The organism is Bacillus sp. LL01 (assembly GCF_001037965.1).
Genome location: NZ_LFEL01000001.1, coordinates 805,274 through 862,542 on the forward strand (window position 1 = coordinate 805,274; position 57,269 = coordinate 862,542).

Sequence of the window (57,269 nt, forward strand, 5' to 3'; positions counted from 1 at the left end):
TTGAGTTAAATTTACATCCTGGGTACTCATAATTTTCAAAGAATGTTGATACCAAGCTTTCCCGCCTTCCACTGTTACAAAAAGAACAAAGATACTAATCAAGCTCATAAATGTATACTTCACAGCTTTTTTAGAAAACTGTCCCCACATCCCTAGGTTTGCAAAGATGAGTAATGTGAGCACTAATGCTGCTGACACAAGAGCATATAAATCCTTACCAGTGGCAATGGTTAAAACGATTGTTCCATAAAATCCAACATATAAAATTGCAATTGATATGACTATTGAACCAATAACTCTCATGGTTTCCCCTTTATTGTAAGTAATTTTTATCTATTTCATAGGCTCTTTTCTCAAAGATTTTTGCTATCACTGAGTAAAAAGTCCGCAATTGGACTTTTTACGAAGAAAAATCGGCCTTTGGATTTTTCACAGCTTAGAGACTATAGAATGGCATGCAAGCTACCTTGTATAGCCAGGAAAAGAGCATGACAACAAGGAATATAACTATAACGGTTAGTTTATAAATGTGAAAAAGCAACAAAGTATGCGAAAACAGCCATTTCATAAGAAACTCCCCTACTCCACCCTCACGAGTACGAAAATCAATACCAGGTTATAAGTTGTTTAGGTAAATTGTTCTGGTGTTACATTAATGGGTATAAATTTTGAAGGAGGACTCGAACCTCTTGGGGTCACCCCGAAACCCGTACCATTAATGGCAACTTTGACCTGTTGCAAGGTTTGGTATTCGCCTTTTCATTTTCGCTACCAGCTTCTCTTATGAAGACAGTATATCTGTTTTCCAGTTAAGTTCTTGGATTTTCACATCATATAAACGATATTTCTGTGACAGCTGATCCACATGCTTTTGCATTTCTTTCACGCTGATGGTTGTTATGTATTTGATTTCTGCACGTGAATAACGTTCGAGTTTCATGGTTGCTTGTTCAAGAAGATCGCTATGAATCTTACGTTCCTGACCAATCAAATCACGTGATGCCAATGCATCCGCAAGTGACTCAGCTTTATCAAATTCCGTATTTAAATTGGTCTTGTTTATTTGCTGGATTAGGAGTCTTAACTTCTCTAATAGTTCCGTTAATTCCTTTAATAACAACTTCGGATCTTCGTTTGGCTCGTCCCCTTCCTGTACCCTCACATTTTGCAGCAGCCTATTTTTCAACTGCTCCACCCGTTTTTGATAATCCGCCCGTAAAATTAATGCCTCTGCTAATTTCATTAAGATTTCCTCCTAGACTTTAAAATTCAAGGGATAAATTATAATTCTATATATGAATAGATTTCGAAAAGTAACTTGTGTTCACCAACGTTATTAAGAGTAATTTTACACTAAAGAAGTAAAATTATCCATTATTATTTTTAATTGTTAGAATATTTGTTTTTAATACTTTAAGTGCCATTACGCCCTTCATGAAATTAGGTTTGTAATATCATAATCATTAATCCACATGGTTACCCTTTCCGATTCTCTTAAATCCATCCTTCCTAATTTTTAATTGTCTCATCCTATCAAAATGAATATTGGGAAAATTGCAAATCTCCTCTCTACATCTTAATCAAGATCTTCCCTTCATAGTTGCGACTCTCAATTAGTTTATGTGCTTGTGCTGCATCCTCTAAATCAAACACCTGGGCAATGGGGAGTGTGATTTTTTCTGAAGAAAAAAGTTCTAAGACTTTCTCTGCAACATCGGCTAATCTTACTGGATCATGTTTTCTCGTTGTACCTAAGCTAAACCCTTTAATATTTCTACAACTGCTATGAACATCACTTGTTTTAAAGGTCCCTGGTTTGCCGCTACTATTCCCAAATTGTACAAGAGTGCCGTATAAGGCTAAACACTCTAAGCTTTTACTTGTAACCTCACCAGCAACTGAATCAAAGATGACAGTAGCTCCTAGATTATTGGTTAACTTTAGAACTTCCTCAACAAATGAATCATAGGTGCACACAACATCTGCTCCTAAATTCTTCACATAACCTTCTTTATTAAGATTTCCAACTGTTCCGATTATTTTCTTTACACCAGTAAGCTTGGCTAATTGTACCAGCATGGAACCTACCCCACCTGCTGCACTATGTACCACAATGGTATCGGTTTTTCTCACTTGGCCAATTTCACAGATTAGTATATAAGCCAAGATGGATACGGTGGGTGCTGTTGCCGCTTGTTTGAAAGAAAGACTATCTGGAATTTTAAAAACTAATTGTTCTTTTGCTACAACATACTCTGCATATGAACCATCTTTCGGAAAAGCTATTACCCGATCACCCTTTGAGAATGGTGAATCACCGGAAACTTCTTCAATTGTCCCAGTAACATCCAATCCAAGTGTTAAAGGAAAATCACCTTTCCCTTTATTCCCCATGCGCTTTTTTATATCTGCATAATTTACACTTGTATATTCTGCTTTAATTAAAACTTCATTATCGTGAATCTCTGGTAATTCTACCTCTTTATATAAGAGTACATTGGAATCACCGAATTCATTTTGAATGACCGCTTTCATTTCTATATCTCCTTTCGAAATTTAGAGTGTTTAACAAATGAACTATCCAACCTCACAAATAATTAATTATTTAATTGCCTTGAAAACTCATAAAATGCATTTAGTACGTCATCTCCTAAAGGATGAGCAAATTCTTGGGTTTTTAAGGGTAATATACCTTCACTTTCTAGTTCATATAAATACCTCTTAAATCCTATATCAATCGCTTCTAAATACTTTTCTGAATCGAATTGATATTTATAAATTTCTTCTTTTGGATAATCCGTTGTATATTCAATAAAAAGGTTTACACCATCACTTAAAAACCTATAATAATCCGAATTCCCAATACAATTTAATTGAGCTTCGTTGAATTCTCCTTTATAAAGTTGTGCAAGCGTAACTAAGAAATGTGGTATAGCTATAAAACCTACACCCGATTTAAAACTAATCAACTGTGTTCAATCTGAATATCGCCGCCTTCGAAATGGATATCAATAAAACATTTATAGTTAGATTTCACAAATTTCAACCCCATTAATAACCCCATTAATATTTCATACTTCAACTAAAATGTCGTTTGTTCTGGAAGTGCTCCTAGTTAGCCCATCTAACTTGGATACTCTTCTACCCCACCCTCACATAGCCTCTTCAAAAAAGCGTGGTCTCTGGTTTAAGAGTCCGACTCAAAAAATAAACGCTGAATTGTTCATGGCAACCAGCCGTTAGTTATTAGACATTCCAATTTTTCTATTAACAAATTGAATGATGTAAAAGTTAATTAAGATTATGATCGGAATGAAAAAAGCAAATATTAGAATACCTAAGCTTAAAAAGAATCCTTCTACTTCTTTCACATTTAATAGTCTATAAAAAACTATTGTAGCTACTGATAACAGAAGTGCATTGATACAAAAGCCTGTTAGTACTCCCGACTGTTTACTTGCTGTTTTTTTAAATACCCTAATAGAAATTGAAGTAGATACAATTAAAGCAAGTATTAAAGTAAGATATTTAGCAATATCCATATGCCCCTCCATTTAGGAATACAAATACACCGACCACTTGTCATTGTAGGTATATCACTTCATATAATTCATAACTAACTCATGGCATCTTTCTTCTGTAAGATTTGCCAGCACAGCCACGTATTCCAGGTGTTCCTGGGTGCCCCCTTTAAATTTCAGCGATGCTTCCAATGCACTATCATCTCGATACTTTATCCAGTTACGTTGTTCTTCTCTTAATTGATCCATCTCTTCTGACGGTAGTTGCTCCTCTAATACACCATAAATTTCATTTAAAAATTCATCCCAAAGTTCCCATCTATCACTTTCAACTTTTTTCAAAGCGTATGTAGATGAATCTGTTGATTCCAATTCTTCCGTCTCTTTTTTAGTATCATCTAATTGTTGGAGATACTTTTCCTTATTAGTGGTAGATTCTTTTTCATTTGCAGGTACATTGAGTGAGGTATCCACTTCTTCGTTTGTTTCATTCTTGTCTTCAATGTCTGTTTCAGTGCTGGCATTATTTAAAGCCTTTTCTGTTGAGACTTCATTTGAAAAATCGTCATTTGTGTTTTGAATAGCACCTGACTGATCAGTTGAATTTCCACAAGCAGCCAATATAAACAATCCTACCGTCAACATTACCATCAATATTTTTCTATTGTTTTGCATTTTTAAAGCCTCCTTTTAAGCCTATTATTTTATGCTATGAAAAATAAAAGACTTGGTTTCTACAGTGGCTCGCTCAAACTCCCAATCCCCATAAATTTCTATCTCTGAAAATCCTGCTTGTTGTAATGATCCATGAATTTCTTCTTGTGTTCGGAATCGTAATTGCATTTTTTCTTGAATCATTACTTCATCTGTACGTGCATTTTTGACAGTTTCATAAAAGGTATATACATCTTCCACAACCCCCTCATATTCTGTCCAAATTTCAAGCGGCTCACCATTTTCCTGGTTCGTTGCAAAATCAGGTGTCAGATCTTTTTCCCACTGTTCCCACTCTCTTGCTAATGGGTTACGTGAATCAAAGATAAAATGTCCTCCTGGTTTTAATGCTCGATATACATCTTCCATGACGCGTTGCCAACTTTTATCAGTAAGAAATACTTGCGCAACATTTGCTGTCATTATAACGGCATCAAACGCATTTGATTGTAAAGACGAACTATCTCCAACTATCCAAGTCACATCGCCTGGACACTCTTTATTTATCGCATATTCAATAGCTTCTTCATTCGGATCAACAGCTAAAATTTGATAGTTTGCTTTCGCAAAATGAGATGTCAATCTTCCTGTTCCACAGCCCAAATCAGCAATTATTTTAACATTTGCCTTTTTTAATAGTGCTAAAAAGAATTCATCATCCTTACCCCAACGATTAATTTGGTCATAAACTAACGGAATCATATATATACCTACTTTCTGAATTACAAAACCCTTAAATCTCTCATACTATCTCCAAGTATATAGCGTGAAAACCACATTAGATTCTGTTCCATAATAGCCATATTCATTCCTGGCTGGTCAGAACTATATGCCATTCCTTTAATAATAATTAATTCTGTATCAACTTCCATATCCTTTAATCCTCGATATAACTCATATGCATTTGGAATTGGAACTCTTGCATCCTTTTCACCATGCTGGATTAAGGTGGGAGTACAGGCTGATTTTATATATGTCATTGGTGATGTTTTAGAATATATCTCTGGATCATTCCATGGATTATTTCCTAAATGCACCCTGATGAAGTAAGGGATATCAGTATTTACATAATGGGAACTCCAATTAGTAATTCCACCGCCAACTGAAATAGCTTTAAATCTACTACTCAATGTAGAACAGAAAGCGGATACATATCCCCCATAGCTCCATCCCATAACCCCTACTCTATCTTTATCGACAATCCCTAGGTCAACTAGTTTATCCACACCTGATATAATATCACCGTAGTTAGCAATTCCCAGTTTTCTATAGTTCGCTTTTAAGAATTCATTACCATAACCAGAACTTCCCCTGTAGTTTGGTTCTAAAACCACAAAGCCTTTTTCGATAAACTGTTCAATAGGATATTTCTCGTTAAAACAGTCTGAAAATATCGGAAAGGATGCCCAAGCCGGACCACCATGGATCACCACCAATAAAGGATATCTTTTATTTGCGTCAAACTCTACTGGAGTTGATAAAACTCCCTCTATTTCATAACCATCACTACTATGCCATGAAATTATTTTCCTGTTACTTTTATGCTTTCCTTTGTTAAAGCTATTTTCATTCGTTATTTTTTTGTCGTCTAAATAGATTTCAAAGGTTTCATTTGTTAACGCCTTATTATAGGATATATGATTTCCATCCATTGTTATAGAAGCATCCATTATAAAGCTATCTACTTTTTCACTTAACATTTCTACAGTGCCATCCTCAGTTAGCAAGCCAATAAGATAATTAGTTTTATTCTGCCATCTAATTAAAATTCCTTTAGTTGTCCACCGTAGCGGAATAACTGTACTATCATAATCTATTAAAGGTTGAATTCTCTCTCCATTATTACTATCATAGATCTCTAATGTACTTTCTTGTATATGGGTCTTATAATAACCCTTCTCCTTTATGCTTGCTGAGTAACATATTTTGCTGCCATCAGGAGAAAAGCAAACGCTCCCTCCCAACAACTTATCTATATTCATCTTTTGTAGCTCTTCTGCTTTCAAATCTAGTATGTATAGATCTCCATTAATATAATCTTCCATATTGGGGCTTGGTGTAGCCATAAATACAGCCTTTTTCCCATCATTTGAAATATCAAACTCATGGATATGAAAATCCCCATTAGTTAGTTGAAGAACAGCACTATTTTCTTGTTCATTCATTTCATTTTCTATCACTTTTTCTATGTCAATGTAATGTAAACAATCATTCTGGTATTCCATACCTATATGGTGAAAATCCCCATATTGTTCCTTACGTTTCCTTATCACATCAGATTCGTTAGAAGGTGCCACATAATAAAAGCCCTTACCCATAGAATCCCATTTAAATTTACTGACCCCTTTTTTCTCATCAGTAATTTGAACCCTACTATTACTATCTATTGACTTAACAAAAATCTGATTTTTCTTATTTTCCCCTTCGCCAACTAGGCTAAGGTATGCAATATCCCTAGGATCTGAAGACCATAATGGGTATGTACTTTCTATATCTCCAGTTGTTAATGGGTAACTCTTCCCCTTATCTTTTTCATATATCCATACATGATTCCTATATTTGTTTTCTTTCCAGTTAGCCTTCCTCTTAACAAAAGCTACATTTTTACCATCATCACTTATGTTTGTACCTGATAAGGTTGATAATGAAATAATCTCTTCTATGCTTAGATAGGTTTTTTCATTCATTTTCATTAAATGTCTAGTCATCTCTACTTTTCTAACTATTTTTTATTTCATATTCTTCAATAAATCCTTTATCATTATCATTTAATTTACTCGGCAAATTACCTGCTGTGAAAAACTTCATTTCTATTGACTCGTTATAATCTATTTTCATATCCCCAGTGACATCTTTGGTATAATAAACGGCTGTTGCAGAATATAGTTCGTCCCCATTTGGAACTTTCAAGTAATATTTCACACCAGAATACACATTAAGCAATTTCAGATTTTCAACCACTAATCCTGTCTCTTCATAAACTTCTCTTTTCGCCACTTCTTCAAAGCTTTCTCCCAAATCCATTTAACCACCAGGCAATCCCCATTTACCATTTAGTCTTTTTTGGAGTAGTATTTCATTTTGATCATTTACAATGATAACAACAGATCCAGGCAAAATAACTGGTCTATGACCCACATACTGCCTTAAATATTTATAATATTCCATACGTACTTCCCCCTTTTGTACCGTCAAATCCTGTTAGAAACGCCAGATTGCTTTAAGGTTACTTATCTAATTGTCCTGTCCCAATCTTAAGTAAAGAGCAATTAACATGCTACAATTGCGCTAATTTTTGTTCTAGGATTGGGTTGGTAATTGAAGAACATCAATTGCTTAATACCAATTATTTCAAATATCGACCATTTACTCAATATATAATTTCACATAAAAAAGAAGCTTACCTTATTTCAGATAAGCACCCGTTGAGTAACTGACTATATTTGCTCTTCCTTATTTTTGCTTAGAATGGATTTTCCCTGGATATACGCGCCCTTATTCGGAATAAGCACCTTTGGAGGATTCCTTTACCATAACTTTGATAGTCTCTAAAGGATCATTCCATAATATTTAACTAATTCAATCAAATACTTCCCGATAATATTCCCTTAACTCAGCTGAATTATCTTTCCATTCAACTGGATGTCCGTTGACTATCTGGTGAAGTACATCCAGACACCTATGCCATCCTGCCGCTGTATTAACTGCCCATGAACCATCGTTAAAAGTATGGGTAAAGATCATTCGACAACCCTTATCCTCTTCCTGCAATGAAATGTTTATCAGATCATCAACTTCACGGAAACCAAATAAATATGGCTTTTCTAACTCTGTAATGGTGGCCTCATATGTCGTTCCTTCACCGTCATCGAAGGCAATCTTGCCACCAAGTCTGAGATCCATCACCCCTGTTGCAAAAGGGTACCATTGGGAGAAGTAACTAGGATTTGTAATGACACGGAAAACCTCTTCTGGTTTATGAGGAAAGAATCGTTCGAATTTTAAAGCATAACGACCGTTTGACTCATGTAGTGTACCATATTCATTCATCATTTCAACCTCCTTCTTTATATTCTTAAAGTCTTGCTATTCACGATAGGCTCAGAAAAAACATCAATAATACTTTTATAGTACCAAACATTTATATAACTAAAAAACAATAATAAAATCATTTTCGTGTTCTTCAACTAAATGACCCTATAATACAAAATGAGCACCGATTCTTCTTCAAGAATCCGCCCGGCTAATTGAATAACCAGAAAAAATGATTATAATAATTCTTTAAGTTCTCTACAAACCTCGTTAATTCCAATATGTGTTGTATCTATAATAATATCAGACCTTATTTCTAATAACGGTAATACTTTTTCAAAACTATCTAGAACCTCTTCTTTTTCTTTAGGGGTCTTACCATAATGATTAGATGTTCTTTTATTGATTCTTTCAAGCATTATGTTCAGGTCAGCCTTTAGAAGAACAACATAATCAAAGTATTTATAAAATTTCCCTTGATTAGAGTAACATCCTGAAATGAAAAGATGAGACTCTTTGTACTGCGCCAACAATTGAGTTATTTTATTCTCATCCCAGACTCTTTCTTCAATTCCCTCATTTATTACTAACTTTACGTAGTCATAATCCGTATCGACTACATTGTATCCCTCTTGCTCTAATTGTCCTAATGCACTTGAAGCCCCTACTCCAGATAACCCTGTAACAAAAATTATTGCCATAATGAGCCTCCAGTTAAATATCATATTTTTAAAACAATTAGAATTTTCAATATCAAGTGAAAAAAGAACTTCGAATAAGAAAAACATAGGGAGATTTCGTCTTCCTATGTTTTCATTCATATTATTTATCTGTTTGTTTTTGCTTTTTTTTCAAATACTCCGCACGTATTTTTTCAATTTGCTGCTTTTTATCAAATTTAGCAGGTGTCTGTTTTTCATGAAACTTTGTCACAGCTACCTTACCTTTTGTATCCAATTGATATTTCCCCACTTTGTTCACCTACTTTTCTTGTTTTTAAAGAGAATCTATTCAACAAATATAATATACCTTATTTTACTGAAGTAAACCTCATTACTTTATCAGCGTGTATTATCAATTCGTTCATTAATTATTCCTCGTAATTCATTTACCCTATCCATCATCGTTTGAGTGGCTTGCATTAAAAAGGAATCAAAAGCAATAAACCCATCCTGTGCATTAGTAGCTCGTTCATCTTTAATTTAATTTCAAATGCTTGTTGGGTAAAATTTTGCACATAATCATTTAAAACATCATCTGTCATATAAATCACATTTTCTTGCATTAGGTCATCTATATACCCAGCTTCATCAAACTCTAGAAACTGAATGACTTCTGGATCTATCTCATATTCGCAAATTAACTCCTGAAGATTCGCAGTCTTATTCAATTAAATGGCTCGATTGCTGAATAAGGAATAAACAGTATTCCCCCCTAATTATCTGCTGTACCTGTATCCCATAATAGTCCTATTCTATTCTAAACCACTGCTCTTAAAGTAAATAATCCCTTAATTTTTTTCATTCTATAACTCTAGCGAAATAGAGCCAGATTTTTAACTTCATTTAATTAAGAAAAGCGCTAACTCACAAAGTGAATTAACGCTTCCTATTTATTTGCATTTATTTTATAAACCGAATAAATCTCTTTTTACCAATTTGCAGGACTTCATCGTTCATTAGTACGCGGTCTAGTTCATCGATACTTAATTTTTCTTTGTTGATTTGGACTCCGTTTTGTTTAATTAAGCGCATGAATTCGCTTTTGCTTTTAACAAGTTCTTTTTCAACTAATTGTGGAATGATGGCTAGGACTGTTTCGGCTCCAATTTCGATTGATAATTCTGGGATGTCATCTGGTATTTCTTTTTTGCTAAAGGCGGTTTCATAGAATGTGATGGCTCTTTTCGTTTCAATTTCTCCGCAGTATAGGTTTGTAATGATTTCAGCCAATTTAAGTTTAATATCTCTAGGGTTTGCTCCTAGTTCTAATTGTTTGATCCACTTCTGAATCTCTTTCGGATGTTCATCCGTTGCTAGTTCAAAGTATTTTATAATGAGTTCGTCTGGAACCTCCATCACTTTTTTAAACATTACTTCGGCTGGTTCATTGACTCCGATGTAATTACCAAGACTTTTACTCATTTTCTCTACACCATCCAAACCTTCAAGCAATGGCATGAAGATGGCAACTTGTTTTTCTAATCCCCACTGTTTTTGTAAGGTGCGTCCCATAAGTATATTAAATGTTTGGTCTGTACCACCTAGTTCAATGTCTGCTTGAATTTCGACAGAATCGTATGCTTGCATTAAAGGGTAGAAAAATTCGTGAATGCCGATCGGCACTTGGTTGTTGTATCTTTTTTGGAAATCATCACGCTCTAATATTCTAGCCACTGATGTGGTGGCTGCTAGTTTTATTACTTCCTCAAAGGTAAGTTTAAATAGCCACTCACTATTGAATCGGACCGTCGTTTTTTCTGCATCTAACACTTTAAAGATTTGCTCACAGTATGTTTCTGCATTCAGTTTTACCTGCTCATCACTTAAGGCTTTGCGACCTTTTGCTTTTCCAGTGGGATCCCCAATACGCCCAGTGAAGTCACCAATAATGATGACAATTTCATGGCCAAGATCTTGCATTTGTTTCATTTTTCTTAGTACCACTGCATGACCCAAATGAATATCAGGGGCTGAAGGATCAAGTCCCAATTTAATAGTCAGGGGCTTCTTAGATTCATAGGACTTCTCTAATTTTCTCAATAGCTCTTCTTTGTTTACTATTTCTTGAGCACCCTTCATGATGATGGTCAATTGTTCTTCTGGTTTTACCAACATACTAACATCTCCTTGGAATATTATTTCTAATATTGCAAGCTCTATAAGAACCAAAGGAATAAAAAAAACGCCCTTTTGGATTAACCAAAAGGACGATTCATCTCGTGTTACCACCTTTAATTTATAAGCAATTCACATTGCCTACCTTTGAAAGTACAGTCATATGACGATACTTTAGCACATGATTACGGGTGCTTCACCGGTGTAGCCTACTCAAGTCTTCACTTTTCGGTACACAGCTCCAAGACGTATTCACAATCGTTCAACATGCACCTCTCATCAGCCGGTAACTTTCTGTCTGTTTACATGATTGCTACTCTTTCTTATCATAGCCTTTGTTCTTATACTCCGAAATGTTTAAAACAAATCTTCGTTATGCAGATATTAGTAGTTATTTTATCTGTTTATTTTCAAATGTCAATAGTTTTTATTTTTGCTTATAATACGTAATCCCCAACGCAAAGGCAAGCACAAGACCTTTCACTATATCCATCGCATAATAAGGTACGGACATCATGACGAGACCGTTTTGCAAGATTCCGATTAATACCGCACCGATAAATGTGCCGAACGCATTTGGCTTGCCTGCTCCTAGGACGGCAAAACCTATAAATGCGGCCGCAACGGAATCCATTAAGTATGGTGTGCCGGCATTGATTTCTGCTGTCATGATCCTCGAAGCAAGAACCATTCCGCCGATTGCTGCTAATAAGGCGGAAAATAAATAGGCCGCAACTTTGTATTTGTTTACTGCTATTCCCGAAAGCTTTGCTGCTTCTGGATTTCCACCGATGATGTACATGAACCTTCCGTGCTTGGTGTAGGTGAGGAAAATATGGACAACGACCACAATCGTTAGCATGATGACGATAATCCATGGGACCTGTCCAAATTTCTGAAATAGTGGGCTGATTGTTCCCGTTGCAAAGGATCCGTCAGCCATGACCATGTTTTGCGAAATCGTGGAGCCTTTTGTATAGGTCAATGCGATTCCTTGGATGATAAACATGGTGGCAAGCGTCATCAACATATCTGGAATCTTTAGCTTCACGATCATAAAAGAATTGAAAGCCCCTACTAACAGCGCTGCTGCTATTGCTGAAAAGATTGCCACTGCCGTATTTTGCGAAAACCAGACAAACATGGAAATAACGATGGCATTGGAAAGAGACGCAACCGACCCTACTGATAGGTCAAAGCCGTTAACTGTTAGGGAGATGGTGATCCCAATCGCAATAATGGTAACGATTGAAATGGACCTTAAAATATTGATAATATTATTGGATTGGATAAATGCTGGGTTCGCACTAGCAAACACGGCAATTAACACAAAAATGGTAATGATGGTTCCATATTTGTATAAGAAATCGAACAACTCAAAGCGGAAAGCCGGTTTGGCGTTCTCCTGCACTGGTATGTCAGTTTTCATTTCTTTGTCCCCCTGTTGAGAAATATAGAAGCTCTTGTTCGTCTGTTTCTGCGGTGGAAAGCTCTTTTGTAACCTCGCCGTCGTAAAGCACATACACCCTATTGGTCAGGCAGACAATCTCTGAAAGCTCGGATGATGCGTAAAGGATGGCTTTACCACGTTTTGCAAGTGCTGCAATCAGTTCAAAAATGTCCCGTTTGGCGCCTACATCGACCCCTTTTGTCGGCTCATCAAACATATAGATATCAGCATCGGAAACAAGCCACTTTCCGATGGCAATTTTTTGCTGATTTCCTCCTGAAAGGGTGTGAACACTTGTTTCGGATGATGGTGTTTTAATGCCTAATGCTTGGATGATCTCTTGTGATTTGCTTTTCTGTGCTTTTTTATCAAGGAAATGAAAGGCGTTGGTGAATGCATGGAGGTTTGCCGAAATTAAATTAGTTTGCACGGATTCGTAAAGGATGAGACCTTCCTTTCTCCGCTCCTCTGGAACAAATGCCATCCCATTCCGCACTGCTACATGGGGGCTTTTCACCTTGACCGTTTTCCCTTTAATTCGAATGATTCCAGTGGTTTTAGACGAGTCTCCGAACAATGCCTTGCACAGCTCCGTTTTACCCGCTCCAACAAGTCCAGCTATTCCCACCACTTCCCCTCCTTTTACGTGGAGGCTTACATCTTTCACTATTGTATGGTCGCTGAGTCCTTCTACTTCTAGTAGGGGCTCACCTAGAATTGGATTGTGTTCAGGAAATTTTTGCTCCAGTTTCTGACCCAACATCCACTCGACAATCTTTTCTGGGCTAAGATTTGCTATTAGATCCCGTTTTACTACATGTCCATTCCTCATAATCGTTATTTCATCACAGATTTCCACAATTTCAGGAATACGGTGAGAGATGAAGATAATCCCTACCCCTTCCTCTTTCAGCCGTTTGATAACGGAAAAGAGTTTTTTTGTCTCCCTATTGCCAAGAGGCGCGGTTGGCTCATCCAAAATCAGAAACTTGCAATCTGTTGAAATGGCCCTCGCCAGCAGGACCATCTGCTTTTCCGCCAATGACAGTGAGTTTACTAGACGCTTGGTTGAGATATTACTATTCAACTTCGCTAATTGTTTAGCTGCCTTCTTATGTATTTCGCTCCAATGAATCCATTGCTTGTTTCCAGCGTGCTGGACCGTCTCTTGCAGCATGATATTCTCCGCAACCGTTAGTGTCGGGATTAACGCCGCATCCACTTCCTGATAGACGATTTGTACCCCTGCCTTTTGGGAGTCAGTTGGTTTAGAAATAGAAAGTTGTTTACCTCCAAGTTTAATTTCCCCGGTAAAATGATCGTAAGCACCCGCCAGCACTTTCATCAAAGTTGATTTCCCCGCACCATTAGCCCCGATTAATGCATGCACACTACCTGGTTTCGCGGTAAAAGTCACATGGTCCAGAGCTTTCACTCCAGGAAACTCAATTGATATATCTTTCATTTCAAGTGTTGTGTTTGTCATTCTGCTCCCCCTTTCTTAAAACATACAAACACTCTCTCCTGATGAAGAGAGTGCCGTTTATTATTTTTTGTAATGCTCCTTCAACGTGTTCATCCACTCTTCTAAAAAGGCGTCCGACTCTCCCCAGCCTTCTACGACTGATGAAAGGTTGCCCATGTTTACCACTTCACTTGATTGTTGCAATTCTTCTTGAGAGATTAAGGAAGCTTCCAAGTCATATGTTTGCGGCGTTTCTTCCCCTGCAAGCTTTTTCGCAAGTAAGCGAAGGTTTACAGCACCAATCAATTTCGGATCCACAGCAGCTGTGTATTTCCAAGGGCTTCCTTCTGTACTGATTTCCTGAAGGTCCGCATTGGAAACATCTATTCCGTAAATCTTGATTTCTTCCCTGCCTGCCTCTTTCAACGCTCGAGCCGCTCCGACTGCGAAAGCATCCCATGTGGCAAAAATAGCATCAATACTTCCTTTAGGGTGCTTGTTCAACATTGCCGCAACCGCGTTCTGTGTTTGAACGGAAGTATCTGCCGCTGCTACCCCAAAGCGTTCCACTTCATTCAGACCAGGATTGTTTTCTAATGTATCCTTATACACATTGTTGCGACGAACCATCGGGGGGAAACCGTCTACCCACAGATACACCACATTCGCTTCCCCGTTAAAATCGTTGACCAATTGATCAAGTGCTAACGTTGCCAGCTCCTCATCATCTTGAGAAGTTAACGTAACTCCTTCAATGTTTGCCAGATCTCCATTGGAATCAAAGGTCACCACTTCCTTGCCACTGTCGACAAGTTGCTGAACACCTTCCACAGTTGCGGCGTCATCACCATGAGAAATGATAACCCCGTCATAATCTTGGTTAACTGTCTGATTAATTGCATCATGGAATTTCGCACTGTCCCCATTTGCAGTAAATACATCCACTGTAAATCCAAGTGACTCTCCTTCCTCTTTCGCTCCAGCTAAAAATTGCGCAGTATGATCATCTCCGCCAATCTTTCGGATAACCTTAATTTTCGCACCATCTCCATCTGCAAATTTCTCTGGTACATTCTCAATCGGCCCCGTAGGCTTACTGCTCGCGGCAGAATCGCCTCCTGCATTGCACCCTGTCAATAATAATGTTGCTGTAGTTAGTGCAACAATTCCCTTTTTAAAAAAGTTTCTGTTCATTCTTTTTACTCCCCTTTTGAAATTCTCTTTTTACTTTAATAAAATAAAAAAACCTCTCCAAGAATAGAGAGGTTTGAGCGCTAATTGAAAACAAAAAGACTTGTCCCTCTCTTATCTTTCAAAACATCACTGTTTTGCAGGATTTAGCACCAATTCCAAAACGGAACGGTTGCTGGGCGTCATAGGGCCAGTCCCTCTGCCACTCTTGATAAGAGATCGAAATATTTAGTTTATTAAAAGAATTAAGTATTACTTTACCGCCTTAAAGGAGAAGTGTCAATCCATTTTTCAAAAAAAATTTTATAATAGAAAAGCCCCACCCAAAAGGTAAGACTTTCCCATCATATATTATTTCGCAACTATATAAACACGAGTTTCATAAGGCTTCAATGTCAATTCAGACATACCCTTATGCGCAGTAACCTCATAGTTTTGAAGACGAAGGTCTGCAGAAGCTACTACAAGTTCTTCAAGATCTACCGTTACTTCTTCTTCACTCAAGTTACATAATACAACCGCTACCTTATTATCAAGCGTTCTTGTATAACCGTAAACTTGCGTATCATCTTCTAGGATAAGATTGTATTCGCCATAAACAAATACTTCTTCTTCTTTACGGATATTGATCATGTCGCGATAGAAGCTTAATACAGAATTCGGGTCGTTCCATTGTTTCTCCACATTGATGGTTTGGTAGTTTTCATTCACGCCCATCCATGGAGTCCCCGTTGTGAATCCACCGTTTGGCTCGTCGTTCCATTGCATTGGAGTACGGGAGTTGTCACGGCCTTTAGCCCAGATGATTTCCATCACTTTTTGAGCATGCTCTTCGCCTTTGGCACTCTCAATATCGTATAGGTTTTTCATGCCGACATCATCGTAGTCATTGATGCTGTCAAATTTCACGTTGGTCATACCAAGTTCTTGCCCTTGGTAGATGAAAGGAGTTCCTTGCATTAAGAAATACAACGCGCCAAGCGATTTCGCGCTTTCTACTAGGTACTCTTTATCATTACCCCATGTAGAAACAGAACGAGCCTGGTCATGGTTTTCAAGGAATAATGCATTCCAGCCATTCCCTTCCAACCCTTTTTGCCATTTCGTTAATGTTTTCTTCAGTTGAAGAAGGTCTACGCCGCCTTCTGTTCCTTTTTCCCAGAGACCTAGGTGTTCAAATTGGAAGATCATGTTGAACTTACCATTCTCTTCGCCAACCCACTCATCAGCTTGGTTCAGTTTCACACCGTTTGCTTCTCCGACAGTCATAATATCGTAGCGCGCAAACGTTTGCTCTTTCAATTCCTCTAGATGCTTTTGAATTCCTTCTACATTCATCATGTAGTCAAAAGATGGAACATAGTCTAAACCTTTTGGATTTGGCAAGTCCGGGAATCCAGGTTCTTTTCTGATATGCGAAATTGCATCTACACGGAAACCGTCAATCCCTTTATCCAACCACCAGTTGATCATATCGTACAATGCAAATCGAACATCTTTATTTTCCCAGTTCAAATCAGGCTGTTCCGTTGCAAAGATGTGCATGTAGTACTGCCCAGTTTTCTCGTCCAACTTCCAAGCGGGACCATTAAAAATACTTTCCCAGTTGTTCGGCTCTTTGCCATTTTTTCCATCTTCCCAAATGTACCAATCGCGTTTTGGATTGTCCTTAGATGATGCTGATTCAATGAACCACTTATGCTGATCAGAAGTATGATTGATTACCAAATCAATGATAAGCTTCATATCGCGGTTATGCACTTCTTCAAGCAACTCATCGAAATCCGCCATGTTCCCGAAGTCTTCCATGATATCTTGATAATCACTGATGTCATAGCCATTATCTACGTTTGGAGACTTATACATCGGACAGATCCAAATAACATCTATACCCATATCTTTTAAATAATCTAGTTTAGAAATAACTCCACGTAAATCACCAATACCGTCCCCATTGGAATCCATGAAACTTCTAGGATATACCTGATAGGCAACAGCTTCTTTCCACCAAATCTTTTTCAATCTTGATACACTCCCTTATTAACTACACTGAACTATGATAACGGTTGCATGTTTGCGTAACCGTTTGCACAAATCTATAAAAAAAATATCACTTGGATTAATTCCACTACTTTACTATACCATCTTTTTCACTAATTTCAACTTAATTTCTGATTTAGTTTATTCATGAAATGCTAGTAGATGGTAACACTAACTGGTAGGAATATATTAGGAGGAAACCAATGATGAAGTATATATGGATTTGCCTATTGGCCGTATCCCTTATATTGGCCCCGCTTCCCACTTACGCAGCACCGGACGAACTAACTAAAGCCGCTTTCACCAGGTACAATTCCTTATGGCTTTTTGACGGCATTAAAGAGGCTCCGATTCATGAGAACATTACTGTTGGTAAGTTTAGCTGGTCTTTTGATGGAAAATGGCTTGTGTATGAGGCAAAACAGCTAGATTCCGAATCCCCCGAATCAGAAATCTGGCTGTATAACGCCGAAACTAAGTCTTCTTCCAAGTTGAAAATCGTTGGTCATGATCCAATATGGAATCCTGTTGACCATACGCTTGCTTTCTTGACGGGCTCCATTCTTTGTGTAGTGGAGCTATCTTCCGGTACACCAGTGATTCATCAGCTAACTGGTGGCGTATCTAATTTTACCTGGGATGGTAAAGGTGTCAATCTAATAGCTTCAGCCAGCGCCGCCTTGTTTCCGGATGGATGGAGCCATCCAAGGCTTTACGAAGTCCATTGGGGAATCGAAAAGGAAGCGCATGAGATGGATATAAAAGTAACCCCTCTTCACACCGTTGGATCTCCACTGAAGTATGAAGACATTTCTATACTTGCGGTGGATGTGGAGAACTTCTCCTGGTCACATGACGGGAAAAGCTTAGCAATGGTGGTGGCGCCGACTGCTTCCTGGTCTGCAGACAGCAATATGCTCAGTGTGTATGTGAAAGAAAACAAGCTTTTCATTCCACTTGGGGAAATCTTGCTTGATTCCAATTGGATAAAGTGGGCTCCGACTAAGCCTCTTCTTGCCTCCATTCAGGGTGGTGGCCGCATGACTAGTGGCGGCGTTAAAAACAAAGTGCTGACGACAAGCACCATAATCCCAAATTATAAAAAGACACATACACCAAAAGGGTTTGCAGATGTGGATTTTGACTGGGTGGATGATGAAAAGATTGTGGTGGCACGTGGCAATGAAACAAGTGACAGTCCGAAAGAATTTAAGTCCTCTTTATATTTGATAGGTTTGAAGGAAAAAGAATCTGTAAAGATCTCTGAACCCCCAGAGGGCTCTTCTGACGGTGAGCCTGTGGTATTGAAGAAGGGTTCTTCGATGGCTTGGGTTCGGGAAGATGCAGATGGAAGAAGGCACATTTGGATGAGTAAGGCAGATGGGTCTGAGGGTCGGATGCTTGTGGAGAATGTGTTTGATGTGGTTTGGTTTGGGAAGTAGAGTGGTTGGTACATCGGACAAGTTCTGCAAATCTTCGGACATTTCCTTAATATCAACCTGATCTTAACTACCGAAACTGCTAAATCAATCCCGTCACACCAAAACATAACCAAGGAAAAATCCCGCCACCAAAGCGGGATTTTCACATTCTCTAAAATTACGCTCTTGAAACGTAAGAAGAATCAGTTGTATTGATGATCAATACGTCTCCTTCATTCACAAAGAACGGTACGTTAACTGTAACACCAGTCTCCATAATAGCAGGCTTGGAACCGCCGGAAGCTGTGTCGCCTTTGATACCTGGTTCTGTTTCAGCCACTTTCAGTTCTACTGTATTGGGAAGCTCCACACCAAGAGTCTCGCTGTGGTACATCATAATTGCAACTTCCATGTTTTCTTTCAAGAACTTCAATTCGTACTCGATTTGAGCTGCTGGAAGTTCCAACTGGTCGTAGGATTCATTATCCATGAATACGTGCATATCGCCATTTGCATAAAGGTATTGCATTTTACGGTTGTCTATTTGTGCTTTTGCCACTTTTTCACCAGCACGGAAAGTTTTTTCCTGGATGGCACCGTTACGTAGGTTACGTAATTTGGAACGTACGAATGCTGCTCCTTTTCCTGGCTTTACATGTTGGAAATCCATAACACGCCAAATGCCGTTATCCACTTCAATTGTTAAACCTGTACGAAAATCGTTTACTGAAATCATTTTTATAGTTCCTCCTAAAGCTTATGTAAAATAATGCACTAATCGTATTGTATCCTTGAGTGCCTCACTCTAGTCTACACCACGCTAGATACATTTTTACAAAATAATAAGTTCTTTTGTAGAGAAGGAAAGTGTTTCGTTACCTGTTTCTGTAACAATCGTATCGTCCTCGATACGCACTCCGCCCAATCCAGCAACATAAATACCCGGTTCTACTGTTACAACCATTCCAGGCTCTAAGACAGTATCCGATTTCATGGATAAAGAAGGTCCTTCATGTACTTCCATTCCAAGTCCGTGACCTGTAGAATGTCCGAAATACTCTCCGTAGCCTTTTTCCGTAATATAATCACGCGTAAGTGCATCCGCTTCACGGCCGGTGATCCCCGCCTTGATGCCTCTCATGCCTCTTAATTGTGCTTCCAATACGATATCATAGATGGTTCTCAGCTCATCGCTCGGCTCACCCACAGCAAGTGTTCTTGTAATATCAGAGTTGAAGCCTTTATAGTAGGCACCAAAATCAAGAGTTACAAACTCACCCTTTTCAATCACTTTATCTGAAGCGACACCATGTGGCAGGGCAGAACGGTAGCCGGAAGCCACGATAATATCAAAGGATGAAGAAACAGCGCCTTGCTTTCTCATGAAAAATTCTAACTCGTTGGAAACATCCAATTCCGTCAGACCAGGCTTGATGTATGTAAGTATGTGCTCAAAAGCTGCGTCAGCAATTTGTGTAGCTTCCTTTAATATCTTAATCTCTTGTTCACTCTTAATCAAGCGTAACTTTTCAATCCCACCTGAAACAGGGACAAGATCCGCTTTAATGGTTGTTTTATAGTTAAGATATGTGGAAAAAGTGACATGGTCCTGCTCGAAGCCAAGCTTGGCAACACCAAGATCTTTTACTACAGTTGCGATTTCGTCTACAAGTCCGCCTTTATGTTGGACTATTTCAAAGCCTTCGCATTGTTTGGCAGCCTGCTCTGTATATCTGAAATCTGTAATGAATACGGCTTTATCTTCTGTTACGATAGCCACACCTGCTGAACCTGTGAAACCTGTGATGTATTGACGGTTTTTCCCGCTGGTTACAAGTAATGCATCAATTCCGGAACCTTGAAAGCTCTCTCTAAGTTTTGTTAATTTTGTCATCTTGCTTTTCCCCCTTATTCTGATTCAATAATGCCATTAAAGCCAGTTCGTAACCGTAAAAGCCAAGGCCAATGATTTGGCCAGTGGTTACAGGTGCGGTGACGGATGTATGTCTGAATTCTTCCCGCTTATGTATGTTGGAGATATGTACTTCCATTACCGGTATGGTGATGCTAGCAATGGCATCGCGGATGGCATAGCTGTAATGGGTAAAGGCGCCAGGGTTCATCACAATCCCATCATAGCGACCTTCCGCATCATGGAGCTTATCTATAAGCTCTCCTTCGTGATTACTTTGAAAAGAATCCAGTTCACACGAATGATTTTTTGCGAATGTCTGAAGTTGCGCTTCCAGATCCTGCAATGTCTGACTACCGTAAACTGCGGGTTCCCTTAGTCCTAATCGGTTTAGGTTAGGCCCGTTAAGAACAAGTAAGCGCATTCTTGAGTCTCCTTTTCCTATGAAATTAACTAAAAACGACACCCGAATCCAAAAAGAAAAGAATGTCCAATTACTGAACATTCTATCACATTACGCTATTCCCTACTACTCATTCGACGAGGATTGTGCCTGTTGTTTCGAGCGCTGATCTTGGTTCTGCATTTCATTGTACTCAAAAGAGATGGAGTATCCAACAAAAACCCCGAACAGAATGTATAAGCATACATTTGTGACGTTCGTATCAAGTGTAAGTTCCATTACCGTCTTAATAGATGGAAACATGGGATTAAGGAGAAAGAAAACAAGTCCCCATAGTGCAATCCCATATACGATACCGATCCAGAACTGCTGGAATTTTTTTAGTATGGCTGCATAAATGAGGGCTGCCCCGATGCCAAATAACCCCAGGAGGATTACGCTGATAATATGGCCGAGCCAACCTTTTTTCCAATCCCCCAACGCCCAAGGCTGAAGTACGACATTCGGACTGATTTCGGTGAAGCTGAACATATAGGCAAAATAACCGATCATACTCCATAACACGCCACCAATAAATCCAGTAATGATGACTTTTGTCATAAAACTCATTGGCTCTTCTCTTTTGTTCTGTTCCAATTGCTTGTTTTCACTCATGATATGCTTCCTCTCTTCCACATTTATAAACATATCTTTCCATAAGAAAAGCAGAACCATACAAAAACAAATGAGTTTTTAAAACAAACAATCTCAAGGAGTAGAGGTTTTTTGAAGATTCGGGTAGAATATTAAGTAATAGAAATTTTTTCTTCTTAGAAAAGTTAGGTTGGTGCTAATATGTCAAAAGACTCAAAACCTGTTTATGGAGGACAGGCTGTGGTGGAAGGTGTAATGTTCGGTGGTAAACGCCATTACGTGACAGCAATTCGCAGAAAAGATGATTCCATTGAATACCTTCATGTACCAAGAAAATCAAATCCTACATTACAGTCTCTAAAAAAGATTCCTTTTATACGCGGGATTGTTGCCATAGTGGAAGCGGCCGGTAACGGATCCAAGCATCTGAATTTCTCCACGGAACGGTATGATGTGGATCCAAGTCAAGATGAGGAAGAGATTTATAACAAAAAAGAACCTTCCAAGCTGGAAATGATTTTAAGTGTAGCAGCAGTCGGAATTTTATCCTTTATTTTTGGAAAATTCATTTTCACCCTTGTGCCTGTTTTTTTGGCTGAATTGACAAAACCGATATTCCCCGGCGATTTTGCTCAGGTTTTAGTAGAAACAGTTTTTAAACTGATGCTTTTATTGGCATACATATACTTCATATCCTTCACCCCAATCATAAAAAGGGTATTTCAATATCATGGTGCCGAGCATAAAGTGATTAATGCTTACGAAAACGGGAAAGAATTAACTGTAAGCAATATCCAGGCTCAATCAAGATTGCATTACAGATGCGGTAGCAGTTTTATCCTGTTCACAGTTATTGTCGGATTCTTCGTGTATTTAACTGTACCGCTGGATCCTCTGTGGTTGCGAGTAGTCAACCGTCTAGCTCTTATACCTGTCGTTCTGGGAATTTCATTTGAAGTGTTACAGCTTACTAACAAAGTCCGTGATATTCCTGTTTTAAAAGTTTTAGGTTATCCTGGACTTTGGTTGCAACTATTAACAACTAAGGAACCAGCTGACGACCAAGTGGAAGTGGCCATCCTTTCCTTCAACAGACTTCTGGAGTTGGAGCAAGATTCAGAGAAAAAGATTACCGAAGAAATAGTATAAAAATCCGCAACAAGCCTTATCCTAGAAAATATACTATTAAAACAATCAGTTGTGGTAACCGTTGAAACAAGCATACTGGTTACCTGGGAGGTGGCGAAAATGAAAAGAAGCTATCGAAAACCGATATTCTATACCCTCGTTTCCTTAGCAGCTTTTTATTTAATCATTCAGTTATTCAGCAATCCAGGAGGGTTATTTACAAATCTTCTTCTAATTGTAGGAGGGGCAACCGTTTTTTACTTGATTTTTCGCTATTTCATCCAAGGAAAAATTGGAGGGAAAACGGATTCCAGGTATAGTAAGGCTGTCAAGCAATCGAAAAAAAGATATGCCTCCACAGCAAGTGCAAAGCCGAATGTAAGTCCTATTACAAGCAGGGACCGCGCAAGCTCCAAACCGTCCGTTCCAAAACGTAAATCCCCTTCCCATCTGACCGTCATTGAAGGGAAAAAGGGCAAAAAGAAAAACCGAGCTTTCTTTTAAATAGAGAAGCTCGGTTTTTTATTTTAGGCTGTTTTCGTAAACTTTGTTGCTATTTCGTATTTTTATAACAACCGTAATAATTGTTACTGTCGTGCTCTTTTCTTGGTTATTCGGAAAAACTGAATGATATTTTGAAAGTAGATAAACGGTAAAAAGTCCAAATGCCGACTTTTTACTAGTAAATAGCAACAATCTTTTAGAAAAGAGCTTTATTTTATAATGAGCTGGTTTCTAGCTGTTGATTGGAGGGTAGCGACAATCTTGAGGTCCGGGGAAAGCAACAGCGGTGTTTAACAGAACCATCCTAATAAAAAGCACATTTAGTAACACCACTTCATTAAAAAAGCCTCTGCTCTCTTCTTCCCAATCTCCACAAGCCCTCTTTTTCGCTCCTCAGTCAACGCAAATTCCGTAATCGCGATATGGTCCATTGGAATAAAGATAACATCCTTCTCGTGACGACTTGATATATGCTTCGCATCATGCGCATCCTTCATCGTTTCAAACAATGCGCCAAACATCGTGATGGCATTGTTAATCTGATTGACTGGACGATCCTCTTGTTTCGCGCTGAGCTGGATGCCGAGTACAGGTCGCACTTTCGGTATGCGATCATTATCAAAAAGCCAAATCGGGAAATTACTTAACACTCCTCCATCAACAAATAGATGTGTGACCCCTTTTCCCTTAATTTTAACCGGTTCAAAAAAGTAAGGAATGCTGCAGCTCAGCCTTACAGCTTTTGCAACAGAGAATTTCTTAGGATCAATATTATATTTCGGCAAATCATCCGGGAGGACAGCGATGGTACCACTGGTCAGATCGGAAGCAATAATTCTGAGCTGGTCCTTTGGAAGGTCTCCAAACGTCCTTATACCTTTGTCAGCAAGCTTCTGTTCTAGCCATCTCTCTAACACATCCCCTTTATACAATCCAAGCCTCCAATATAAAAGGAGCCACTTGGTAATCGGTGAAGGCAAAAAAGTCCTTCTTTGATCCAGGAAATTCATAATGTCGGTTTCATCTAGCATGTTATAGATTTCATTTGAGGAATAGCCTGCCGCTGTAAAAGCAGCAACTATGGAGCCCGCGCTAGTCCCCGCTAATCGCTGGAACTGCAAGCCCCTTTCCTCCACAGCCTGTAAGGCTCCGATAAGCGCAAAACCTTTAATCCCGCCACCAGAAAAAACACCATCTATCTTCAATGGAACCCCCTCCATCACACTGAACCGGATTTCTTCCTTTTACATCTTTAATAAGTAAGAGAGGGAAATATACCGAATAACCTTATTAATACAAAAAAGAGACAGACCTTATTGCCCGAAGGCCGGTCCATCTCCCTGATTATTCTCCGCTTTTCTTAATGAAACAACGGGAAAATACCTATTGATTTTCTTCATTCTGTTTTTGAATCGTCTGAAGTGCTTCCACACGCTCTTTTTCTTCTTCGAAGTATTGAACCAAGTCACCGATCCGGTCAATCGCATTCCAGCTTAAGTGATGTTCAATTCCTTCTACATCTTCGTAGATATTTTCTTCGTCCACACCTATAACACGTAAGAACTGCTCCAGCAGTTCGTGACGATATACTAATCGCTTACCGATTTTCTTCCCCTTGGAGGTCAGAACAAGTCCACGATATTTTTCATAGATTAAGTATTGATCCTTATCGAGCTTCTGGACCATTTTTGTTACAGAAGAGGGATGTACCGCCAATGCCTCGGCAATGTCTGATACTCGGGCATATCCTTTATCTTCAATCAACATGTAAATCTGTTCTATGTAGTCTTCCATACTTGGGGTAGGCATAATATCCCTCCATTTCCAATCCACGTACTAAGCCGTCATTTTAAATGATACCCTAACTTCCCTGGGTTGACAAGTTAGGGTATTGTTACAGGATGGCCTTTACCAACTACTTTATAAACGTATAGAACAATCAAACCTTCCCCGTGCTTTTCATATTCATAAGCGTTAAAAATCAGAATCTGCACGTTAACATTAATTTTTGTAAAAAAGAGCACACCCATAGGGATGTACTCTTTCCAGCTTAAACGCTTAGTTATTATAATCCACACTTCAGCTGAGCGCCGCAATCCGTACATGAATTGCATCCGCCAATTTCCTTAACAGTTCCAACACGGCAAACCGGACAAGTATTTCCGACTTCCGATCCGTATTGGACATTGGTGGAACGCAGATCGTTGATTGTTTCTACAAGCACAACCGGCTTTTTTACTACGTCTTCCATCTGGATCTGTTCGCTTGCTTCATCCATTGTGTTCTCTTCTGCTTTCAGCGTCAGCACTTGGGAGTCACGGCTACCATCCACATATACGGTACCACCCTTAGCCCCACCTTTGTATAGGCGTTCGTACACTTTTTTTACTTGATCAACCGTATATCCTTTTGGTGCGTTCACCGTTTTGGAAATGGAGCTGTCAATCCAATTCTGGATAATGCATTGTACATCGGCATGGGCTGACGGTGCCAATTCCATTGCAGAAATGAACCAGTTCGGCAGATTTTCTGCATCCGCTTCAGGGTTAGCATCCAGGTATTCTTGAACGATGTCCGCTTTTACTTCAATGAACTTACCTAGTCTTCCACTGCGGAAGTAAGAGAAGGAGAAGTACGGCTCAAGACCCGTGGAAACCCCTACCATCGTTCCAGTTGAACCAGTCGGTGCCACCGTTAACAAGTGAGAGTTACGGATACCTGATGTCAGGATACCCTCTTTGATATCTTCAGGCATTTTGCTCATGAAGCCTGTTTTAGTGAATGCTTGACGAAGACGATTTGTCTCTTCCTCAGTTGCACCTGTCAGGAATGGGAAGCTTCCCTTTTCTTTTCCAAGGTCAACAGATGCACGATAAGCTGTAACAGCTATCGTTTCGAACACTTTGTCTACCAGCTCGTTTCCTTTTTCGGAGCCGTATTCCGTTTCACAATAGATCAGAAGGTCATGCATCCCCATTACACCAAGGCCAACACGTCGCTCTCCCAATGCCTGCTTTTTATTTTCTTCGAGGAAGTATGGTGTCGCATCAATTACGTTATCCTGCATTCTTACGCCGACTTCTACTGTTTGCTTAAGCTTTTCAAAGTTTACTGTTTTTGTTTCCTTGTCCGCAAATTGAGCCAAGTTGACGGCTGCTAAATTACAGACGGAAAATGGTGCTAAGGGTTGTTCCCCACATGGGTTGGTTGCTACAACCTTTTGTCCGTATGCTTTTGCATTTGTCATATCATTGGCATTGTCGATAAAGAAGATTCCTGGCTCTGCAGAGTAAGTTGCACAGATATTGACTAGGTTCCAAAGCTCTTTTGCTTTGATCTTTCTGTACACTCGTACCTTATGGCCAAGTTTTTCCCACTCTCGAACGTCTCCAACCTCTGACCATTGTTCATTATAGATGGCCATTTCTTCTTTATCGTATGCTTCGACATCAGGAAAACGAAGATCGAAGTCTGCATCGTTCTCAACAGCATCCATGAACTCTTTCGTTAGAGTGATGGAAATGTTAGCACCTGTCAAAAATTCAGAGTTATGAACGGTGTAAGTACCGCCTACTTTCAGCTTCTGCTCTGCATCTTTGATGATGGCGTCTGTAAATCCACCGTAGCCAGGGATGTGCTTGAAGTTCGTAACAGATTGGTACATCGTGATTTCCTGGTCTGTCAACGGAGTGAACTTCAACTTGTCCTCTGCCGCTTTTTTGATACTTTCATCATTTGTATTTTCAATAAGGTAGCGTAGAATTCTAGGGTTTTGCATTTTGGAGATGATAAATTCTACGATATCTGGATGCCAGTCTGCTAACATAATCATTTGAGCTCCACGTCTTGAACCACCCTGTTCCACAAGATGTGTCAACTTTGCAATGTCATCCAACCAGGATACACTACCAGAGGATTTTCCGTTCACCCCTCTTGCAAGCGCGTTTCGTGGACGAAGCGTTGATCCGTTTGTACCAACCCCGCCACCGCGGCTCATGATTTCCATCACTTGTTTACGGTGTTCCGAAATTCCTTCACGGGAATCCTGTACGAATGGCATCACGTAACAGTTGAAGTAAGTTACATCTGTGTCTGCCCCCGCACCGTACAACACGCGTCCTGCAGGTACAAAGTTCATGTTGACCAGTTCATGATAGAACTTCTCAAACCATTCTTGGCGCTTCTCTTCTGTCGTCTCTACTGCTGCCAAGCCTTTAGCGTTACGTTTGGCAATCTGCTCGTAGAAAACTTCAAGCGGCTTTTCAATGACATCCAGGGAACGAACGACTACGCCCGTTTCTACTTCCCCTTGCTTAGTCAAAACTCCACGGTATTCTTCTTCAATTAATACGGAAGCTTTTTTGGTAGACCAGTCTATGTCTTGTATGTAACCAAGACCTCTTGCAGGGAATTTGGGATCTTCCTTTATCGTTAACACTACGAAGTCTCCAGCTGTAAGCGTTACTTTCTCAGTATCTTTGAATGCATAACGATCGAGCATGACCAGGCGGGAAACACCTTTGTGTGTAGTGGTCATGTCCTCTGTAATGGGGTGTACTTGAGGAAACAAGCCGATGTCCTTGTTCAAGCGTTCTACATTAATTTTTAGTTTGGTTTCATTTATCGCTATCGTCATTATTACAACTCCTCTAAAACTAGTAGTTCTACCAAAAATTACTTCTGTAAAATTTGTTTGTACACATAAGGTATCATATCTCCCCACATATTATCAATATATAGTATTTAAAATATTTTCGACACTACTATATATTGATTTTGCGCAGAAAAAATCTAAATTTGTCAAATTGTAAAAGCGTCAATTTCATGAGGAATATCAAGAGAAACGAAGATAATATTCTAATTTTCATTAATAATGACTTTTTTTGTCGCTTGCGCATTTTTACGAAATATAGCGAGGCTTATATATCAACGTTTTAAGAATATCCTTCCTTTTTGACGAAAAAAATTTTTATATTTATTTATTTGACACTTACACATATAGTCGACCTTGTTCACTACCCTACTACATGTAGTGCAAAACAAAAAGATAACGAGAAATATGCTCCTCGTTATCTTTTATAATTCCACTCATCGGTAGAATATTTCTTTTCCATGATGGCATGAACTTCCGCGAGTTCCGCTTCTGTCAGCTCATGTGGTTCGAGAGTGATGTTCAATCCCTTTTCGAATCCTTCATAGAATGCTTTTTTTGCTTCCTCAATCGTGACGGGGGTTTCCCTAAGGGCATTGATCGCCACCGCTTTATTTTTGAAATTCTTCTGCATGCGTTCCTTTACTCGTTCACTTGGGTAGTTGAACAGACTGAATAGTAGGTCTTCATCAATCTCGAGAAGAATGGAGCCGTGCTGAAGGATCACACCCTTTTGACGGGTCTGGGCACTTCCTGCGACCTTTCTTCCCTCCACAACAAGCTCATACCAGGACGGTGCGTCGAAGCACACGGCAGAACGGGGATTTTTCAGCCCTTGCTTTTCCTCTTCCGTTCTTGGGATAGCGAAGTATGCATCCAACCCAAGTGCTTTGAAGCCTTCGAGGATCCCTTCAGATATTACCCGGTACGCTTCTGTCACCGTTTTCGGCATTTCTGGATGTTCTTCAGAGACGATGACACTATACGTCAATTCCTTGTCGTGTAGAACCCCACGTCCGCCGGTAGGTCTTCTGACAAATCCGAGCCCGGCTTCTTTCACTCGTTCCATATTTATTTCTTTTTCTACTTTTTGAAAGTATCCAACTGATAATGTCGGCGGATTCCAGCCATAAAAACGGATGGTTGGCGGAATTTTCCCTTCACTGTGCCAATCTAGTAATGCTTCATCTAGCGCCATGTTAAATGCAGGTGATTGATCCTTTGAATCAATAAACCTCCAGATTTCTTTCGTCATGATATGTACCTCATTTATTTCTGTATGATGAATTAGTCTACCAAAACTCCCTTGCAATTACAAAGTTAAAGCTTGGCAGTTTTTTAATGTAGATAGTAGAAAAGGATGACATTTTGGTCGAGCTTTTATATAATATACTTTGGTAGAAAAAGAAAAAGAGGGGTTGTCTAGTTTGGCTTTATACGTAACGTTAGGAATCTTGGCAGCATTTATTGTCTATTCAGTGATCATGTTCATCTACCAACGTAAAATTCTAACAACCTTAACGGAAGAAGAATTTCGCGCTGGTTACCGTAAAGCTCAACTGATTGATGTTCGTGAAACGAAAGAGTATGATGGCGGACACATCTTGGGCGCAAGAAACATTCCTCTATCTCAGCTTAAAATGAGAATCAAAGAGGTTCGTCCAGATCAACCAATCTATATTTATTGCCAGAACACCATGCGCAGTGGCCGCGCAGCTCATATGCTGAAACGCAAAGGCTATACACAGCTTTATCAACTTAAAGGTGGGTTCAAGCGCTGGGGCGGTAAAATCAGAACGAAGAATTAATAGTTAAGAGCACTTGCAGAGAGAGTTACTGCCAGTGCTCTTTTTTGTTTATTGGACGGTGTGGTTTAACGTCTCGTTGATCTGGTCAATATGACGACGCTCATGGAATCCAACTAATTGTACCCATTGCTGTGCGGAGAGATCGCCAATCCAACGATGATTGAACCCGTATTTATGTAAAGCTTCTTCGTCCACTTCCTGGATGAAGGTGTTAAGGTTGTTTCTGGATTGCTCCAACAGATCGACTAATTCTGCTTTCGTATATGGGTGTTCAGATGGTGTGATGTCTTCTGGCGCTTCCACTTTATATGTTCTATTAGAGAGCATTTTTGCAAGATTCAATTCTTTCTCTTCTACTTCATTTTTCACTTCAATCGCTTTTCTTAAGCCGTTTGTAATTTTGTTTTCGATTAGGTAAAGGTGTTCAACGTTTTGAGAGACGGTCCATAAGTTTTCGTGCTTTTGGTGCAGTTGTTCTTCTGAGATCCCATCTAATAGTTCCAGCAGTTTTTCTCTTGCTTTATAGGTTTGCTCATAGTACATTTGCGTTCCCTCCCTTTGTTTCTAGTTATATCTTAAGGGTTTTTGGGGAGTTTGAGAAGTGATAAGTGGTGGAGGGTGAATGTAAGGCGGATTGAATGTTACGGATATCTATAAAATATGGAATATATCAGTAAAAATTTCAATATATCAATAATTTTTGAGTTTTATCAATAATTTTCACGATATATCAACAAAAATTCGATTATATCAATAATTCGACACAAACATGCAATTTCACCACTTTAGCAAGTTTTCAACTTCAAAAAAAAGAGAACAGGCGTCCCTGTCCTCTCCAATCAAAACAATATTTACGCTTCCTTCTTATAGCGCAACACAGGCTTACGCGCCGCTAACGTTTCATCCAATCTCTTAATCACTGTAGTGTGAGGTGCTTCTTGCACCACTTCTGGATTTTCTTCCGCTTCACGCGCAATCTGGATCATCGCTTCGATGAAGGAATCCAATGTTTCTTTTGATTCGGTTTCCGTCGGCTCGATCATGATACACTCTTCCACATTCAATGGGAAGTAGATGGTTGGCGGGTGGTAGCCGAAGTCAAGCAGGCGTTTGGCGATATCCAATGTACGAACGCCAAGCTTTTTCTGACGCTTACCACTCAATACAAATTCATGTTTGCAATGTCTGTCAAACGGCAAGTCATAATGCTCTGCAAGGCGACGCATCATGTAGTTCGCATTCAGTACAGCATATTCTGTTACTGCTTTCAGTCCATCCGGCCCCATACTTCTAATATAAGTGTACGCACGAACGTTGATGCCAAAGTTTCCGTAGAAAGGTTTCACACGGCCGATTGAATCCGGACGATCGTAATCGAAACCGAATGTGCCGTCTTCTTTTTTCACCACTTGCGGTTTTGGCAAATAAGGGATCAGATCCGCTTTTACACCAACCGGACCGGAACCTGGTCCACCGCCGCCGTGAGGACCTGTAAATGTTTTGTGCAAATTCAAGTGAACCACATCAAAGCCCATGTCCCCAGGGCGTGCCTTGCTCAATACCGCATTCAGGTTCGCTCCATCGTAATAGAGCTTTCCGCCTGCATCATGGATAATGCTGGCCATCTCAAGAATGTTTTCTTCAAATAGTCCAAGCGTGTTCGGGTTGGTCAGCATCAATGCAGCCGTATCTTTCCCTACCACTCTGCGAAGATCCTCTAGGTCTACTAAGCCGTTCTCGTCGGATTTTACGGTAATAGTTTCAAAACCGGCTACTGTTGCAGATGCCGGGTTTGTTCCGTGTGCGGAATCAGGAACGATTACTTTTGTACGGTTATGATCGTTGTTCGCTTCATGGAAGGCACGGATCATCATAAGTCCTGTCCACTCACCATGTGCTCCTGCTGCAGGTTGAAGTGTTACTTCGTCCATTCCAGTGATTTCAATTAGGTGTTCCTGCAGGTCATGCATCAATTCCAATGCACCTTGGACAGTTGATTCGTCCTGAAGTGGGTGGATATGCGCGAATCCTGGGAATCGTGCAACGTTTTCGTTTATTTTCGGATTATATTTCATCGTACATGAACCTAGAGGATAGAAGCCGGAATCCACCCCGTGGTTACGATTACTCAGCGCTGTATAATGGCGCATAATATCAAGCTCGGAAACTTCCGGTAGTTCCGGTGCTTCCTCGCGGATGAATTCAGCAGGGAAAAGTTCCGCTAAATCTACTTCTGGTACATCGTTTTCAGGCAGGCTGTATCCGATACGACCTTCTCTGGACATTTCAAAAATGAGTGGTTGATTTTGCTTTTTCATTGTTGATGAGCCCCCATTTCTCTCGCTAGTGTGTCGATTTCCTCTTTTGTACGCAATTCCGTTACGGCAAGTAGCATATGGTTTTCAAGCTCAGGATAGTAAGTACCCAAGTCATAACCACCGATCAAACCTTTTTCGAGAAGCTTGCGGTTGACTTCTTTGATTGGAGTGGACAACTTCACGACAAATTCGTTAAAGAATGCTCCGGTGAATGTTACTTCAAGCCCCGCCGCTTCTAATGTACGCTTAGCATATTGCGCTTTTTGGATGTTTTGTACGGCCATTTCCTTCACACCTTTTTTGCCAAGTGCCGTCATGGCAACAGAGGCAGCAAGTGCGTTCAATGCTTGGTTTGAGCAAATGTTGGAAGTAGCTTTGTCACGGCGGATATGTTGTTCACGTGCTTGAAGCGTCAGAACAAATCCGCGTTGGCCTTCCTCGTCCACTGTTTGTCCTACTAATCTACCAGGAACCTTACGCATCAATTTGGATGTTACTGAAAAATAACCACAGTGCGGTCCACCGAATTGAGTCGGGATACCGAATGGCTGTGCATCACCAGTTACAATATCAGCGCCGAATTTTCCTGGAGGTGTCAATGCTCCAAGTGCCAATGGGTTGGAGGAAACAACGAACATTCCCTTATCTGTATGAGCAAGCTTTTCAATTTCTTGAAGAGGTTCGATTTGACCGAAGAAGTTCGGATATTGAACCATTACTGCCGCAACGTCACTGGACATCATTTCTTCTAGTGCAGCGACATCGGTCACTCCGTTTTTCGTTGGAATTTCTACCACTTCCACATATTGACCTTTGGCATACGATGTAACCACCGCTTTTGCTTCAGGATGTACAGCGCCTGAAATTAGCACTTTCTTCTTTTTGGTATGACCGCATGCAAGCATCGCCGCTTCTGCAAAGGCTGTTGGACCGTCATACATGGAGGAGTTTGCCACATCCATGCCAGTCAATTCGCAAATCATCGTCTGAAATTCAAAGATTGCTTGCAGCTCCCCTTGTGAAATCTCAGGCTGGTAAGGTGTATAGGCTGTGTAAAATTCAGAACGGGAAATGACATGGTCCACGATGACAGGCATATAGTGATCGTAAACGCCAGCTCCTAAGAAGGATGCGTGTTTGCGTAAATCCTTGTTCTTCGCTGCCATATCAGTAAGCTCACGCATCAATTCTGATTCAGATTTTGCCTTTTTGATTTTTAGTTCTCCGTCAAAGCGGACGCTTTCAGGGATATCCGAGAATAGTTCTTGTATGTTTTCTACACCGATTACTTGCAGTATTTCCTGAATGTCTTGGTCTGTCATCGGTAAATAACGATGTTTCATGTGAGTTCCCCTCTCCGGTTCGTTTTGGGTTTTTAATTTCATGTTATAAACTGCTTTAAAAGTTTGACCGTTTCTTTACGCTGCAGGCACTCGTCTTCCACGGGGAGGGCCGGGAGCCTCCTCGGCAAGCCTGCGGGGTCTCCCGTTTCCCTCTATCTCCCGCTGGAGTCGAGTGCCTTCCGCTCCAATCCACTTGTTCGTCTAACTTCTTTTAAAACTACAAAGTTAGAAGAAGTACCTTTTATAAAAAGTGTCTAGTTTTTTGGTCGTTGGTAGAAAGGTGTTTTGACCACTTTCGCTTTCAGACGTTTTTTGCGCACCTGTACTTCCACTTCGGTATCAAGCTCCGTGAATTCTTTATCCACTAGCGCCAGGCCGATATTTTTCTTTAAGGTAGGAGACTGTGTACCAGTGGTCACTTCTCCGATTTTCTTATCCCCGACAAACACTTCATAGCCGTGTCGTGGAATTCCTTTGTCGATCATTTCAATTCCCACTATCCGTCGAGGGGCACCGTTTTCTCTTTGTTCTTTCAATACTTCTTTTCCTAAGAAATCTTCTTCTTTGTTCGTTTTTACTGCAAAACCTATACCTGCCTCTAGCGGTGTAATATCCTTTGTAAGTTCCTGGCCGTATAGAGCTAGATTTGCTTCAAAGCGAAGCGTATCACGGGACCCTAATCCGCAAGGTACAAGTCCATCTTCTTTGCCGGCCTCAAGCAATGTGTTCCATAGCTGAACAGCATCTTCCTGCTGACAGTAAATTTCAAATCCGTCTTCTCCTGTGTACCCGGTTCTAGAAACAAGTGCAGATACACCATTGATATCTACCTTTTCATTAAATTTAAAAAACTTGATTGTTGAAAGGTCTGTGCTTGTCAGCTTTTGAAGGACTTTCTCTGCTAAAGGGCCCTGAATCGCCAGCTGTGCGATGCTTTCAGAGATATTCGTTACTTCCACTTCTTCTGTGGCATGGCTTTTTAACCAATCAAAATCTTTTTCAATATTGGATGCATTCACGACAAGCAAGTAATCTTCGTCCGCTTTTTTATAAATAAGCAAGTCATCCACTGTTCCTCCGTCCGGATAGCACATCGCTGTGTACTGCGCGCCACCGTCTTTCAGTTTGGAAACATCATTTGTCATCATTTTCTGTAGGTAAGCAAGACTGTCTTTTCCTTTTACATCAATTTCTCCCATATGGGATACATCAAATAAACCGGCTTTGGTACGTACCGCTTCGTGCTCCTCTTTAATACTTGAAAATTGAACCGGCAGATCCCATCCACCAAAATCGATTGTTTTGGCACCATTCTCTTTATACACTTCATATAAAGGTGTTCTTTTAAGTTCAGTCATTACTTTTCTCCTCCTTTTACTAACCAAAAGAATTTAAACCTACTTATTTACCTTTTCTGCTCAAAAAAAGGACAGAAAAACTCCTTTTTCAAAAAGAGTTCTCTGTCCCTTGCACCTGAAAGTTTACCTTATGTAGAAGGCTTTCCCCTTTGGTGGTTTTTCCATGCAGAACATGAATAAACGCTCTCCAGAGTTGCGTCCAACAAGAGTCTTTTTGCCTGAGAGATTCACATTTAGTCTGCTTGCTCCTTCGGCGCTGCCACAAATTTTTGGACAGGCTCTCCCCTTGTTCTCATTCGCAATATAATATTTTTTTCAAACATGGTCATACTAAATATGAAGCTACAACATTCATGTTTATTTTGTTAGGTAAATCGTCTTTCAAAGCTCACTATTATCCTACCATTAGACAAAGGAATCTGGCAATACAAAAACACTTATCATTATTATTTTTATATAGCTAAATGTTCGGCTTTAAACAATTGATTTATCAATATTTACTAATGAAAACGCTATCCTTTTGCAACATACTATAAATTGGATAATTCAGAAAGGATGCACAGCGATGAATGTAGAGATTGTTTTTGATAAGGAGTGGCAGGAGGAACTGCTGAAACGCATGACAGATGATGGACCTTGGGCAAATTCCGAATTATTCAAACTAGCATTGGAAGTGGAAAACCATCTTAGCATCCCTGAGTTTGAAGGTTTGCTCGCTCCTTTCCACCTGCCACAGCTGACACCACTTCCCCACCAGTTGGAAGTAGCCAAAAATGTGGTAGAAGAAATGAATGGGAAAGCAATACTTGCCGATGAGGTAGGGCTTGGAAAAACGATTGAAGCTGGCCTCGTTTTAAAGGAGTATATGATTCGCGGATTGGTCAAGAAGGTATTGATTCTCGTACCGGCTTCCCTTGTCTCCCAATGGGCCATCGAATTGAATCAGAAATTCTACATTCCTGCAATCGCACAGCGTAAGAGCTATGTGTGGGAGCAGTGTGATGTGGTCGTCTCTTCGATTGATACTGCAAAGCGGAGTCCGCACCGTGAAATCATCAACAGCCTGGAGTATGACATGGTGATTATAGATGAGGCTCATAAACTGAAAAACAATAAAACCAAAAACTATGAATTTGTGCAGAATCTGAAGAAGAAGTTCTGCCTTTTATTAACTGCCACACCGATCCAAAATAAGGTCGAGGAGATATTCAATTTGGTGTCCCTCCTTAAACCTGGTCATTTGGGGAGTGAGAGCAATTTTGCCGAGGTGTTTCGTGCAAAAAACCGCAAGCTTGATAATGATGAATACTTAAAAGAGCTCGTTAACAAGGTGATGATCCGGAACAGACGTGGTGACACTGGAATTGATTGGCCTAAGCGGAATGTGGAGTCGTGCATCATCGAATTTACCAAAGAGGAACAGGATTTATATGATGCGATTAATCAATTGAAGGTCGATCCTTATGTACCTATTACCAGCCAATTCTCAATCATGACGTTACAGCGGGAGGCATGCAGTAGCAGAGAGGCCGTTTATTATACGGTAAAGAACATGATAGAGAGAAAGCAGCAAGAAAATCCACACTACCAACCGTCGCAGGGACTGCTTAATATTTTTGAAAAGATTGACCTGGTTGGACGGAATTCTAAAGCGGAAAAAGTGTTAGAGCTGATCCGTAAAGTGAATGACAAAGTCATTATCTTCACGGAATACAGAGCCACTCAGATGTACCTTCAATGGTTCCTGAAGCAGAACGGCATTACCTCCGTTCCGTTCCGAGGCGGCTTCAAGCGCGGGAAAAAGGATTGGATGCGGGAGCTGTTCAAAAATCATGTACAGGTATTGATTGCAACCGAGGCGGGAGGCGAAGGAATCAACCTTCAGTTCTGTAACTATATCATCAATTATGACCTTCCTTGGAATCCGATGAGGCTGGAGCAGCGAATTGGACGCATTCACAGGCTTGGACAGGAACGGGATGTTCATATCTACAATTTCGCCACAAGCAACACCGTCGAAGAGCATATACTAAAGCTGCTCTATGAAAAGATAAACCTGTTCGAGCGTGTCATCGGGGAGCTGGATGATATCTTGACGAAGATGGAGATCAAGAACCTGGAAGAGCATATTCAAGATATCATGCTCCACTCCAAGTCCGAGGGTGAAATGAAAATCAAAATGGAAAACCTCTCATCTATCATTGAATTTGCCGATCAGATGAAAAAGGAGGAAGAACCACATGCAGCAGCGGGAAATTCATAGGTTTTTGGAGCGTTATTTTACAGCAAACAGCTGTGAGATAGTCGAGAATACAAATAGTCATCTCGCCGTTCAGTTGACCATTGATATGGACAAGGAACTGATGAACCGTCCATTTTATTGGCACTATCTTGAAAAAACGGGCGGAGTGCCGAATCCGATGAAAATGACGTTGATTACCGACAGTAACCAGGCACCAGAAGACCTTAAAGGGGACCATGTCCATTTTGGATCCCCTAGGATGCATCAGATTTTCGAGTCCACAAAGAGTCTTGCAGGGTATATCAGACTGTATGAAAATGTTCAGGCGCATAACGGTGCGGGGCATCTTCCGCTTCATCCCTGGCTGAATGTGAATATGAAAGTAAGCTATCAATGTGATCGCAAGAAGGACGTGATCATGTCGCTAGGGATTCACCTGATTACGGGGACCATTTTGGAACGGTTCCAAGAAGAGGTAGGAAGGATGAACCTTACACCCAAAATACCTGATTTCTGTTTCACAATGACCCCTATCATCATGCCTGCTAGTGGACTATCAAGGCTTGAGCATTATGTGAATGGATTTATCGCAAGCCAGGATCACCAATGGGCAGATGAAGCGAGAAAAAGATGGGAAAAGGACCTTCAGCTTTTACAGCATTTTTATGAAGATGACGAAGAAAAGCCTGAAGCGTTCGAAACGGAGAAGAAGGCTCTACAGGAGCAGTATGAGCCGAAGATTCATGTAACGATTATTAACGGAGGACTTTTCTATTTAAGTCAGGGTTTTATAAACAAAATACACAATGGTAGATGAACCTACCATTGTGTATTTTGCGTGGTCCTACTAATGTTAGAGGCAATAGGGACGCCCCATTTTTTTGATTTCGAAATAGAATTCAGCTCCAATAATAGAAAATCCAGTACATATGTAGGAAGGTGACCATGCTATAGCCGCAAACCGCAGCCACACTCAACACTTTCAAAACGAACGATCTCAGTGTCAGATTTCTTTTGATGAATAACAATAACATTAACGAAATTCCTAATTTAAAGGAAATAAATAGAAGGGGGCTTGTTTCATAGAGGGCTTTCATTAGAGGATTTCCTTCTTCAATTAGTTGGAAGTGCAGTCCGTAGTAGGTGGCGGCCCCATCAAATATATTCAAAATGAGCAGCGCGATTAATAATTTCCTGACCATCCCCCTACCCCCTCGTTCATTTATAAGAACAATTATACCTTTTTCGTTCTTTATATAGCAACCGATTTGTTCTTTTTTAAGAACTATATATTTGTAATATTTTCTATTTTATCCATATTGATAGAAACCAATTCTGATTTTATTCGTCCAATAGATGAAGGGGGTGTAGTTTCATGAAAAAGATTACTGTATTATTAATACTTTTAATCATTGTGTCCGGATGTAATCCAATTCAAAATGGACCTATCTCATCTCAGACTGTGATTGATTGGGTGGATTTTGTCATTTGGGATGGGGTGGAATACAATCGCATCTATTCTGGAGCTATTTCTGATGAATCGTACATAGGGGAAAATATGGGAACCGTACAATATAAAGTAGCAGATGTAGTGAGGAATCCAAATTATAAGACCAAGGACGGGGACGCAGCTTTTCATGAGATAGGAACCGAGATATATGAGGTGAAGGGAGATTCGGAACTACTTGCAATAAAGGATTCAGATATAATAAATGGTTATTCCTTGTACTATCCACTTGAAGATGATAAATATGAGTACGGATGGAATTTTGAAGACATTCCTCTTGAAAGAGTAAAGAAAATCGAGATATATGATGTGGCTAATCCAGAAGATCCGACTCTAACGTCGGTATTAGAAGAACAAGAAGAACTTGATGGTTTAATTGCCATATTGAATATTAGCGATAAGGAGCAAGGCTATGAACCTGAATCCACGGATCGGGACCCTTCCGTATATGAACTTGTTTTCTACACAGACGATCCTGTAGCATTTCTACAGATGATCCAGCATGATGGAAAACACTATTTCTGGTACCCATGGGATGTTGCACTGCTGCCTGATGAGGTAGAAAGTTATATAAAGAAGGATGAATCAGCTGATTAAGAGAAAAGGAGTGAGTGCTAAACCAATGGTCTAGCGCACACTCCTTTCTATTTTTCAGAAACCGGGAAGCCACCTTTCGGGTATATACGTCCGTTAAGGTGGACCCACTCTACTAGTATTCTATTTGATCGGTATCCAGATCTCCGAGTAAAGATCTGGACTCGAAGGATCATCATCTGTGTACAATTCGAAATCAGGAGCACCAGAATGCTCGTAGCTGTTAGATGGAAACCACTCCGAGAAGATGCGCTTCCACGTGTCCTGCATGGCATGTGGCATCGGACCATGCACTTCAAAGACTACCCATTTTGAAGCAGGAATCTCTAACCTTTCCAATTCATCTGGGATGTCACCCTCCATGGCTGCAGATACCCAGTAGTCCATCACTTGCTCCGTTTTCATTTCTTCGGTGGTTCCTTCACATACACCAAGAACTCCTTTAATCGGACCATTATTTAACGTAAATAACATATCTGTGAACCCTTCTTGATTCACGTCCTGCCAGAACTTCGGAATCTCCATTGACTGCTCATCGTTGGTACAGGAAAATCTTCGCTTTTTCCCAGCCACTGTAAATGCCTCTTTGTTCACTACACTATACTTCATCGGTTCTGCCCCTTCCAATGTCACCTGGATGACCAGGCGGTTATAAGTTTGCAGCTTCCCTTCATGCCTCCGCACTTCGGTTGGAGAAGTGCCGTGTTGCCTGCGAAATGCTTTCGTGAAAGCCTCGGGAGTGTCGTAGCCATATTTGTAGGCTATGTCGATGATCTTACTGTCGGTTGTAAGTAGATCTTGTGCAGCAAGAGTCAACCTTCGCCTCCTCAGATATTCGGCAACGGAGGTATCTGTCAGCAATCCGAACGTCCGTTGAAAATGAAAGGAAGAAACATTCGCCTGCCGAGCTATATCCTTTATTGAAATATCCTCCAACAGATTCTCTTCCATATATTCGATTGCTCGTTGAATCGATTCCACCAACGCCATATTGCCCTCACTCCTTATGTCTATCCTATCAACGGAAACGATTGATTTCCTGTTCGTTTGTGCTCAGTTGTGACAGGTTATTTGAAGCGGATGACTTTCCATTCTATACCGTCATCTTCGTTCTCAACCGATCCGCTTCTCTGATATTGTCATGTAAATAAGATTCAGTCATCGGATGGTCCACTATTTCCTCGGTCGTCATCCAATGAACGGCCTCTACCTCATCCGGACTTTTCGGATAAGGCTCTCCACTCTGCCATTCACATAGGAAGACAATGTCCACTACCTCCCGACCATCCGCCAAAACAAAAGAGGTATTTCGCACATACGTCATCTTTTCCTGAACGCTGATGCCTACTTCCTCCATCAACTCTCGTCTCAAGGTCCGTTCCAAAATATCAGAGGAAGCTCCTTCTTTATCGACCGTTCCTCCAACAAAAGAAAGCATTCCAGCTGCATGCTCTTCTTTGTGGCTCCGCTCAATCATCAGCCATTTGTCCCCTCTGTACACAGCACCTTCCACATTAATGCAAAACATTATAATCCCCCTTATTTTCTGGCTTTAATAATTAGTGTCGATGGAAACTTGCGAGTCTTATAAAGAGAGTAGTAGCGGTCCAATTCTGGGGCTTCCTCATCTTTATATCTAGCTCCCACATCACTTTCCACTACCTTCTCAATGGTAAAGCCCGCTTGAATCAGTTCGTTTATGTAGGTTGCCAGTTTTCTTGTATGGATGGTCATCGGTGCATCTTCTCCTTTGAATTTTTCAAAGGTGTGCAGGCCTTCTTGCTGGTAAGAGCCTTCAAGTGTCATGATGCCGTTCTCACTTTTTATATGAGCATATAAAGGATGGTCCCAGCTGAAAAGGAAGCTTCCGTTTTCTTTCAGGTAAGAATGAATCAACTTCAAGGTTGCCGTCAAATCCGTTGTCCATCCCAAAGCATAAATAGAATAGACACAATCGAAATAATCTTTTGGAAGGTCTATTTCTTGTTCCATCGCGGCACAGTATAAGCGAGGAGCATGTCCTTTGAGTGTCTTTTCGGCAGTAAGTTTCTGTTGAGTAGAAAGATCCACTCCCCAAAGTTCGCCTGCTTGTTTTACCTCCGCCATATATTTTAAGGAATGACCACTCCCAAAACCAATATCCAACACCTTTTTATTTTTCAGGTCATCCAATAGTTTCAATTCATCTTCCGTCTGTGAAAACGGCCCATAACTCGGCAGGGCATCCACCCCGTTAAAATAATGTGCAACCTTGTCCCAACTTTTGCGATTGCTTTCCAATAGATGATTCATATGACTACCCCTTTATGTCTTTAATAAATGCAATTAATCTACTTGATTCCTTAAACCCCATCCCAATGTGGAAATCATAGCTTACATGGTTATCCAAATGGATGTCCGAACCAATTTGCTTGCAGCCCTTCTGTTTCAACCATTGTTTTCCAATTCCCACTAGCTTCCCAGAGTATCCTTTCCTTCTATGCTCTGGCTTCACATATACCCCTTCTATATACCCTGTCGGAGAGGATTCTGTTCCCTCCACATAATCCACTCTGATGGAGAGATGAATGAAGGATACAAACTCGGAACCTAAGCGGTAAAATAAAATTTTGTCCCGATTGGAAGCCATGATTTCATGAAAAGATTCATGAAGTTCCTCCGCTGTGCTTTCCGGCCAGAGATCTAAGGCCATTTCGGTGTAATACTCCTTATGATCGCTCAAAGCTTCCACTACGTTAGACTCCTTGTTTTCATTAAATGTGCTAAGTTCCAACTTAGCGAGTTGCTCCCCCCACGAAGCTATTTCCGTTTCTACAAAACCAGCATTCTCATACATCTTTTTTGCTACCTGGTTGTTCGGTTCATAGCCAAGCACGACAAATGGAATGGCTGTGGAGTTTGTGTTTCTTATGTCCTTCAGCACCTCATAAAGTGCTTCTTTTCCAAATCCTTTCCCTTGTGATTTTTCGTCTATCATTAGTCGGTAGATCCAGTAATTCCCGTCATCTGGATCAATCCCATACATCGCAAACCCCACCATCTCTTCTTCCGCATAAACTCCCATTGCTTTAAAGTCCAGTAAAAATTGTACCTGTGCAAGCGAATAGAGGTTGGATGCCACGAAGTTTTGTTGGTCCTCTGATACTTTTAATTGAATCGCTTTTTGCCAATTTTCCGCTGTTATTTGTCGTAATGTAATTTTCATGAATTTGTCTCTCTTCTATTTTTTAGTTTTCTTCATACCAATAGAATAGTGTGTATTTTCCCATTATTTTTTATGAAGGGTGATTAAGATGACTGAAAATAAAATAGATAAACGGATCCCCCAACCCATAAGAAGCGATGGCGCAGGAGCATTAGACCTCGGTCCCCGAAATGTATTGAGAGATCTACAGAATCCTGATCTGCTGGTGCCACCCAAAACGGATGCTGGTATCGTTCCAAATCTGCGTTTCTCCTTCTCGGATACATCTATGATTCTGAAACATGGTGGATGGTCCAGAGAAATAACGGTCAGAGAGCTTCCCATCGCCACCACGTTGGCTGGTGTAAATATGAGTCTGACCGCCGGTGGTGTCAGGGAACTTCATTGGCACAAAGAGGCGGAATGGTCCTATATGATACTCGGCCGCGCCCGCATTACAGCTGTAGACCAGAACGGAAAGAATTTCATTGCTGATGTCGGACCTGGTGACTTGTGGTATTTTCCACCTGGCATTCCCCATTCCATTCAAGGATTGGAACATTGTGAATTCCTTTTGGTTTTTGACTCCGGTGATTTTTCCGATTTAAGCACGCTCTCCATCTCCGACTGGTTCGCCCATACTCCAAAAGAAGTGTTATCTGCTAATTTCGGTGTTCCCGAGAACATATTTGACGACCGTCCAAAAGGGCAGCTATATATCTACCAAAGCGAGGTGCCAGGACCTCTTGAAACACAGGCTGTCCAGTCGCCTAACGGAAAAGTACCCCTGCCGTTCAAATATGAAATGCTAAAACAACCGCCACTAGAGTTTTCAGGCGGTTCCGTGCGTATTGTCGATTCCACCGTTTTCAAAATATCCAAAACTGTTGCCGCCGCCCTCGTCGAAGTAAAACCCGGTGGAATGCGGGAACTACACTGGCACCCGAACAACGATGAGTGGCAATATTACCTTACCGGAAAAGCACGCATGACCGTCTTCCTCGGGGACGGGACCGCCCGAACCTTTGATTATATGGCCGGCGATGTCGGTTACGTCCCCTTTGCGACTGGACACTACATCCAGAACACAGGTGATGAAACGGTCTGGTTCCTCGAAATGTTCAAAAGCGACCGGTTTGAGGACGTTTCCCTGGCCCAATGGATGGCACTGACACCAAGACAGCTGGTGGAAAGTAATGTTAATGTCAGTTCCTCTTTTACAAAGAACATACGGAAGGAAAAGGAGCCTGTAGTGAGGTTTCCGCCTTATACGTATAAGCTGAAGAATAATTAGAGATTGATGGAGAGCCCCCTTTGTTAATACTGAGTGGGTTCTTTTTTGTCTCCACGTCTATAACCTCTAATATTACTTCCACTTCCGGTAGCCTAAAACCTTCCCGTTTATATTTTCCAACGGAACCGCTCCGAAATTTCTGCTATCAAAGCTTCTCCACCAGGCATCCCCCAGGACGAAGACATGATCCTCAGGTATGGTGAATTTTTCTGTATCATATTCTTTCGAATCCTCAAATAATGGACGATTATAAACATTATCCAGACCTCTTCCATAAAACGCATCTAACTTCTTATCATCAATATATATTTGAGCATCTTTCAATTGAATTGTTTCTCCAGGCAACCCCACAATCCTTGATATATTTTTGGGTTCATTGTACTTATCAACCATACTTGGATCGATTTTCACCTCTTCAGGATAGGTATAATACACAACATCCCCACGGCTCACCCTATTCACTTCATAAAAGGCCGGATCAATGACAAGAAGATCCTTATAGAAATGATGATCTCCTCTATCCATGGCATCACTATGCCATTCATATAACATCATGTCCTCTTCATACACTACTCTATCAATGTCAGGCGAAGTAATTGGATCAGTAATTACGGAAGAGGTCGGCTCATAAAACGGCTTGATAATAAGTACCACCAACAACAAAGAGACACAAAGTGACATCACTAATCCAAATGTAAGGATGACCGATTTCCTTTTGGAAGGTTCTTTACTTATATTTTGGAATACAGCTTGTTTACGATTTTCAGAAAAAGACGCTTGTTGGAATATAGTAGTATCCATCTTTTTTCGAAGTTGCTTCAACTCTTGTTCAATCATTACCCCTACCTCCATCCGTATAGTGAACTCGCAATAGCTCTTTCCCTCTAGTCAGTCTTGTCTTGACAGTACTGAGGTTGGTATGAAGAAAACTGCTGATCTCCTTCAAGCTAAGTTCCTCATAATAAAAGAGGAAAACGACTTCCCTATATTTCAAAGGTAGGGCTAACACATATTCCGCCAAATCAATATTATGCTCTTTTTCTATAACCGTTTGTTCAGGTGTACTTGTATGGTCCGCAATCATCATGCCAAACATTTCAGAAATCTTCACTTTTCTAAAGTTCCAGCTTTTCAAATAATCCTTACATTTATTGATGGTGATCCTGTAAAGATAGGTTTTCACACTGGACTCGCCACGAAAACTATCCAGATTATTGAAATAGGTTATAAATACCTCCTGTGAAATATCTTCAGCTTTATTAAAATCCTTCACATAGGAATATGCCAATTTTACAATACTATTTCCATATTGATTCATGACATTTTCCAGATGTCTTTCTTTATGGTCAATAACATCCAAAGGTTCTTCCAAGGCTGCCTTCACCCTCTCTTCCATTCATTCACTTATGAGAGTTAGACGACACTACTCCCTCTGAAGTTTGGAAAATCTTTCTTTTAATTTTACCAAAAGAAAAAGCAGGAGAACTTCTTTTTTAAAAAAGAAATTCCCCCGCTCTGTATTTAGATGGCCCATTCTCCATCAGTCATTATTGTTTCTTTGACTCCGTCTGCCGTTTCCCCATCAATGCTCAACTTTTCTGAACCAATCATGAAGTCAACATGAATCATACTCGTATTGATTCGCTTTGCTTCTAGCTCTTCCTTGCTCATTTTTGCTCCGCCTTCAATATTGATTGGGTAGGCCGAGCCTAGTGCCAAGTGACAAGAGGCATTTTCATCAAACAGTGTATTATAGAAAATCACTTCTTGTTTGGAGACTGGTGAACTGTGCGGTACAAGCGCCACCTCACCTAAATGAAGTGCTCCTTCATCGGTTTCTAAAAGCTTTTTCAACACTTCATAACCTTGCTCCGCAGAAAACTCCACCACTTTTCCGTCCTTGAATGTGAGGGAGAAGTTGTCAACAAGGTTGCCGTTAAGGTTTAACGGTTTTGTGGAAGCTACCACTCCGTTTATTCCTGTTTTGACAGGTGCCGTAAAGACTTCCTCTGTTGGAAGGTTAGGAACAAAGTAAGTTCCTTGGTCGTTGTTCATTCCACCGCCAAGCCAAACTTGTTCTTTTGGAAGCTCGATGGTCAGGTCTGTTCCTGGTGCTTTGTAATGAAGCTTTTTGTATTTTTTCGTGTTCAGCACTTGCAGCTTTTCTTGCAAGGTTTTTATGTGCTTGTTCCACGCTTCTACAGGATCGTTTTCATTTATTCGCGTTACTTGGAAAATAGTTTCCCAAAGGCTTGCAACTTGTTCTTCCGGAGACTTTTCCGGATAAAGCTTGGCTGCCCATTCCTGTGACGGCACGGAAACGATTGCCCAGCTGACTTTGGCAGTTTGAATGTATTTTCTGTAGTTTTGCATGGCTTTTGCCTGTGCCTTATTAGAAATGGACACTCTTTCAGGGTCAACGTCTTTCAGAAGATCTGGATTGGAAGCAACGATTGACATAAATGCCGCTCCTTCTTCCGCCATCTCTTCCATTCCTCTAACTTTCCACTCTCGAACATGCCTGAGAGACTCGGTTGAGGCCGTTTCATATGTAATTTTCGTTAACTGTTCATCGTTCCATTCTGTATGTACGTATTTAGCACCTAGCTTGTACGCAATTTTTGCAACCTCCCTGACAAAAGGTGCGGCTGATATTGGTGCATTTATAACAAGCGGCTGGTTGGGTTGCAGGTTAATCCCAACTTTCAACGCAAGCTCAGCATATCTGGTCAATTTTTCTTGTATCACTAAGTATTACCTCCTTATGGTCGATGAGATTATTGTATCATAGGATCTCGGTTGTAGAATGTAGACTTGATGGAACATTTTTGGGGTTATGGGGGGATTATGACGATTTGTGGGGGGGAAACATCTACTTATGGTTGGAAAACCTTTTCGATTGGGGGGAAAACGAAATGTTGTGGGGGAATTAAAAATCATATGGGGGGAACAGATACTGTAAGTGGAGGGATTGGCAGCGCAAGTGGTGGGAATGGTGCTTGATAATGACGAGAAATTGGTTTTTAATGGGGGAAATCAATGGAAAGATATTAAATTGTCCTCATTTTTCGATAAAACTTTGCAAGAGATAATCATTTTCCCTGATGCGAGCCTTATCATAACTGCGAATTTTCAGTCTAACCTGCTAAACAATTCATACCGACAGAAAACAAAAAAAGCCAACCTCCCCCAAGGGAAAGTCAGCTTCTTACAATATTTCAATGCTTACACATTAAACTTCTCTTTAACAAATTCCACCACTTCTTCTGCTGTACCCATGCTCAAGATCTCTTCACGGTAGGAAGCAGCTTCTTCCTTGGAGATGCCACGCAATTGGCTTCGTGCAGGTAAGATGGATGTCGCACTCATGCTGAACTCGTCCAATCCAAGTCCAAGAAGAATTGGAATCGCGATTGGATCGCCAGCCATTTCTCCACACATGCCGGCCCATTTGCCGTTTTTGTGTGCAGCTTGGATGACATTATCCACTAGGCGTAAGATTGCCGGGTTGTATGGCTGATACAGATAGGAAACCTGCTCGTTCATACGGTCGGCTGCCATTGTGTATTGAATCAGGTCGTTTGTTCCGATACTGAAGAAATCAACTTCTTTTGCGAAAATATCAGCAAGTACTGCAGTAGATGGAATTTCCACCATGATACCAATCTCGATATTTTCGTTTACAGTCGTACCGTTCTTCACAAGCTTTTCTTTTTCTTCCATTAGAATTGCTTTTGCTTGGCGGAACTCGTCCAATGTCGCTATCATTGGGAACATGATTTTCAGGTTTCCATAAGAGCTAGCACGCAATAATGCACGAAGCTGGGTACGGAAGATATCCTGCTCCTCTAAGCAAAGGCGAATTGCACGGAATCCAAGGAATGGGTTCATTTCTTTAGGAAGGTTCAGATAAGGAAGTTCTTTATCTCCACCGATGTCCAATGTGCGGACTACAACTGGCTTTCCTTCCATGCTTTCAAGAACCTCTTTATAGGCTTTGTACTGCTCGTCCTCTGTTGGAAGTTCGGTTCTGCCCATGTATAAGAATTCTGTACGGTAAAGACCGACGCCTTCTCCGCCATTGGCAAGAACACCCTTCACATCTTTTGGCGTTCCGATATTTGCAGCAAGTTCGACTTCTTGTCCGTCAGAAGAAAGACTCTTCTCGTTTACAAGCTTTGCCCACTCTTTTTTCTGCTCTTCATGTTTTTGTTGCTTTTCCTTGTAAGTAGCAATTTCGTCTTCGGTCGGATCAACGATTACCACCCCATCTAAACCATCGACAATAACCATCGTGTCATTTTGAATGGTTTCCATGACATTCTTTGATCCAACTACTGCTGGAATTTCCATAGAACGTGCCATGATAGCAGAGTGAGACGTGCGTCCACCGATATCAGTCGTAAATGCTTTTACAAATTGACGGTTAAGTTGAGCCGTATCTGATGGCGTCAAATCTTCCGCAATAATGATAACTTCTTCCGAAATAAGTGCCGGGGTGGACACAGTAACACCCAATAAATGTGCCAGCACACGTTTTGTCACGTCGCGGATATCCGCTGCACGCTCCTTCATGTACTCATTGTCCATCTGCTCGAACATATTGATGAACATGCCAGCTGTTTCATCTAATGCGAACTCAGCATTCACATTGTCGCTTATAATTTTATCTTTAATTGGATTTAAAAGTTCTGGGTCACTTAATACAAGCAGGTGGGCAGAAAATATTTCAGCCTTGTCCGCTCCAAGCTCCTTGTGTGCGTGCTCCTTGATTTTTTCCAATTCCGTTTTAGAGATTTCTACTGCTTTTTCAAATCTTTCCACTTCCGCTTGGGCATTGTCGATTGTCTTTTTTTCCGCGGAAAGTTCCGGGTTTTCCAGACGATATGCTTTCGCAATGGCAATCCCGCTGGAAGCAGGTATTCCCTGGATCGTGTTTGACATTATTCCCCTAACCCTTCTGATTTCAAAGTTTCTCCAATTGCGGAAATTGCCTCGCTCTCATCAGAACCTTCTGCAACGATTTTAATTTCCGCACCTTGAGGGATTCCTAAAGACATTACACCCATGATGGATTTCAGGTTTACAGATTTACCATTGTACTCAAGGTTAACGTCCGCATCGAACTTGCCTGCCGTTTGTACTAATTGAGTAGCTGGACGTGCGTGAATTCCTGAATCTGCTGTTACTTTGAATATTTTTTCTGCCATTGTAATCAAACTCCTTTGGGATATGTGTATTTTTCATTCAGAAACCATTCAACTAAAAGAACCTTGTTTCCCTTTATTCCTATACCCTGTAGCTTTCACCATTAATCGCGATGAATATGTAGAAAAGAGTATAGAAAAAGGCATGAGAAAGGGGTTCGTCTCTATAAAAGGGTACACTTGTCCCCTTAGTATTGATCAAAACCGCTTCACTCATGCCTGATCGTATCAGTAACACGCAAAGTTCTTATCTATGTTGAAAGCATTTGCATTAACAAGTAGTTGAACGCTTCTTAACTGTCCGTTGAGATTGTAGCATAAAAAACAAAAGCTTGGCAATACTTTTGACTTATACTCCATTCTTTTTCTTTTTGAAGAGCATCATGATTGCGTAAGGGATAACCCCAAATAGCTGAAAAGCTATCGGAGAACGTTCCTGTTTTCTGATTTGCTTTTGCTCTCGCTTCACTTCTTTCGGTTGATCCATATACGTGACCAGCTGTTGTGTCACATATTTTACATAGTCGTTTGTTTTCATTGCCATCCACCACCAAAGAAATCTTTTGCCTTTAGTGTTGACTGTTGTTCCATATTTTAATCGCTTTATGTACGGATTCTGTGGCCTCTTCCAATGTCAGCCCGGTTGTATCTACCGTTAGGTGCGCTTGGCGATAAAGAGGTAGCCGTGACTTAAAAAGTTCCAGAACCTCTTCTTTCTCTCTTTGTTGCACAAGGGGCCTTGTTATATCACTTTCCAGACGACTCCAAATGACCTCCGGATCTGCGTGCAGAAATATCATGCAGCCGTTTTCCTTCATCCAATCAATGTTCGATTGACTAGTAACAATTCCTCCACCAGTCGTTACAATGGCGTTATTTACTGGAATGTCCTGCAACGTTTTTGTTTCCAACTCGCGAAAGTGTCTCTCTCCGTATTGTTCGAAGATATCCTTTATTATTATTTCCATCTTCTGCTCAATTACCGAGTCGGTGTCATATACAGGGAGATCAAGCCTTTGTGCCAATGATTGTCCAATTGTCGTTTTTCCCGCTCCCATAAATCCTGTAAGATAGATGCTCTTCATTATCGTTGCCTCTCTTTCGTTACCAAAACCCATAATTCCTCTGTTTTTATTTATTATAGTTGAAACACGGCTTGTCCTCCACCTCTACCTATTCAAAAAAGTGCCCCCTCCTTAGGAAGGAAGCACTTTCTGAAACACCAATTAGTTACATAATTTAAATGGTTTCATACCAAGCCCGCACCTTATAGTTCTCTTTATCGTACAAAATAGTTGCTTTGTACTCCCTCCCTTTTTGGGTTGAACATACAATAATAATTTCCACTTCTGGACCAAGGTCTCTTGTAGTGACCAAAGCATTTCCTGTTGGAAAAACAATATCCGCAGTTAATACATGTTTTTCCTCTTTCAACTCCTCATGAATAGTGTCCCATGTGTATTTCATCATCACTTCCAATTCAAGCTGCTGGTCGGATTCGTGGTAAAATAATTTTTCCAAACGGTAGTTTTCAATCTGATGCAATAAAAACGCAGAAAATAGAACGCTCATCATAAGTGTAACGGGAAAGATGTACCCTTTCTCCCTCCTACTCTGAAAACCACTGGTCTGGAATTGCACTGATTCTGAATTCATGAGTAACATGGTCTCTCCCTTTCACCTTAAATATTGCTCCATTTGCGGTTTTCTCAAATAGAACACTTTGAACATTATGAAGTAGTAGTTCGTGTCCGGTACCATTTACTCTCCGTCTTAATTTTTGCTGATAGTATTCATAGGTCACCCGTTGGTCTGCCTCATTGATAATTACCAAAGCCACCCCATCCACTGAAACCGTTTTGGCATTCCTCACTTCCCTTGTGGCCTGTTGAATAAAAACCTCCAGCTCAAGAGGATGGATTCCCTCTCCTTTTTGGGTAAGGAGAAAAAGATTTTTTATTAAAAGTGGAAAGAATGCTGTTAGGATTAAAATGAGGGAAAAACAGACGAGCACTTCCAAAAGTGTAAATCCCTCATCTTTACGGATAGCGGACATATACACACCTTTCCTTCACCAATAACTTATAATCTGTATAGTTTACACACAGCTTAGTTGGTTCGTCTTCTTCTAATAGTGATAGTGAATACATAATGCCGCCTTTATTGATCGTTTTCGGTGTAAACATCTCTTTTTCTGTTCGAATGTTTTCCAGTTCCAGCGTTAATAAGAACCTTGCCTGTTGCTCTAAAATAAACCCTTTTCGCTCTTGATTAATTTTTATTAGACCCGGAAGAAGTACAGACGCGATCATCATCCAAACAACCAACGCTGCCAACACCTCCACTAAGGTGAATCCTTTACAACCTCTCCACATAAAAGCGCCCTTTTCCCAATGTGAAGACATATTGATAATATTCCTTTCCATCCACATAGATCCCGATTGCACCCGATTTTGTAATGCTACCATTTCCATGGTAAGTAATCCGTTCCCCCATGGTGCGGGTGTCTATTCTAATTGTGGGATGGTAATCTCTGTGCACAAGTTCATTAATCTGAAAGGTGCCTTGTCGTATTCGGTAATAGTTTTCTTTCGGGGTAAAGATGATATAGACACTGCTCTTTGTACTAAGTGCATATTGCTGTGCGAACAAGAGGTCATTGCTCAATTGTTCGCTAAACTGGTCTCCAATGTGCTTTTCTTGAGTGGTCGACAGTTTCAGGACGGTTACAGATAGAATGACGGAGACTATGGAGAGGACAAGCAGTGACTCGAGCAGTGTGTGGCCACCGGTGCTATTATATCTACTCACCGTCACCTGACGTAGCTTTGTTATCGACAATGGTAATTATATTTCCATTTGGGCAATTCAATGTACCAGTATCATCATCGAACCGGTCTTCAAGATATTCTGGCGACTTCAGATCATCGATGGATTCTGGCTCGCTGCCTGTATCCAATCGGTAGGTTTGTATTTGGGCATCAACCATGCTTAGCAGCGCCTCACAGCCTTTATCCCCGATGACGCTTGTATTTTTTGTTACATTCGGAATCATGATCAACAGCAACACAGTGATAACCAGCATGACCAACAGCATTTCCACCAACGTAAATCCACGTTCATTCTTTAAAAATTTTCTCATTTATACTCCTCCTAATAATTGAAACATCGGAATGAAAATACACAAATATAACAAAAACACAAATGCTCCTACTCCCAGGAACAAAACTGGTTGCATTCTTCCCAATAGTCTCTCGCTTTTTTCCTGCATCTTCACCAACAGAAGCTTGCTGTACTGCTCGAGCTCCTGTCCCAATTTTCCATTCTTCTGCCCATGGACAATTACTACCGCCAATCCGCCTACAAATACCTTTTCACTTTCCACCAATTCCTCCAATTTCTCCCCTTCCACAAGCCGGTCACGAAATTCTTTCGCTTTTGTATGGAAAAATGGTTGATATTGTTGTTGCTCGAATACAGAAATGGATTCGTTTATGGTTAACCCGCTTAAAAGCAAGCTACTAAGCTGTTGCGTAAAATAGTGAGAATAATGAAGAGAGAGAAAGGTTTTGACGAAAGGTATCTTCATCAGCAGGTTCACCTTTTGGGAAGGCAATAATCTTTTTTCATAGATTTTCAAGAAGAAATAGACTGCAATGAAAAAGAATGCCCCCCACATCAGTACGATAGGAATATGGACAACCAAAAAGAAGAAGATGGAGATGACTGGACTCAAGGTGATGTTCATTTGCGAAAACAGTAGATGAAATTGGGGAAGAAGAACTATTTGTACGAAAACAAGCATAATAATCACGAGAAATATGAGCAGGATTGGATACCTAAGAATGGAGATGATTTTATTTCGGTAATACCTTTTTCGTTCAATTAGCGCTCCAGCTGACCGGAAGGCCTGTCCGAGGTTTCCATGTTTCTGGGAAAAGAACAACAAGGACAAAATATCTTGATGAAATTGAAGGCCTTCCAGCACTCGATGGACACTGTACCCTTTTTTCAACTCTTGTATAGCCTCAAGCAGCCTTTTCTTCTTATCCGCTTCAAAGTGGATGCTCATCAACTCCAGGGCTTCCAGGAGAGAGTATCCATTTTGATAGAGATCTCCCATCCTTTTCAGGAAATCCTCCTGTACCTTAAGTGACCACCCCTTACTAGCCTTTCCCATCTGTCACCCATTTTTCATATTCCATTTGGTGAATAAACCCCAGCGCAATTCCCTTTTTAATCACTTCTTTCAGAGTCGGATAGCATAGCTCCACGTTCGCCCCTTTACACTCTTCCATCACCTTTGACAGCTCCCGACCATATAAAAGTTCATAAACACTCGCCAATCGGTGATGCCTGTATTTCCTGCAGAAAGATGTGCATTCCTCCTTGCAATATGGACATTTCAACTCCACAAGCCTCTGTGCCGAAATTGCTATCAGTGTTTGTTCTAGCTCCTGTTGAGTGACTCCGAACTCCAACAGGCGATGAACCGCCCCTTTTGCATCCCTCGTATGCAAAGTACTTAACACCAAATGACCAGTTAACGATGCCCTTATGGCAATCTTCGCTGTTTCTTCATCCCTAATCTCCCCGACCATGATAATGTCCGGGTCATGTCTGAGTATCGCCTTTAATCCCGCAGCGTAGGTTATCCCTGCTTTTTCATTCACCTGTACTTGTAGAACATTTCTGCTTCTCCGCTCCACCGGATCCTCAAGCGTAATGATATTCCGTTGCAGCATCCCCTTTGATTCTTCCAGAATGGAATACAAAGTGGTAGTTTTGCCTGAGCCGGTCGGTCCAGTGAACAAAACAAGTCCATGGGAATGCTTCATTAATGAGAAAAGCTTTCTCGTAGAGTTCGGGAATAGAGATAAATGTTTTAATGGGAGTTGGCTGTCATCCTGCGGTAGGATCCGAATGACCAGACTTTCCTGGTTCACTGTAGGTAAGGTCGAGAGTCGTAGGTTAATTTGCTTGGAGTCAACATGAAGGCTCAAGGCGCCATTTTGGGGTTTTCTTGTTTCACCTATATCCATTTCGGCTTGGAATTTAAGGTGGGATAGCATTCTTTCATAGATTTCTAGTGGGAGCTCTTCTTGATCATAGAGGTAATGGTCCAGACGGAACAATACTTTGGCGAACGTTTCAAGAGGCTTGATGTGGATATCAGATACCCGTAAACGTACTGCTTGGCGAACAATCTCTTCGCACTTTTTTTCAATATTCATTTGTCACCTCATTTTGTGTTGGTTTGTTTTTTGGGTGGGAGAGTGAGCTGATTGGGTGGCCAGTGAGGCTTTGATGCTGTTGAAATAGTGGTTGTAGAGGATGCAGGGGTACATGATGTTAAGGTTGCAGGTCACTGGGTACAGTGTCACTGGGTACTGGTTCTTGAGAGAATCCTTTCTGAAAAATTTCCTGCCTCTAAGTTTTTCTACATGGATTGACAGATTCCTGCAAGTTTTTTTATTTTTTTAAAAAAATTCAGTTTTCTTTAATGATCTTCGGAAATTAGAGGAAGGGGTATATGGAATTAATCTTACACTCAATTTTTCTTTTCGCCGGATTATGGATAAGAAACGCTGAAATAATTAGATTTTCGCTGGATTATAGAAATAAACGCTGAATAATCTACAGAAACGCTGGATTATTTTAAAAATCGCTGAATAAACATCCCACATACCCACCAAGGGTATAATACAAGAGGCTTATCTTCTAGTAAACACCCTCCTTCTGAGCAAATTATCGACTCTTCTTATGGTATGAACCGCATTTTCATTAGTAAGCGATATATAAATCGCTTGTAATTAGTAAAGGTTACAACTTTCACTAGAATTACAGCTCAAACTAAAAGGAATTCATCGCTAACCCAACAAGAGCAAGAAGGGACCCCACCTTGGAATCAGAAAGACCTGTTCCCTCTCAAATATTCCTCAACTAATCTGCCAATCTCCTGAATAGTCCTTTTGCCAATAGAGTTATCAAACAAGTTATCGACAAGCACTGCTACCATCAGCTTCTTCGCCCCAAAGGAAACAATCCCGCAGTCATGCTCGACACCTGGAAGCTCCCCTGTTTTGTTGGCAACCTTCACCGAATCAAGATCCATATAAAACGGAAGCTTATCCAAGAGCTGCTGACCACCAAGAATACTCAACATCTTTTGCCTGCTCACATCTGAGAACGCAGCCGTCTTGCCCCCTTCAAAATGCAGAAGCTTCAGACACGCCAGCATATCCCTAGCACTTGTCCTGTTTTCTAACCCTGCGTCAACCGCTTCAAAGTCCATCATCTTTCTTTCAAGTCTCGTCCTGCTCAATCCTTGCTCCGCACAGAACTCGCCCACAGCATCCATCCCGATAATGTCTAAAACCTTATTAGTCGCGATATTATCTGATACAACGATCATCAACGTCAACAAGTCCCGTAATGTGAAAGTTGTCCCGCTATCCATAAATTGAATAACACCAGCTCCACCGACACGCCCCTCTACCTCTATCGAAAACCTGTCAGTAAGTTTCAATTCCCCTGACTCCACCTGTTTAAATGCCGCCATCAATATAGGTATCTTTATCAGACTTGCCGCCTTTTTCTGAGCATCGGCATCCATCTCAAGCCGCCGCCCGCCATCGTCCTCCAACACAAAACTAACGTGCCCGGCAGTGGAATCCACCACTCCCTGGACACGTTTCTTCAACTCCAACAACCGAGTATCAGTTTCCATCATGCGCACTTGCCACCATTTCCCTTACCTTATCAGGTCCGACAATCTTTTCATTATATAAATGGCATGCCACATAATGGCTTTCCTCTACTTCCTGCCACTGGGGCACTGTTTGGCTGCAGGCTTCCATCGCATGTGGGCAGCGAGTGCGAAATACACAGCCGCTAGGTGGGTTGATCGGGCTTGGTATCTCTCCTTGAACGATTTGTCTTTCCCGCTTGTCTTCTACATCCGGGTCCGGTATAGGTATCGCGGATAGTAAGGCTTGTGTGTATGGATGCAGAGGCTTTTTATAAAGAGCCTTGCTTTCGGTCAGCTCCATCATTTTTCCGAGGTACATGACTCCTATCCGATCACTGATATGTTTGACCATGGATAGGTCGTGGGCGATAAACAGATAGGTCAATCCTTTTTCTTTCTGTAATCTTTTCATCAAGTTGACTACCTGTGCCTGTACGGATACATCCAATGCCGAAATCGGTTCATCGGCTATGATAAAATCCGGATTCAAGGCCAAGGCACGGGCAATTCCGATTCGCTGCCTTTGTCCTCCACTGAATTCATGCGGGTAACGGTTAGCATGCTCGCGGTTTAGACCCACATCCTCCAATAGCTGATAGACACGTTCTGTACGTTCTTTGTTATTTTTATAGATTCCATGCACTTCCATCGGTTCGGAAATGATCTCTTTAACCGTGGAGCGTGGATTTAGAGATGCATAGGGATCCTGAAAGATCATTTGCATGTTCCGGTGGAAGGCAAATTTCTCTTTTTCGGTGAGGTTATGGACGTCCTTCTCGTTAAAACTCACTTCACCTGATGTTTTTCCATAAAGGCCGATGATGGTCCGTCCGGTGGTCGATTTCCCACATCCGGACTCTCCCACAAGGCCAAAGGTTTCTCCCTTATATATATCAAATGAGACATTGTCTACCGCTTTCAGGGTTTGATTTTTTCCCAGAAAAAAATATTTCTGCAGATTTTTCACTTGAAGTAGTTTCTTTTGCATGTTTATTCCCCGTCCTTCTGCCAGTACCTTCTTGCTGCACATAGTTCTTTTTCATAGATGGTGTTTTCCATAGGAAGGATTTCAATATCCTTGCCTGTTTTTGGTGAGTGTAAAAGCTTGCCGTCACCATAGTAGATTCCTACGTGGTGGAGTTTTCCCTTTCCTTCTTCATAAGCAAAGAACAGAAGATCCCCAGGCTCCAAGGCATCCAACGGCACTTCCACTCCCTCTTTTGCCTGGTCATGGGCATCTCGCGGAATGATATAACCGTTTGCTTTGCACATCGTGTAACTGAAGCCAGAACAATCCATGCCATATCCACTCATACCACCCCATAAATATGGGAGGTCGAGGAATCTTTCACCAGTCCGGACGATGTCTGCTCCAGAACCCTTCGGTATGGCGGATAGACCATCGTAGACAGAACTATCACTAGCTCGCAGTACTCCTGCCGTTCCATCCGGAAGGGTGACCTTTACCGTGCCCTCTCTTCTTTCCAGCACTGGCAAAATGGTTTGAAAGCTAAGCTCCAGCAACTCTTTCTCACCCGTTGTGGAAAATAAAGGAGCAAGGTTGCTCGTCACCACTGCCACAGGACACCCATCCGTAAGCTTCCAGTCTGTTACTTCCGTAATCTGACATTTCGGTACCCAGCCCGGATATCCCCTCTCATCCTTGGATGAGCCCTGGGTCAAGGCAATAATATGATAGTAGTCTTCTTTTTCTTCCAGAACGAGAACCTCCTGACCGTAAAGCAGCTGAGACTGGATGAG

62 protein-coding genes, 1 pseudogene, 2 riboswitches and 1 other annotated feature (2 of these 66 running past the window's edge) are annotated in these 57,269 nt (G+C 40.8%); of the genes and pseudogenes, 9 read left to right on the forward strand and 54 right to left on the reverse strand.

Features of this window, described 5'->3' with window-relative positions; all coding sequences use genetic code 11:
- The 19 genes from AB685_RS04105 to AB685_RS04190 form a co-directional block, all read right to left on the reverse strand.
- Window positions 1-303 carry the 5' end (the start) of a substrate-binding domain-containing protein gene (locus AB685_RS04105; protein ID WP_047969234.1) on the reverse strand. 849 nt of this gene lie to the left of the window's left edge, so 303 of the gene's 1,152 nt are visible here — the first part of the coding sequence; its start codon is at window positions 301-303; the stop codon falls past the left edge of the window.
- Between the two features lie 478 nt (window positions 304-781).
- A complete protein-coding gene (locus AB685_RS04110; protein WP_047969235.1) occupies window positions 782-1,243 on the reverse strand; it encodes a DIP1984 family protein in 462 nt (153 codons plus the stop codon).
- Window positions 1,244-1,569: 326 nt separating this feature from the next.
- Window positions 1,570-2,535 (reverse strand): zinc-binding dehydrogenase, encoded by a 966-nt coding sequence (locus AB685_RS04115; RefSeq protein WP_047969236.1) that lies wholly within the window; start codon window positions 2,533-2,535, stop codon window positions 1,570-1,572.
- Window positions 2,536-2,597: 62 nt separating this feature from the next.
- Entirely contained in the window at window positions 2,598-2,969 is a 372-nt protein-coding gene (locus tag AB685_RS04120; RefSeq protein ID WP_241773236.1) for a hypothetical protein, read from the reverse strand.
- A gap of 270 nt (window positions 2,970-3,239) precedes the next feature.
- Window positions 3,240-3,542: a hypothetical protein gene (locus tag AB685_RS04125; protein ID WP_047969237.1), complete on the reverse strand. Its 303-nt coding sequence runs from the start codon at window positions 3,540-3,542 to the stop codon at window positions 3,240-3,242.
- A gap of 54 nt (window positions 3,543-3,596) precedes the next feature.
- Window positions 3,597-4,196 carry a lysozyme inhibitor LprI family protein gene (locus AB685_RS04130; RefSeq protein WP_047969238.1) on the reverse strand — a complete coding sequence of 200 codons (600 nt, stop codon included), beginning with the start codon at window positions 4,194-4,196 and terminating at the stop codon, window positions 3,597-3,599.
- A gap of 24 nt (window positions 4,197-4,220) precedes the next feature.
- Entirely contained in the window at window positions 4,221-4,937 is a 717-nt protein-coding gene (locus tag AB685_RS04135; RefSeq protein WP_047969239.1) for a class I SAM-dependent methyltransferase, read from the reverse strand.
- 20 nt (window positions 4,938-4,957) lie between these two features.
- Entirely contained in the window at window positions 4,958-6,928 is a 1,971-nt protein-coding gene (locus AB685_RS04140; protein WP_047969240.1) for a prolyl oligopeptidase family serine peptidase, read from the reverse strand.
- A 25-nt stretch (window positions 6,929-6,953) separates the two neighbouring features.
- A complete protein-coding gene (locus AB685_RS04145; protein WP_241773237.1) occupies window positions 6,954-7,259 on the reverse strand; it encodes an NUDIX domain-containing protein in 306 nt (101 codons plus the stop codon).
- Complete coding sequence (locus AB685_RS32015; protein ID WP_241773238.1) at window positions 7,260-7,403, reverse strand: hypothetical protein; 144 nt, start codon at window positions 7,401-7,403, stop codon at window positions 7,260-7,262.
- A gap of 411 nt (window positions 7,404-7,814) precedes the next feature.
- The gene (locus tag AB685_RS04150; RefSeq protein ID WP_047969241.1) at window positions 7,815-8,285 is read right to left on the reverse strand and encodes an SRPBCC family protein; all 471 of its coding nucleotides are present in this window, start codon (window positions 8,283-8,285) and stop codon (window positions 7,815-7,817) included.
- A gap of 218 nt (window positions 8,286-8,503) precedes the next feature.
- Window positions 8,504-8,968, reverse strand: coding sequence for an AAA family ATPase (locus AB685_RS04155; protein ID WP_047969242.1), 465 nt, complete (start codon window positions 8,966-8,968; stop codon window positions 8,504-8,506).
- 121 nt (window positions 8,969-9,089) lie between these two features.
- Window positions 9,090-9,224: a hypothetical protein gene (locus AB685_RS32335; RefSeq protein WP_277814275.1), complete on the reverse strand. Its 135-nt coding sequence runs from the start codon at window positions 9,222-9,224 to the stop codon at window positions 9,090-9,092.
- A gap of 184 nt (window positions 9,225-9,408) precedes the next feature.
- Window positions 9,409-9,657, reverse strand: coding sequence for a hypothetical protein (locus AB685_RS04165; protein WP_047969244.1), 249 nt, complete (start codon window positions 9,655-9,657; stop codon window positions 9,409-9,411).
- Window positions 9,658-9,889: 232 nt separating this feature from the next.
- Window positions 9,890-11,104: a tyrosine--tRNA ligase gene (tyrS, locus tag AB685_RS04170; protein WP_047969245.1), complete on the reverse strand. Its 1,215-nt coding sequence runs from the start codon at window positions 11,102-11,104 to the stop codon at window positions 9,890-9,892.
- Window positions 11,105-11,189: 85 nt separating this feature from the next.
- Window positions 11,190-11,443: a binding site (T-box leader), on the reverse strand.
- 88 nt (window positions 11,444-11,531) lie between these two features.
- Window positions 11,532-12,533 (reverse strand): ABC transporter permease, encoded by a 1,002-nt coding sequence (locus tag AB685_RS04175; RefSeq protein ID WP_047969246.1) that lies wholly within the window; start codon window positions 12,531-12,533, stop codon window positions 11,532-11,534.
- Window positions 12,523-14,040, reverse strand: a complete 1,518-nt coding sequence (locus AB685_RS04180; protein ID WP_047969247.1) for a sugar ABC transporter ATP-binding protein — start codon at window positions 14,038-14,040, stop codon at window positions 12,523-12,525. Before AB685_RS04180 ends, AB685_RS04175 begins: the two co-directional genes overlap by 11 nt.
- Before the next feature lie 60 nt (window positions 14,041-14,100).
- Window positions 14,101-15,213 carry a sugar ABC transporter substrate-binding protein gene (locus AB685_RS04185; RefSeq protein ID WP_047969248.1) on the reverse strand — a complete coding sequence of 371 codons (1,113 nt, stop codon included), beginning with the start codon at window positions 15,211-15,213 and terminating at the stop codon, window positions 14,101-14,103.
- Window positions 15,214-15,321: 108 nt separating this feature from the next.
- A riboswitch (SAM riboswitch) is annotated at window positions 15,322-15,428 on the reverse strand.
- 133 nt (window positions 15,429-15,561) lie between these two features.
- A complete protein-coding gene (locus AB685_RS04190) occupies window positions 15,562-17,232 on the reverse strand; it encodes an alpha-glucosidase (protein WP_047969249.1) in 1,671 nt (556 codons plus the stop codon).
- A 221-nt stretch (window positions 17,233-17,453) separates the two neighbouring features.
- On the opposite strand from AB685_RS04190, the gene AB685_RS04195 reads away from it, so the two are divergent.
- Complete coding sequence (locus AB685_RS04195; RefSeq protein WP_047969250.1) at window positions 17,454-18,692, forward strand: hypothetical protein; 1,239 nt, start codon at window positions 17,454-17,456, stop codon at window positions 18,690-18,692.
- Between the two features lie 157 nt (window positions 18,693-18,849).
- Here AB685_RS04195 and efp read toward each other — a convergent pair whose 3' ends face one another.
- The 4 genes from efp to AB685_RS04215 all read right to left on the reverse strand — a co-directional run bounded on the left by efp (window position 18,850) and on the right by AB685_RS04215 (window position 21,640).
- On the reverse strand, window positions 18,850-19,407 hold the full coding sequence (efp, locus tag AB685_RS04200) for an elongation factor P (RefSeq protein WP_047969251.1): 558 nt from the start codon (window positions 19,405-19,407) through the stop codon (window positions 18,850-18,852).
- Window positions 19,408-19,503: 96 nt separating this feature from the next.
- Window positions 19,504-20,565, reverse strand: coding sequence for a Xaa-Pro peptidase family protein (locus tag AB685_RS04205; RefSeq protein WP_047969252.1), 1,062 nt, complete (start codon window positions 20,563-20,565; stop codon window positions 19,504-19,506).
- On the reverse strand, window positions 20,543-21,007 hold the full coding sequence (aroQ, locus tag AB685_RS04210) for a type II 3-dehydroquinate dehydratase (protein ID WP_047969253.1): 465 nt from the start codon (window positions 21,005-21,007) through the stop codon (window positions 20,543-20,545). The genes AB685_RS04205 and aroQ overlap by 23 nt, the downstream gene beginning before the upstream one ends.
- A 105-nt stretch (window positions 21,008-21,112) precedes the next feature.
- A complete protein-coding gene (locus tag AB685_RS04215; protein ID WP_047969254.1) occupies window positions 21,113-21,640 on the reverse strand; it encodes a YqhR family membrane protein in 528 nt (175 codons plus the stop codon).
- A gap of 180 nt (window positions 21,641-21,820) precedes the next feature.
- On the opposite strand from AB685_RS04215, the gene AB685_RS04220 reads away from it, so the two are divergent.
- Together AB685_RS04220 and AB685_RS04225 are read left to right on the forward strand one after the other, a co-directional pair.
- Window positions 21,821-22,768 carry a DUF1385 domain-containing protein gene (locus AB685_RS04220; RefSeq protein ID WP_047969255.1) on the forward strand — a complete coding sequence of 316 codons (948 nt, stop codon included), beginning with the start codon at window positions 21,821-21,823 and terminating at the stop codon, window positions 22,766-22,768.
- A 99-nt stretch (window positions 22,769-22,867) separates the two neighbouring features.
- Window positions 22,868-23,251: an SA1362 family protein gene (locus tag AB685_RS04225; RefSeq protein WP_047969256.1), complete on the forward strand. Its 384-nt coding sequence runs from the start codon at window positions 22,868-22,870 to the stop codon at window positions 23,249-23,251.
- A gap of 320 nt (window positions 23,252-23,571) precedes the next feature.
- Here the strand turns inward: AB685_RS04225 and AB685_RS04230 are convergent, their stop codons facing one another.
- The 4 genes from AB685_RS04230 to AB685_RS04245 all read right to left on the reverse strand — a co-directional run bounded on the left by AB685_RS04230 (window position 23,572) and on the right by AB685_RS04245 (window position 29,157).
- Complete coding sequence (locus AB685_RS04230) at window positions 23,572-24,456, reverse strand: patatin-like phospholipase family protein (protein WP_047969257.1); 885 nt, start codon at window positions 24,454-24,456, stop codon at window positions 23,572-23,574.
- 178 nt (window positions 24,457-24,634) lie between these two features.
- Window positions 24,635-25,060 carry a transcriptional regulator MntR gene (gene mntR, locus AB685_RS04235; RefSeq protein WP_047969258.1) on the reverse strand — a complete coding sequence of 142 codons (426 nt, stop codon included), beginning with the start codon at window positions 25,058-25,060 and terminating at the stop codon, window positions 24,635-24,637.
- Between the two features lie 256 nt (window positions 25,061-25,316).
- Complete coding sequence (locus tag AB685_RS04240) at window positions 25,317-27,887, reverse strand: vitamin B12-dependent ribonucleotide reductase (protein WP_047969259.1); 2,571 nt, start codon at window positions 27,885-27,887, stop codon at window positions 25,317-25,319.
- A 433-nt stretch (window positions 27,888-28,320) separates the two neighbouring features.
- Window positions 28,321-29,157 carry a biotin/lipoate A/B protein ligase family protein gene (locus AB685_RS04245; protein WP_047969260.1) on the reverse strand — a complete coding sequence of 279 codons (837 nt, stop codon included), beginning with the start codon at window positions 29,155-29,157 and terminating at the stop codon, window positions 28,321-28,323.
- Between the two features lie 172 nt (window positions 29,158-29,329).
- On the opposite strand from AB685_RS04245, the gene AB685_RS04250 reads away from it, so the two are divergent.
- A complete protein-coding gene (locus tag AB685_RS04250; RefSeq protein ID WP_047969261.1) occupies window positions 29,330-29,710 on the forward strand; it encodes a rhodanese-like domain-containing protein in 381 nt (126 codons plus the stop codon).
- A gap of 48 nt (window positions 29,711-29,758) precedes the next feature.
- On the opposite strand, the gene AB685_RS04255 is transcribed toward AB685_RS04250, so the two are convergent.
- From AB685_RS04255 to gcvT, 4 genes are all read right to left on the reverse strand, one after another.
- Window positions 29,759-30,253 carry a DinB family protein gene (locus AB685_RS04255; RefSeq protein WP_047969262.1) on the reverse strand — a complete coding sequence of 165 codons (495 nt, stop codon included), beginning with the start codon at window positions 30,251-30,253 and terminating at the stop codon, window positions 29,759-29,761.
- Window positions 30,254-30,561: 308 nt separating this feature from the next.
- Window positions 30,562-32,028 carry an aminomethyl-transferring glycine dehydrogenase subunit GcvPB gene (gcvPB, locus tag AB685_RS04260; protein WP_047969263.1) on the reverse strand — a complete coding sequence of 489 codons (1,467 nt, stop codon included), beginning with the start codon at window positions 32,026-32,028 and terminating at the stop codon, window positions 30,562-30,564.
- Window positions 32,025-33,371: an aminomethyl-transferring glycine dehydrogenase subunit GcvPA gene (gcvPA, locus tag AB685_RS04265; RefSeq protein WP_047969264.1), complete on the reverse strand. Its 1,347-nt coding sequence runs from the start codon at window positions 33,369-33,371 to the stop codon at window positions 32,025-32,027. The genes gcvPB and gcvPA overlap by 4 nt, the downstream gene beginning before the upstream one ends.
- Window positions 33,372-33,625: 254 nt before the next feature.
- A complete protein-coding gene (gene gcvT, locus AB685_RS04270) occupies window positions 33,626-34,729 on the reverse strand; it encodes a glycine cleavage system aminomethyltransferase GcvT (RefSeq protein ID WP_047969265.1) in 1,104 nt (367 codons plus the stop codon).
- Window positions 34,730-34,925: 196 nt separating this feature from the next.
- Window positions 34,926-35,025, reverse strand: a riboswitch (glycine riboswitch).
- 269 nt (window positions 35,026-35,294) lie between these two features.
- Between gcvT and AB685_RS04275 the strand changes: the two genes are divergently transcribed.
- Together AB685_RS04275 and AB685_RS04280 are read left to right on the forward strand one after the other, a co-directional pair.
- A complete protein-coding gene (locus AB685_RS04275; RefSeq protein ID WP_047969266.1) occupies window positions 35,295-36,992 on the forward strand; it encodes an SNF2-related protein in 1,698 nt (565 codons plus the stop codon).
- Entirely contained in the window at window positions 36,970-37,788 is an 819-nt protein-coding gene (locus AB685_RS04280) for a YqhG family protein (RefSeq protein ID WP_047969267.1), read from the forward strand. The genes AB685_RS04275 and AB685_RS04280 overlap by 23 nt, the downstream gene beginning before the upstream one ends.
- Window positions 37,789-37,870: 82 nt before the next feature.
- Here AB685_RS04280 and AB685_RS04285 read toward each other — a convergent pair whose 3' ends face one another.
- Window positions 37,871-38,173 (reverse strand): DUF5658 family protein, encoded by a 303-nt coding sequence (locus tag AB685_RS04285; RefSeq protein ID WP_047969268.1) that lies wholly within the window; start codon window positions 38,171-38,173, stop codon window positions 37,871-37,873.
- 173 nt (window positions 38,174-38,346) lie between these two features.
- Here AB685_RS04285 and AB685_RS04290 point away from each other — a divergent pair, with 173 nt between their 5' ends.
- Window positions 38,347-39,075, forward strand: a complete 729-nt coding sequence (locus AB685_RS04290; RefSeq protein ID WP_053073720.1) for a hypothetical protein — start codon at window positions 38,347-38,349, stop codon at window positions 39,073-39,075.
- Window positions 39,076-39,195: 120 nt separating this feature from the next.
- Here the strand turns inward: AB685_RS04290 and AB685_RS04295 are convergent, their stop codons facing one another.
- The 5 genes and pseudogenes from AB685_RS04295 to AB685_RS32025 all read right to left on the reverse strand — a co-directional run.
- Window positions 39,196-40,062 carry an AraC family transcriptional regulator gene (locus tag AB685_RS04295; protein WP_047969269.1) on the reverse strand — a complete coding sequence of 289 codons (867 nt, stop codon included), beginning with the start codon at window positions 40,060-40,062 and terminating at the stop codon, window positions 39,196-39,198.
- A 103-nt stretch (window positions 40,063-40,165) separates the two neighbouring features.
- On the reverse strand, window positions 40,166-40,600 hold the full coding sequence (locus tag AB685_RS04300; RefSeq protein ID WP_047969270.1) for an NUDIX domain-containing protein: 435 nt from the start codon (window positions 40,598-40,600) through the stop codon (window positions 40,166-40,168).
- A gap of 11 nt (window positions 40,601-40,611) precedes the next feature.
- Window positions 40,612-41,364: a class I SAM-dependent methyltransferase gene (locus AB685_RS04305; protein WP_047969271.1), complete on the reverse strand. Its 753-nt coding sequence runs from the start codon at window positions 41,362-41,364 to the stop codon at window positions 40,612-40,614.
- Window positions 41,365-41,368: 4 nt separating this feature from the next.
- Window positions 41,369-41,803: an aminoglycoside 6'-N-acetyltransferase gene (aac(6'), locus tag AB685_RS32020; protein ID WP_347230864.1), complete on the reverse strand. Its 435-nt coding sequence runs from the start codon at window positions 41,801-41,803 to the stop codon at window positions 41,369-41,371.
- A 33-nt stretch (window positions 41,804-41,836) separates the two neighbouring features.
- A pseudogene (locus AB685_RS32025) lies at window positions 41,837-42,277 on the reverse strand (GNAT family N-acetyltransferase); the annotation flags it as partial.
- 88 nt (window positions 42,278-42,365) lie between these two features.
- Here AB685_RS32025 and AB685_RS04315 point away from each other — a divergent pair.
- Window positions 42,366-43,550, forward strand: a complete 1,185-nt coding sequence (locus tag AB685_RS04315; RefSeq protein WP_128755794.1) for an oxalate decarboxylase family bicupin — start codon at window positions 42,366-42,368, stop codon at window positions 43,548-43,550.
- A gap of 72 nt (window positions 43,551-43,622) precedes the next feature.
- On the opposite strand, the gene lepB is transcribed toward AB685_RS04315, so the two are convergent.
- The 3 genes from lepB to AB685_RS04330 form a co-directional block, all read right to left on the reverse strand.
- On the reverse strand, window positions 43,623-44,387 hold the full coding sequence (gene lepB, locus AB685_RS04320; protein ID WP_047969273.1) for a signal peptidase I: 765 nt from the start codon (window positions 44,385-44,387) through the stop codon (window positions 43,623-43,625).
- Complete coding sequence (locus tag AB685_RS04325; RefSeq protein ID WP_047969274.1) at window positions 44,380-44,946, reverse strand: sigma-70 family RNA polymerase sigma factor; 567 nt, start codon at window positions 44,944-44,946, stop codon at window positions 44,380-44,382. The genes lepB and AB685_RS04325 overlap by 8 nt, the downstream gene beginning before the upstream one ends.
- A 125-nt stretch (window positions 44,947-45,071) precedes the next feature.
- Window positions 45,072-46,298 (reverse strand): aminopeptidase, encoded by a 1,227-nt coding sequence (locus AB685_RS04330; protein WP_047969275.1) that lies wholly within the window; start codon window positions 46,296-46,298, stop codon window positions 45,072-45,074.
- Between the two features lie 69 nt (window positions 46,299-46,367).
- On the opposite strand from AB685_RS04330, the gene AB685_RS30835 reads away from it, so the two are divergent.
- Window positions 46,368-46,553, forward strand: coding sequence for a hypothetical protein (locus tag AB685_RS30835; RefSeq protein ID WP_128755795.1), 186 nt, complete (start codon window positions 46,368-46,370; stop codon window positions 46,551-46,553).
- 222 nt (window positions 46,554-46,775) lie between these two features.
- Here the strand turns inward: AB685_RS30835 and ptsP are convergent, their stop codons facing one another.
- The 14 genes from ptsP to AB685_RS04400 all read right to left on the reverse strand — a co-directional run.
- Window positions 46,776-48,494 (reverse strand): phosphoenolpyruvate--protein phosphotransferase, encoded by a 1,719-nt coding sequence (gene ptsP / locus AB685_RS04335; protein ID WP_047969276.1) that lies wholly within the window; start codon window positions 48,492-48,494, stop codon window positions 46,776-46,778.
- The gene (locus AB685_RS04340) at window positions 48,494-48,760 is read right to left on the reverse strand and encodes a phosphocarrier protein HPr (RefSeq protein WP_047969277.1); all 267 of its coding nucleotides are present in this window, start codon (window positions 48,758-48,760) and stop codon (window positions 48,494-48,496) included. Before AB685_RS04340 ends, ptsP begins: the two co-directional genes overlap by 1 nt.
- A gap of 346 nt (window positions 48,761-49,106) precedes the next feature.
- Window positions 49,107-49,295, reverse strand: a complete 189-nt coding sequence (locus AB685_RS04345; RefSeq protein WP_047969278.1) for a YqzE family protein — start codon at window positions 49,293-49,295, stop codon at window positions 49,107-49,109.
- 31 nt (window positions 49,296-49,326) lie between these two features.
- A complete protein-coding gene (locus tag AB685_RS04350) occupies window positions 49,327-49,842 on the reverse strand; it encodes a shikimate kinase (protein WP_047969279.1) in 516 nt (171 codons plus the stop codon).
- Between the two features lie 154 nt (window positions 49,843-49,996).
- Window positions 49,997-50,332 (reverse strand): competence type IV pilus minor pilin ComGG, encoded by a 336-nt coding sequence (gene comGG, locus AB685_RS04355; RefSeq protein WP_047969280.1) that lies wholly within the window; start codon window positions 50,330-50,332, stop codon window positions 49,997-49,999.
- A 34-nt stretch (window positions 50,333-50,366) separates the two neighbouring features.
- Window positions 50,367-50,813, reverse strand: a complete 447-nt coding sequence (gene comGF, locus AB685_RS04360) for a competence type IV pilus minor pilin ComGF (RefSeq protein WP_053073721.1) — start codon at window positions 50,811-50,813, stop codon at window positions 50,367-50,369.
- Entirely contained in the window at window positions 50,797-51,132 is a 336-nt protein-coding gene (locus AB685_RS04365; protein WP_157860696.1) for a type II secretion system protein, read from the reverse strand. The genes comGF and AB685_RS04365 overlap by 17 nt, the downstream gene beginning before the upstream one ends.
- The gene (comGD, locus tag AB685_RS30840) at window positions 51,116-51,568 is read right to left on the reverse strand and encodes a competence type IV pilus minor pilin ComGD (RefSeq protein ID WP_128755796.1); all 453 of its coding nucleotides are present in this window, start codon (window positions 51,566-51,568) and stop codon (window positions 51,116-51,118) included. Before comGD ends, AB685_RS04365 begins: the two co-directional genes overlap by 17 nt.
- Window positions 51,561-51,899, reverse strand: a complete 339-nt coding sequence (gene comGC / locus AB685_RS04375) for a competence type IV pilus major pilin ComGC (protein WP_047969283.1) — start codon at window positions 51,897-51,899, stop codon at window positions 51,561-51,563. Before comGC ends, comGD begins: the two co-directional genes overlap by 8 nt.
- Window positions 51,900-52,937 (reverse strand): competence type IV pilus assembly protein ComGB, encoded by a 1,038-nt coding sequence (gene comGB, locus AB685_RS04380; RefSeq protein ID WP_082153494.1) that lies wholly within the window; start codon window positions 52,935-52,937, stop codon window positions 51,900-51,902. It abuts the gene before it with no gap.
- On the reverse strand, window positions 52,924-53,991 hold the full coding sequence (gene comGA / locus AB685_RS04385) for a competence type IV pilus ATPase ComGA (RefSeq protein WP_047969285.1): 1,068 nt from the start codon (window positions 53,989-53,991) through the stop codon (window positions 52,924-52,926). Before comGA ends, comGB begins: the two co-directional genes overlap by 14 nt.
- A 674-nt stretch (window positions 53,992-54,665) precedes the next feature.
- Window positions 54,666-55,490, reverse strand: a complete 825-nt coding sequence (locus AB685_RS04390) for a serine hydrolase (RefSeq protein ID WP_053073722.1) — start codon at window positions 55,488-55,490, stop codon at window positions 54,666-54,668.
- On the reverse strand, window positions 55,477-56,496 hold the full coding sequence (locus AB685_RS04395) for an oligopeptide/dipeptide ABC transporter ATP-binding protein (protein ID WP_047969286.1): 1,020 nt from the start codon (window positions 56,494-56,496) through the stop codon (window positions 55,477-55,479). The genes AB685_RS04390 and AB685_RS04395 overlap by 14 nt, the downstream gene beginning before the upstream one ends.
- A 2-nt stretch (window positions 56,497-56,498) precedes the next feature.
- Window positions 56,499-57,269, reverse strand: partial view of a C40 family peptidase gene (locus AB685_RS04400; RefSeq protein ID WP_277814268.1) — the 3' portion only. Its footprint extends 159 nt past the window's final position; 771 of the gene's 930 nt are visible here — the last part of the coding sequence; its start codon lies beyond the right edge, outside the window; its stop codon occupies window positions 56,499-56,501.

Excerpts from the sequence above, each read along its gene's own strand:
- AB685_RS04110 (WP_047969235.1), bottom strand. The coding sequence starts at position 1,243 with ATGAAATTAGCAGAGGCATTAATTTTACGGGCGGATTATCAAAAACGG.
- AB685_RS04115 (WP_047969236.1), bottom strand. The coding sequence starts at position 2,535 with ATGAAAGCGGTCATTCAAAATGAATTCGGTGATTCCAATGTACTCTTA.
- AB685_RS04125 (WP_047969237.1), bottom strand. The coding sequence starts at position 3,542 with ATGGATATTGCTAAATATCTTACTTTAATACTTGCTTTAATTGTATCT.
- AB685_RS04130 (WP_047969238.1), bottom strand. The coding sequence starts at position 4,196 with ATGCAAAACAATAGAAAAATATTGATGGTAATGTTGACGGTAGGATTG.
- AB685_RS04135 (WP_047969239.1), bottom strand. The coding sequence starts at position 4,937 with ATGATTCCGTTAGTTTATGACCAAATTAATCGTTGGGGTAAGGATGAT.
- AB685_RS04140 (WP_047969240.1), bottom strand. The coding sequence starts at position 6,928 with ATGAAAATGAATGAAAAAACCTATCTAAGCATAGAAGAGATTATTTCA.
- AB685_RS04145 (WP_241773237.1), bottom strand. The coding sequence starts at position 7,259 with ATGGATTTGGGAGAAAGCTTTGAAGAAGTGGCGAAAAGAGAAGTTTAT.
- AB685_RS32015 (WP_241773238.1), bottom strand. The coding sequence starts at position 7,403 with ATGGAATATTATAAATATTTAAGGCAGTATGTGGGTCATAGACCAGTT.
- AB685_RS04150 (WP_047969241.1), bottom strand. The coding sequence starts at position 8,285 with ATGAATGAATATGGTACACTACATGAGTCAAACGGTCGTTATGCTTTA.
- AB685_RS04155 (WP_047969242.1), bottom strand. The coding sequence starts at position 8,968 with ATGGCAATAATTTTTGTTACAGGGTTATCTGGAGTAGGGGCTTCAAGT.
- tyrS (WP_047969245.1), bottom strand. The coding sequence starts at position 11,104 with ATGTTGGTAAAACCAGAAGAACAATTGACCATCATCATGAAGGGTGCT.
- AB685_RS04175 (WP_047969246.1), bottom strand. The coding sequence starts at position 12,533 with ATGAAAACTGACATACCAGTGCAGGAGAACGCCAAACCGGCTTTCCGC.
- AB685_RS04180 (WP_047969247.1), bottom strand. The coding sequence starts at position 14,040 with ATGACAAACACAACACTTGAAATGAAAGATATATCAATTGAGTTTCCT.
- AB685_RS04185 (WP_047969248.1), bottom strand. The coding sequence starts at position 15,213 with ATGAACAGAAACTTTTTTAAAAAGGGAATTGTTGCACTAACTACAGCA.
- AB685_RS04195 (WP_047969250.1), top strand. The coding sequence starts at position 17,454 with ATGATGAAGTATATATGGATTTGCCTATTGGCCGTATCCCTTATATTG.
- efp (WP_047969251.1), bottom strand. The coding sequence starts at position 19,407 with ATGATTTCAGTAAACGATTTTCGTACAGGTTTAACAATTGAAGTGGAT.
- AB685_RS04205 (WP_047969252.1), bottom strand. The coding sequence starts at position 20,565 with ATGACAAAATTAACAAAACTTAGAGAGAGCTTTCAAGGTTCCGGAATT.
- aroQ (WP_047969253.1), bottom strand. The coding sequence starts at position 21,007 with ATGCGCTTACTTGTTCTTAACGGGCCTAACCTAAACCGATTAGGACTA.
- AB685_RS04215 (WP_047969254.1), bottom strand. The coding sequence starts at position 21,640 with ATGAGTGAAAACAAGCAATTGGAACAGAACAAAAGAGAAGAGCCAATG.
- AB685_RS04220 (WP_047969255.1), top strand. The coding sequence starts at position 21,821 with ATGTCAAAAGACTCAAAACCTGTTTATGGAGGACAGGCTGTGGTGGAA.
- AB685_RS04225 (WP_047969256.1), top strand. The coding sequence starts at position 22,868 with ATGAAAAGAAGCTATCGAAAACCGATATTCTATACCCTCGTTTCCTTA.
- mntR (WP_047969258.1), bottom strand. The coding sequence starts at position 25,060 with ATGCCTACCCCAAGTATGGAAGACTACATAGAACAGATTTACATGTTG.
- AB685_RS04240 (WP_047969259.1), bottom strand. The coding sequence starts at position 27,887 with ATGACGATAGCGATAAATGAAACCAAACTAAAAATTAATGTAGAACGC.
- AB685_RS04245 (WP_047969260.1), bottom strand. The coding sequence starts at position 29,157 with ATGACGAAAGAAATCTGGAGGTTTATTGATTCAAAGGATCAATCACCT.
- AB685_RS04255 (WP_047969262.1), bottom strand. The coding sequence starts at position 30,253 with ATGTACTATGAGCAAACCTATAAAGCAAGAGAAAAACTGCTGGAACTA.
- gcvPB (WP_047969263.1), bottom strand. The coding sequence starts at position 32,028 with ATGAAAAAGCAAAATCAACCACTCATTTTTGAAATGTCCAGAGAAGGT.
- gcvPA (WP_047969264.1), bottom strand. The coding sequence starts at position 33,371 with ATGAAACATCGTTATTTACCGATGACAGACCAAGACATTCAGGAAATA.
- gcvT (WP_047969265.1), bottom strand. The coding sequence starts at position 34,729 with ATGACTGAACTTAAAAGAACACCTTTATATGAAGTGTATAAAGAGAAT.
- AB685_RS04275 (WP_047969266.1), top strand. The coding sequence starts at position 35,295 with ATGAATGTAGAGATTGTTTTTGATAAGGAGTGGCAGGAGGAACTGCTG.
- AB685_RS04280 (WP_047969267.1), top strand. The coding sequence starts at position 36,970 with ATGCAGCAGCGGGAAATTCATAGGTTTTTGGAGCGTTATTTTACAGCA.
- AB685_RS04285 (WP_047969268.1), bottom strand. The coding sequence starts at position 38,173 with ATGGTCAGGAAATTATTAATCGCGCTGCTCATTTTGAATATATTTGAT.
- AB685_RS04290 (WP_053073720.1), top strand. The coding sequence starts at position 38,347 with ATGAAAAAGATTACTGTATTATTAATACTTTTAATCATTGTGTCCGGA.
- AB685_RS04295 (WP_047969269.1), bottom strand. The coding sequence starts at position 40,062 with ATGGCGTTGGTGGAATCGATTCAACGAGCAATCGAATATATGGAAGAG.
- AB685_RS04300 (WP_047969270.1), bottom strand. The coding sequence starts at position 40,600 with ATGTTTTGCATTAATGTGGAAGGTGCTGTGTACAGAGGGGACAAATGG.
- AB685_RS04305 (WP_047969271.1), bottom strand. The coding sequence starts at position 41,364 with ATGAATCATCTATTGGAAAGCAATCGCAAAAGTTGGGACAAGGTTGCA.
- AB685_RS04315 (WP_128755794.1), top strand. The coding sequence starts at position 42,366 with ATGACTGAAAATAAAATAGATAAACGGATCCCCCAACCCATAAGAAGC.
- lepB (WP_047969273.1), bottom strand. The coding sequence starts at position 44,387 with ATGATTGAACAAGAGTTGAAGCAACTTCGAAAAAAGATGGATACTACT.
- AB685_RS04325 (WP_047969274.1), bottom strand. The coding sequence starts at position 44,946 with ATGGAAGAGAGGGTGAAGGCAGCCTTGGAAGAACCTTTGGATGTTATT.
- AB685_RS30835 (WP_128755795.1), top strand. The coding sequence starts at position 46,368 with ATGGAACATTTTTGGGGTTATGGGGGGATTATGACGATTTGTGGGGGG.
- ptsP (WP_047969276.1), bottom strand. The coding sequence starts at position 48,494 with ATGTCAAACACGATCCAGGGAATACCTGCTTCCAGCGGGATTGCCATT.
- AB685_RS04340 (WP_047969277.1), bottom strand. The coding sequence starts at position 48,760 with ATGGCAGAAAAAATATTCAAAGTAACAGCAGATTCAGGAATTCACGCA.
- AB685_RS04345 (WP_047969278.1), bottom strand. The coding sequence starts at position 49,295 with ATGAAAACAAACGACTATGTAAAATATGTGACACAACAGCTGGTCACG.
- AB685_RS04350 (WP_047969279.1), bottom strand. The coding sequence starts at position 49,842 with ATGAAGAGCATCTATCTTACAGGATTTATGGGAGCGGGAAAAACGACA.
- comGG (WP_047969280.1), bottom strand. The coding sequence starts at position 50,332 with ATGATGAGCGTTCTATTTTCTGCGTTTTTATTGCATCAGATTGAAAAC.
- comGF (WP_053073721.1), bottom strand. The coding sequence starts at position 50,813 with ATGTCCGCTATCCGTAAAGATGAGGGATTTACACTTTTGGAAGTGCTC.
- AB685_RS04365 (WP_157860696.1), bottom strand. The coding sequence starts at position 51,132 with ATGTGGAGAGGTTGTAAAGGATTCACCTTAGTGGAGGTGTTGGCAGCG.
- comGC (WP_047969283.1), bottom strand. The coding sequence starts at position 51,899 with ATGAGAAAATTTTTAAAGAATGAACGTGGATTTACGTTGGTGGAAATG.
- comGB (WP_082153494.1), bottom strand. The coding sequence starts at position 52,937 with ATGGGAAAGGCTAGTAAGGGGTGGTCACTTAAGGTACAGGAGGATTTC.
- comGA (WP_047969285.1), bottom strand. The coding sequence starts at position 53,991 with ATGAATATTGAAAAAAAGTGCGAAGAGATTGTTCGCCAAGCAGTACGT.
- AB685_RS04390 (WP_053073722.1), bottom strand. The coding sequence starts at position 55,490 with ATGATGGAAACTGATACTCGGTTGTTGGAGTTGAAGAAACGTGTCCAG.
- AB685_RS04395 (WP_047969286.1), bottom strand. The coding sequence starts at position 56,496 with ATGCAAAAGAAACTACTTCAAGTGAAAAATCTGCAGAAATATTTTTTT.